Annotated in this window: 45 protein-coding genes and 2 pseudogenes (1 of these 47 running past the window's edge); 15 read left to right on the top strand and 32 right to left on the bottom strand. The window is 72.0% G+C overall.

All coding sequences use genetic code 11. The features are described from left to right. Positions 1 to 2,303: the 3' portion of an efflux RND transporter permease subunit gene (locus VG276_19275; GenBank protein ID HEV8651475.1), read on the top strand. Its footprint begins 850 nt before the window's first position; 2,303 of the gene's 3,153 nt are visible here — the last part of the coding sequence; its start codon lies beyond the left edge, outside the window; its stop codon occupies positions 2,301 to 2,303. Positions 2,304 to 2,553: 250 nt separating this feature from the next. Here VG276_19275 and VG276_19270 read toward each other — a convergent pair whose 3' ends face one another. The 4 genes from VG276_19270 to VG276_19255 form a co-directional block, all read right to left on the bottom strand. Beyond that, positions 2,554 to 2,895 (bottom strand): hypothetical protein, encoded by a 342-nt coding sequence (locus VG276_19270; protein HEV8651474.1) that lies wholly within the window; start codon positions 2,893 to 2,895, stop codon positions 2,554 to 2,556. A gap of 194 nt (positions 2,896 to 3,089) precedes the next feature. Further along, positions 3,090 to 4,427 (bottom strand): HAMP domain-containing sensor histidine kinase, encoded by a 1,338-nt coding sequence (locus tag VG276_19265; protein ID HEV8651473.1) that lies wholly within the window; start codon positions 4,425 to 4,427, stop codon positions 3,090 to 3,092. A gap of 40 nt (positions 4,428 to 4,467) precedes the next feature. Beyond that, complete coding sequence (locus VG276_19260) at positions 4,468 to 5,145, bottom strand: response regulator transcription factor (GenBank protein HEV8651472.1); 678 nt, start codon at positions 5,143 to 5,145, stop codon at positions 4,468 to 4,470. Positions 5,146 to 5,261: 116 nt separating this feature from the next. Next, positions 5,262 to 6,371 carry an alanine racemase gene (locus VG276_19255; protein ID HEV8651471.1) on the bottom strand — a complete coding sequence of 370 codons (1,110 nt, stop codon included), beginning with the start codon at positions 6,369 to 6,371 and terminating at the stop codon, positions 5,262 to 5,264. A gap of 126 nt (positions 6,372 to 6,497) precedes the next feature. Between VG276_19255 and VG276_19250 the strand changes: the two genes are divergently transcribed. Next, positions 6,498 to 7,481, top strand: coding sequence for a magnesium transporter CorA family protein (locus tag VG276_19250; protein ID HEV8651470.1), 984 nt, complete (start codon positions 6,498 to 6,500; stop codon positions 7,479 to 7,481). 80 nt (positions 7,482 to 7,561) lie between these two features. Here the strand turns inward: VG276_19250 and VG276_19245 are convergent, their stop codons facing one another. Continuing rightward, positions 7,562 to 9,415 (bottom strand): sialidase family protein, encoded by a 1,854-nt coding sequence (locus VG276_19245; protein HEV8651469.1) that lies wholly within the window; start codon positions 9,413 to 9,415, stop codon positions 7,562 to 7,564. 352 nt (positions 9,416 to 9,767) lie between these two features. On the opposite strand from VG276_19245, the gene VG276_19240 reads away from it, so the two are divergent. Then, entirely contained in the window at positions 9,768 to 11,633 is a 1,866-nt protein-coding gene (locus VG276_19240; protein HEV8651468.1) for a hypothetical protein, read from the top strand. Between the two features lie 140 nt (positions 11,634 to 11,773). On the opposite strand, the gene VG276_19235 is transcribed toward VG276_19240, so the two are convergent. Continuing rightward, positions 11,774 to 12,727 carry a hypothetical protein gene (locus VG276_19235; GenBank protein HEV8651467.1) on the bottom strand — a complete coding sequence of 318 codons (954 nt, stop codon included), beginning with the start codon at positions 12,725 to 12,727 and terminating at the stop codon, positions 11,774 to 11,776. A gap of 423 nt (positions 12,728 to 13,150) precedes the next feature. Between VG276_19235 and VG276_19230 the strand changes: the two genes are divergently transcribed. After that, positions 13,151 to 14,437 carry a YncE family protein gene (locus tag VG276_19230; protein ID HEV8651466.1) on the top strand — a complete coding sequence of 429 codons (1,287 nt, stop codon included), beginning with the start codon at positions 13,151 to 13,153 and terminating at the stop codon, positions 14,435 to 14,437. Between the two features lie 155 nt (positions 14,438 to 14,592). Here the strand turns inward: VG276_19230 and VG276_19225 are convergent, their stop codons facing one another. Next, the gene (locus tag VG276_19225; GenBank protein ID HEV8651465.1) at positions 14,593 to 16,548 is read right to left on the bottom strand and encodes a glycoside hydrolase family 15 protein; all 1,956 of its coding nucleotides are present in this window, start codon (positions 16,546 to 16,548) and stop codon (positions 14,593 to 14,595) included. Between the two features lie 680 nt (positions 16,549 to 17,228). Here VG276_19225 and VG276_19220 point away from each other — a divergent pair. Together VG276_19220 and VG276_19215 are read left to right on the top strand one after the other, a co-directional pair. Continuing rightward, the gene (locus VG276_19220; protein HEV8651464.1) at positions 17,229 to 18,230 is read left to right on the top strand and encodes a hypothetical protein; all 1,002 of its coding nucleotides are present in this window, start codon (positions 17,229 to 17,231) and stop codon (positions 18,228 to 18,230) included. 34 nt (positions 18,231 to 18,264) lie between these two features. Beyond that, positions 18,265 to 19,869, top strand: a complete 1,605-nt coding sequence (locus VG276_19215) for a hypothetical protein (protein ID HEV8651463.1) — start codon at positions 18,265 to 18,267, stop codon at positions 19,867 to 19,869. On the opposite strand, the gene VG276_19210 is transcribed toward VG276_19215, so the two are convergent. Then, on the bottom strand, positions 19,856 to 20,887 hold the full coding sequence (locus VG276_19210; protein ID HEV8651462.1) for an NAD-dependent epimerase/dehydratase family protein: 1,032 nt from the start codon (positions 20,885 to 20,887) through the stop codon (positions 19,856 to 19,858). The two genes, VG276_19215 and VG276_19210, sit on opposite strands and share 14 nt — an antisense overlap. A 267-nt stretch (positions 20,888 to 21,154) precedes the next feature. On the opposite strand from VG276_19210, the gene VG276_19205 reads away from it, so the two are divergent. After that, positions 21,155 to 22,387 (top strand): GNAT family N-acetyltransferase, encoded by a 1,233-nt coding sequence (locus VG276_19205; protein ID HEV8651461.1) that lies wholly within the window; start codon positions 21,155 to 21,157, stop codon positions 22,385 to 22,387. 35 nt (positions 22,388 to 22,422) lie between these two features. On the opposite strand, the gene era is transcribed toward VG276_19205, so the two are convergent. The 15 genes from era to lepA all read right to left on the bottom strand — a co-directional run bounded on the left by era (position 22,423) and on the right by lepA (position 40,053). Further along, the gene (gene era, locus VG276_19200; GenBank protein ID HEV8651460.1) at positions 22,423 to 23,316 is read right to left on the bottom strand and encodes a GTPase Era; all 894 of its coding nucleotides are present in this window, start codon (positions 23,314 to 23,316) and stop codon (positions 22,423 to 22,425) included. After that, positions 23,313 to 23,813 (bottom strand): cytidine deaminase, encoded by a 501-nt coding sequence (locus VG276_19195; protein HEV8651459.1) that lies wholly within the window; start codon positions 23,811 to 23,813, stop codon positions 23,313 to 23,315. The genes era and VG276_19195 overlap by 4 nt, the downstream gene beginning before the upstream one ends. 96 nt (positions 23,814 to 23,909) lie before the next feature. After that, positions 23,910 to 25,217 (bottom strand): hemolysin family protein, encoded by a 1,308-nt coding sequence (locus tag VG276_19190; protein ID HEV8651458.1) that lies wholly within the window; start codon positions 25,215 to 25,217, stop codon positions 23,910 to 23,912. Then, the gene (gene ybeY / locus VG276_19185; protein ID HEV8651457.1) at positions 25,214 to 25,759 is read right to left on the bottom strand and encodes an rRNA maturation RNase YbeY; all 546 of its coding nucleotides are present in this window, start codon (positions 25,757 to 25,759) and stop codon (positions 25,214 to 25,216) included. Before ybeY ends, VG276_19190 begins: the two co-directional genes overlap by 4 nt. 97 nt (positions 25,760 to 25,856) lie before the next feature. Further along, entirely contained in the window at positions 25,857 to 27,851 is a 1,995-nt protein-coding gene (locus tag VG276_19180; protein HEV8651456.1) for a PhoH family protein, read from the bottom strand. Positions 27,852 to 28,137: 286 nt separating this feature from the next. After that, a complete protein-coding gene (locus VG276_19175) occupies positions 28,138 to 30,225 on the bottom strand; it encodes a prolyl oligopeptidase family serine peptidase (protein HEV8651455.1) in 2,088 nt (695 codons plus the stop codon). Then, on the bottom strand, positions 30,222 to 30,566 hold the full coding sequence (locus VG276_19170) for a histidine triad nucleotide-binding protein (GenBank protein ID HEV8651454.1): 345 nt from the start codon (positions 30,564 to 30,566) through the stop codon (positions 30,222 to 30,224). Before VG276_19170 ends, VG276_19175 begins: the two co-directional genes overlap by 4 nt. A 46-nt stretch (positions 30,567 to 30,612) precedes the next feature. Then, positions 30,613 to 31,917 (bottom strand): tRNA (N(6)-L-threonylcarbamoyladenosine(37)-C(2))-methylthiotransferase MtaB, encoded by a 1,305-nt coding sequence (gene mtaB / locus VG276_19165; protein ID HEV8651453.1) that lies wholly within the window; start codon positions 31,915 to 31,917, stop codon positions 30,613 to 30,615. After that, a complete protein-coding gene (locus VG276_19160) occupies positions 31,914 to 32,729 on the bottom strand; it encodes a PIG-L family deacetylase (protein ID HEV8651452.1) in 816 nt (271 codons plus the stop codon). Before VG276_19160 ends, mtaB begins: the two co-directional genes overlap by 4 nt. A gap of 84 nt (positions 32,730 to 32,813) precedes the next feature. Further along, positions 32,814 to 33,299 carry a transcriptional regulator gene (locus VG276_19155; protein HEV8651451.1) on the bottom strand — a complete coding sequence of 162 codons (486 nt, stop codon included), beginning with the start codon at positions 33,297 to 33,299 and terminating at the stop codon, positions 32,814 to 32,816. A gap of 166 nt (positions 33,300 to 33,465) precedes the next feature. Next, positions 33,466 to 34,197, bottom strand: coding sequence for an RsmE family RNA methyltransferase (locus tag VG276_19150; GenBank protein HEV8651450.1), 732 nt, complete (start codon positions 34,195 to 34,197; stop codon positions 33,466 to 33,468). A gap of 166 nt (positions 34,198 to 34,363) precedes the next feature. Then, complete coding sequence (gene dnaJ / locus VG276_19145) at positions 34,364 to 35,491, bottom strand: molecular chaperone DnaJ (protein ID HEV8651449.1); 1,128 nt, start codon at positions 35,489 to 35,491, stop codon at positions 34,364 to 34,366. Positions 35,492 to 35,543: 52 nt separating this feature from the next. After that, on the bottom strand, positions 35,544 to 36,569 hold the full coding sequence (hrcA, locus tag VG276_19140) for a heat-inducible transcriptional repressor HrcA (GenBank protein HEV8651448.1): 1,026 nt from the start codon (positions 36,567 to 36,569) through the stop codon (positions 35,544 to 35,546). Between the two features lie 369 nt (positions 36,570 to 36,938). Continuing rightward, complete coding sequence (hemW, locus tag VG276_19135; protein HEV8651447.1) at positions 36,939 to 38,084, bottom strand: radical SAM family heme chaperone HemW; 1,146 nt, start codon at positions 38,082 to 38,084, stop codon at positions 36,939 to 36,941. Positions 38,085 to 38,244: 160 nt separating this feature from the next. Then, positions 38,245 to 40,053 (bottom strand): translation elongation factor 4, encoded by a 1,809-nt coding sequence (gene lepA / locus VG276_19130; protein ID HEV8651446.1) that lies wholly within the window; start codon positions 40,051 to 40,053, stop codon positions 38,245 to 38,247. 241 nt (positions 40,054 to 40,294) lie between these two features. On the opposite strand from lepA, the gene rpsT reads away from it, so the two are divergent. After that, entirely contained in the window at positions 40,295 to 40,561 is a 267-nt protein-coding gene (gene rpsT / locus VG276_19125) for a 30S ribosomal protein S20 (protein HEV8651445.1), read from the top strand. 99 nt (positions 40,562 to 40,660) lie between these two features. On the opposite strand, the gene holA is transcribed toward rpsT, so the two are convergent. From holA to VG276_19110, 3 genes are all read right to left on the bottom strand, one after another. After that, on the bottom strand, positions 40,661 to 41,638 hold the full coding sequence (gene holA, locus VG276_19120; GenBank protein HEV8651444.1) for a DNA polymerase III subunit delta: 978 nt from the start codon (positions 41,636 to 41,638) through the stop codon (positions 40,661 to 40,663). Positions 41,639 to 41,836: 198 nt separating this feature from the next. Then, entirely contained in the window at positions 41,837 to 43,420 is a 1,584-nt protein-coding gene (locus VG276_19115; protein HEV8651443.1) for a S8 family serine peptidase, read from the bottom strand. A gap of 270 nt (positions 43,421 to 43,690) precedes the next feature. Continuing rightward, positions 43,691 to 44,122, bottom strand: a complete 432-nt coding sequence (locus tag VG276_19110; protein HEV8651442.1) for an ester cyclase — start codon at positions 44,120 to 44,122, stop codon at positions 43,691 to 43,693. 101 nt (positions 44,123 to 44,223) lie between these two features. Between VG276_19110 and VG276_19105 the strand changes: the two genes are divergently transcribed. Then, positions 44,224 to 44,946, top strand: coding sequence for a helix-turn-helix domain-containing protein (locus VG276_19105; protein HEV8651441.1), 723 nt, complete (start codon positions 44,224 to 44,226; stop codon positions 44,944 to 44,946). Between the two features lie 496 nt (positions 44,947 to 45,442). Here the strand turns inward: VG276_19105 and VG276_19100 are convergent, their stop codons facing one another. Next, positions 45,443 to 47,008: a ComEC/Rec2 family competence protein gene (locus tag VG276_19100; protein HEV8651440.1), complete on the bottom strand. Its 1,566-nt coding sequence runs from the start codon at positions 47,006 to 47,008 to the stop codon at positions 45,443 to 45,445. Positions 47,009 to 47,159: 151 nt separating this feature from the next. Further along, entirely contained in the window at positions 47,160 to 47,897 is a 738-nt protein-coding gene (locus VG276_19095; protein HEV8651439.1) for a ComEA family DNA-binding protein, read from the bottom strand. Positions 47,898 to 48,367: 470 nt separating this feature from the next. Between VG276_19095 and VG276_19090 the strand changes: the two genes are divergently transcribed. Both VG276_19090 and VG276_19085 read left to right on the top strand, forming a co-directional pair. Further along, positions 48,368 to 48,976, top strand: coding sequence for a hypothetical protein (locus VG276_19090; protein HEV8651438.1), 609 nt, complete (start codon positions 48,368 to 48,370; stop codon positions 48,974 to 48,976). Positions 48,977 to 49,335: 359 nt separating this feature from the next. Beyond that, positions 49,336 to 50,634, top strand: a pseudogene (locus tag VG276_19085) (IS256 family transposase). 88 nt (positions 50,635 to 50,722) lie between these two features. Here the strand turns inward: VG276_19085 and VG276_19080 are convergent. Next, positions 50,723 to 50,917 (bottom strand): annotated as a pseudogene (locus VG276_19080) (phage terminase small subunit P27 family). Positions 50,918 to 51,762: 845 nt separating this feature from the next. Between VG276_19080 and VG276_19075 the strand changes: the two are divergent. Further along, on the top strand, positions 51,763 to 51,987 hold the full coding sequence (locus VG276_19075) for a hypothetical protein (protein HEV8651437.1): 225 nt from the start codon (positions 51,763 to 51,765) through the stop codon (positions 51,985 to 51,987). 9 nt (positions 51,988 to 51,996) lie between these two features. Beyond that, positions 51,997 to 52,401: a type II toxin-antitoxin system death-on-curing family toxin gene (locus tag VG276_19070; protein ID HEV8651436.1), complete on the top strand. Its 405-nt coding sequence runs from the start codon at positions 51,997 to 51,999 to the stop codon at positions 52,399 to 52,401. A gap of 3 nt (positions 52,402 to 52,404) precedes the next feature. Here VG276_19070 and VG276_19065 read toward each other — a convergent pair whose 3' ends face one another. From VG276_19065 to leuS, 3 genes are all read right to left on the bottom strand, one after another. Beyond that, complete coding sequence (locus VG276_19065) at positions 52,405 to 52,674, bottom strand: hypothetical protein (GenBank protein ID HEV8651435.1); 270 nt, start codon at positions 52,672 to 52,674, stop codon at positions 52,405 to 52,407. A gap of 733 nt (positions 52,675 to 53,407) precedes the next feature. Further along, complete coding sequence (locus VG276_19060) at positions 53,408 to 53,572, bottom strand: hypothetical protein (GenBank protein ID HEV8651434.1); 165 nt, start codon at positions 53,570 to 53,572, stop codon at positions 53,408 to 53,410. Between the two features lie 108 nt (positions 53,573 to 53,680). Then, entirely contained in the window at positions 53,681 to 56,173 is a 2,493-nt protein-coding gene (leuS, locus tag VG276_19055; protein ID HEV8651433.1) for a leucine--tRNA ligase, read from the bottom strand. Positions 56,174 to 56,562: 389 nt separating this feature from the next. On the opposite strand from leuS, the gene VG276_19050 reads away from it, so the two are divergent. Both VG276_19050 and VG276_19045 read left to right on the top strand, forming a co-directional pair. Continuing rightward, positions 56,563 to 56,763, top strand: a complete 201-nt coding sequence (locus VG276_19050) for a helix-turn-helix domain-containing protein (GenBank protein ID HEV8651432.1) — start codon at positions 56,563 to 56,565, stop codon at positions 56,761 to 56,763. A gap of 274 nt (positions 56,764 to 57,037) precedes the next feature. Continuing rightward, positions 57,038 to 57,671: hypothetical protein (locus VG276_19045; GenBank protein ID HEV8651431.1), on the top strand; the 634-nt coding region annotated here is incomplete at its 3' end.

Raw genomic sequence — 57,671 nt, 5'->3', positions numbered from 1 at the left:
ACGCCGTCATCAACGACGGCCCTGGGCTCATGCTCATCGTCGAGAAGTTCCCCGGCGCCAACACCCTGCAGGTGACGCAAGGCGTGGAGGCGGCGCTCGACGCGCTGCGGCCCGGCCTTTCCGGGATGGAGATCGACACCACCATCTTCCGGCCGGCGACCTTCATCGACATGGCGATCCACAACCTCACCAGGGCGCTGCTGCTCGGCTGCCTGCTGGTGGTGCTGGTCCTCGGCGCCTTCCTCTTCGAGTGGCGCACCGCGCTGATCAGCCTGGTGGCGATCCCGCTGTCGCTGGTGGCGGCGGTGATCGTGCTCTACCTGCGCGGCACCACGATCAACACGATGGTGCTGGCGGGGCTGGTGATCGCCGTCGGGGTCGTGGTCGACGACGCCATCATCGACGTCGAGAACATCCTGCGGCGCCTGCGCCAGCATCGCCGGGAAGGGACCGGCAGGTCCACCGCGTCGGTCGTGCTCGAGGCCTCGCTCGAGGTGCGCAGCCCCATCATCTACGCGACGCTGATCGCCGTGGTGGCGGTCATGCCGATCTTCTTCCTGCAGGGCCTGTCCGGCGCGTTCTTCCGGCCGCTCGTCTTCTCGTACGGGCTGGCGGTGCTGGCTTCGCTGGTGATCGCGCTGACCGTGACGCCGGCGATGAGCCTCATCCTGCTGCGGAGCGCGCCGCTCGACCGCCGCGACCCCCCGCTGTACCGCGTGCTCCAGCGCGGCTATCACGCGGTCCTGGCGCGGCTCATCCACCGGCCGCTCTCGGCGTTCGCCACCGTCGCGGTCATCGCGTTGCTCGGCCTCATGGTCTACCCGATGCTCGGGCAGTCGCTGCTTCCTTCGTTCAAGGAGCGGGACTTCCTGATGCACTGGGTGACCAAGCCCGACACCTCCCATCCGGAGATGACCCGGATCACCACGGCGGCCAGTCGCGAGCTGCGGTCCATCCCAGGGGTGCGCAACTTCGGCGCCCACATCGGCCAGGCCCTGCTGGCCGACGAAGTGGTCGGCGTGAACTTCGGCGAGAACTGGATCAGCGTCGATCCCAAGGTCGACTACGACCAGACGGTGGCCTCCATCCAGAAGGTGGTCGACGGCTACCCGGGGCTCCAGCGCGACGTGCAGACCTACTTGAAGGAGCGGATCAGGGAGGTGCTGGCGGGAACGAGCGACGCCATCGTCGTGCGCATCTACGGCCAGGACCTGGCGACCCTCCGCAGCAAGGCGAAGGAGGCGGAGGCAGCCCTCTCGAAGATCGGCGGCATCGTCGATCTGCACGTGTCGCTCCAAGCCGACGTGCCACAGGTCGACGTCAAGGTCGACCTCGCCAAGGCCGAACGCTACGGGCTCAAGCCAGGCGACGTGCGCCGGGCGGCGGCCACCTGGGTGGCGAGCGAAGAGGTCGGTGACATCTTCCGGGACGGCAAGGCCTACGACGTGCACGTGTGGAGCACGCCCAGCGCACGCAACAGCCTGAACGACATCCGCGCGCTGCTGATCGACACGCCAGGCGGCGGGCACGTGCGGCTCGGGGACGTGGCCCAGGTGCAGATCAAGCCGACCCCGAACCTCATCGAACGCGAGAACCTCGCCCGCCGCATCGACGTCGACGCCAACGTGCAGGGACGGGACCTCGGCTCCGTGGTGGCCGACGTCAAGCGCACCATCGACGGAATCCAGTTCCCGCGCGAGTTCCACGCGGAGCTGCTCGGGGAGTACGCGGAGCGGCAGGCCGCCCAGCGGCGCATCTTCGCCTTCGGGGGTGCCGCCGCGATCGGGATCTTCCTGCTGTTGCAGGCGGCGTTCGGGGGAAGCTGGCGCCTGGCCACGCTCCTCTTCCTGACCCTGCCGATGGCGCTGGTGGGCGGGGTACTGGCGGCGTACACAGCTGGCGGCATCATCTCGCTCGGCTCGCTCATCGGGTTCTTCACGGTGCTCGGGATCGCGGCGCGCAACGGCATCATGCTGATCAACCACTGCCAGCATCTCGAACGGGAGGAAGGCGAGACCTTCGGGCCTGGGCTCGTCCTGCGCGGGGCACGCGAGCGGCTCGCGCCGATCCTGATGACCGCGCTGGCGACCGGGCTGGCCCTGGTGCCCCTGGTGGTGCTGGGCGACATCCCCGGTCACGAGGTCGAGCACCCGATGGCCGTGGTCATCCTCGGTGGCCTGGTCACCTCGACCCTGCTCAACCTGTTCATCGTCCCGATCCTGTACCTGCGGTTCGCCAAGTCCAGGAGGTCCCGCCAGAGCGCCGGCGGAGGCCCGGGCGCGCCGTCAGTGGCAGGTGCCTGACCTGCGTCGCTGAACCCGCTCCGGCTCGCCGGCACGAAGCGCCAGTCATAGCTTCGGTCGGCGAGCCGGAGCGTGAGTACGCCGAACGTCGTGCTGCTGCGGGCCTCGCTGCCGGGCAGCGGGTCGGCGCGTGGCGATGGTGCCGTCCGGCGCCCGAGGGCACCGGTGCACCTCCTGGAAGGGGGGCAGCGGGTGGCGGCGCCGGGGGTTGCCGCCACCCGCTGTGCCGTGGGCCGGCTGGTCTTCGCGATCAGCTGTTCTTGGCGCCGTCGTCGTCGTTGGGGCCGTCGTCGTCGGTTTCCCGGCCGACGACCTTGAAGTCCTTGTCGAGGTTGACCTCGACCTGGCGGCCGTCCTTGAAACGAATCTCCACACCGAAGGCGGCGCCGTCGTCGCCGGCTTCGGTCCCGGTGACCGCGCCGCCGCCGGTGCTGGCGAGCGCTGCAGCGACCGCCCTGTCGAGGTTCGCTCCGGTGAGCGGCTTGTCGTCCTGGGCGCTCAGGGGGGGCAGCGCGAACCCGGTGCCGGTGCCGATCAGGGCGACGGTGAGCGCCCCGCCAGCGAGCCACTTGGTCTTGGTCATGCGCCGCATCGACGCGCTCCTCTCGGTGCCTGTCGCTGCTCGGGCCGTGCCAGGATTCGCGCAGCCTCACTGGCTGCGTGGTCAGCATGCCGAGCGGCACCTGAGCGGAGGCTGAACGCACCTGAAGTCCCTTTCAGGCGAGTGTGACCCGGTTCACTTGCCCGGCGCGGCGCCGTTGCCACCACGTGGGAGGGTGACCCGGTTCACTTGCCCGGCGCGGCGCCGTTGCCGCCACGTGGGAGGGTGACCTCGATCCGGGCGCCACCCAGAGGGCTGCCGGCGACGGCGAGCGTGCCGCCGTGGGCGGCGACCAGCTCGGCCACGATGGCCAGGCCGAGCCCGCTGCCACCGGCGTCGCGGGCCCGGGCGTCATCGAGGCGGACGAAGCGCTCGAGGACCCGCTCGCGGTCGGCCTCGGGGACCCCCGGCCCGTCGTCGTCCACCGCCAGCACCACCACGCTGTCGCGCTCGGCGAGCGCGAACGAGATGCGGCCGCGGGCGTGGCGGGCGGCGTTGTCGCCGAGGTTGCGGAGCACCCGGCGCAGCCCGCCGGCGTCTCCGTCGACCCGGCCGGCCGACACCGCGGTGGTGTCGACCCGCACCCCGTTGGCGTCCCGCAGCCGGCGGGCCTCGTTGAACACCAGGTCGTCCAGGTCGACGAGGCGTCGGCGCAGCCCCAGGGTGTGCTCGTCGGCTCGGGCCAGCAGCAGCAGGTCCTCCACCAGCCGCTGCACCCGGAGGTCCTCGGCCAGCACCGTCTCGGCCAGCTCGACGGTGGTGGTGCGGTCGGGGTGGGCCAGGGCGACCTCGGCGTGCTGGCGGATGGAGGCGACCGGTGAGCGCAGCTCGTGGGAGGCGTCGGACACGAAGCGCCGCTGGCGGACCTGGGCGCGCTCGAGCCGGTCGAGCATCCGGTTCATCGTCTTGGCCAGCCGGGCGATCTCGTCGTCGCCCGGCGGGTCGGGGACCCGGCGGTGCAGCTCGGCGGCGGAGATCGCGTCGACCTCGCCGCGGATCGCCTCGACCGGCGCCAGCGCCCGGCCCACCACCCTCCACGTGGTCACACCGACCAGCAGCAGCAGCAGCGGCAGCCCGACCGCCAGCATGCCGGTGACGATCCGGGCCGACTGGGCCACCGTCTCGACGTTGCGGGCCACCACGACGGTGAAGCGGCCGTCGCCGGTGTCGGCGGCGGTGGCCACGGCCAGGAACTCGTCGTCGTTGTCGATCGGCACCTCGACCGGGGCCGACTCCCCAGGGCGCAGCCGGGCCACCGCAGGCAGCCCCTTGACGTTGGGGCTCGACATGACCACCCTGCCGTCCCGGTCCAGCACCTGGATCATCAGGTCCTCGTCGTCGTCGACCGCGAGCTTCTGTGGCTCGGCCCCCGACGCGAGCACCGCTGCCACGTCCATGGCCCGCAGCCGGGCCGCGGCCGCCACCTGGCGGGTGAGCGCGTCCCGCAGCACCGTCACCATCAGCACCCCACCCACGGCCATGGCCACCCCGACGACCATCACGGCGGCCACGGTCGTGCGCACCCGCACCGTCCCGGTCCGGGCAGGCCAGGACCGCCGCCGCTCAGCCACCCTGCGCCGCCAAGCGGTACCCGGCCCCCCGGAGCGTCTGGATCGAGTCCCGGTCGAACGGCCGGTCGAGCTTGTTGCGGAGATGCCGCACGTAGACCTCGACGATGTTCGGGTCGCCCTCGAAGTCGTAGCCCCAGACGTGCTCGAGGATCTCCCGCTTCGACACGACCTCGCCCCGGCGGCGCAACAGGAACTCCAGCAGCGCGAGCTCCCGGGTGGTCAGCTCCACCTCGGCCTCGCCTCGCCACGCCCGTCTGGCCGCCGGATCAAGCCGCAGGTCGCCCGCCTCGAGCACCACTGGCCGCTCACGAGCGCCCCGCCGCAGCAGCGCCCGCAGCCGGGCCAGGAGCACCGCGTAGGAGAAGGGCTTGGTCAGGTAGTCGTCGGCCCCGGTGTCGAGCGCCTCGACCTCGTCCCACTCCCCGTCCTTGGCGGTGAGCATCAGGATCGGCGTCCAGACCCCTTCCTCCCGCAAGGTGGCGCAGACCTTGTAGCCGTTGACCCCGGGCAGCATGATGTCCAGCACGATCGCGTCGTACGGGTTCTCCCGGGCCATCCACAACCCGTCGGTGCCGTCCAGGGCCACGTCCACGGCGAACCCCTCGGCCTCGAGCCCGTTGCGGAGCCCGGCCGCGAGCCGCTTCTCGTCCTCGACCACCAGCACCCGCATCGTGCTCTCCTCCGCCAGCCACACGACGGATCCTGCCCCGCTGGGGCTGAAGTGTCGCTGAACGAGCCCTGAACGTCACGGGCCACGGTACCGTCCAGTTCACCAGGCCCGAGCGGTCAGGTGTTGCGGGCCGGCGCATCGACGGGCCACCGATCCATGACCCGACCGTCCCGCACGACCGTCAGGGACCTGGCCAGGTTGACCACCGGGCAGACGTGATTGGGGACAACGCCCACGATCTCCCCGACCGCCGGTCGGGCGGCACCGTCGGACACCTCGCACGCGGCATGATGGTCGTACAGCCGCGCCACCAGCGCGCCGGGGAAGCGCGGGATGTAGCCATGCCCGGGGAGCCAGTCCGGCCGGTCCTTGGAGAGCGTCTTGGCCCCCGCGTCGATCACGAACTGCCCGTCCACCGCCGTGCTGACCACGGTCGAGGCCACGATCAGCGCCACGCCGTCGGGAGCGCAGCTGCCGAGCACGCTCTGCTGCCAGTCGCCGAAGACGTAGGTTCCCGGCCGCTCCTCGGTCACGCAGCCCATGGCGGAGCGCAGCGCGGTCGGCGTGGAGCCGGCGCTGCGGGTCGCGATCTCGAACCCGTCGTCGGCGAGCGCGTCGCCGACCACCCGGAGCAGCTCGACCTCGTCCCGGGCGGCCTTCTCGGCCGCGCCCGGCCCATACCCGTGCCCACCGTGGGTGAACACGCCGGACACCTGGAGGCCGGCCTTCCGGCATGCGCGCGCCACGACGACGGCGTCGTCGGGCCCGCCCACGCCTGAGCGGCGAAGCCCCGAGTCGACCTCGACGAGGACGGAGAGCCGCGCACGACTTCCCCGCACCGCCTCGCCGAGCACCCCGGCCGCGACCTCGTCGTCGATCCCGACCGAGAGGCGGCCCAGCTCGTGCAGGCGCCGGACCCGTGCCGCCTTGGCGCCTCCCGCCCACACCGGATAGGCCACGAACACGTCCGTGATCCCCGCGGCCACCAGGACCTCCGCCTCCGCGAGGGTGGCGCAGGTCACGCCCACGGCCCCCGCCTCTAGCTGCAGCCGCGCGATGCGGAGGCTCTTGTGGGTCTTGAAGTGGGGACGGAGGTCCACCCCGCGCCTGGCCATCTCCTTGGCGATCCTGGCGATGTTGGACTCCACGACGTCCAGGTCGACGACCAGGTCGGGCGTGTCGGTCCCGCCCGGGATGCCGATCGGAGGGGTCCAAGATGCGGTCATGGTCGGACGGTAGCTGCTCGCGCCGCCGGCGTCCACGCCTCTCAGCTGAGGTTGCCGAGTTGCTGCCTGCGGCGCAGGCTCGGGCCAGCATCACGCGGGCGCCGTGGTCTGGGAGGTGGCGAGGGGATGGACGTTCGACTGATAGCCGACGGCGGCGTCGAGCAACATCCCGTCGAGGAGCTCGAGACGCTGATCGCCCTCCAGGAGGGGCTCGTGTGGGTGGACATCCCCACCTGCGACCAGGAGGCCGTCCGCGTGCTCTCGGAGGTGTTCGGCTTCCATCCCCTGGCCGTGCGGGACTGTGTCGAGCGCAACCACATCCCCAAGGTCCACGCCTACTCCGACCATGTGTTCGTCGTCCTGCACGCCCCCGAGCGCGGCAAGGGCGGCCACGTCCACTACCTCGAGCTCGACCAGTTCGTAGGACCCGGGTTCGTCGTGACCGTCCACGGGCCACTCGACTCGGCGCTCGACCCTGACGTCGCCCTCCGCGACACCCGCGCGGTGCTCAAGCGGATCGAGGCGGGGCGCATGTGCCCCGCCTCGTCGTTCGAGCTGTCCTACGCGATCGTCTCGGCCATGGCCCGTCACCAGGAGGGCTTCGTGGCGACCCTTGCCCGGGAGACCGGACTCCTCGAGCAGCAAGTGATGGGCGGTGACATCGGCAATCCCGAGGAATTCCTCGAGGAGCTGTTCCGCGCCCGGCACGAGCTGCTCGTGGTCCGCACCATGGCCGCGCAGAGCCGCGAGATCTACGGGCGGATGGCCACCCTCGCCCGCTTCGTCCCCGGCCAGTCCCAGCCGCAGGTGGCAGACATCGTGGACCAGTTCGAGCGGGTGGGTGCCCTGGCCGACGGCCAGAAGGAGTTCCTCCAGGGGGTGATCGAGTTCTACCGGACCCGGACCGAGACGAAGATGACCATCGCCGCGGAACGGCTGGCTGTCATCGCGGCGGTCACGCTGCCGATCACCGCCCTGTCGTCCATCTATGGGATGAACGTGATCGCCAACGCCCGGACCGACTTCGTGCACCTGGCGGTGGTGCTGGTGGTCATGGCGGCCATGTCAGCGGCGCTGCTGCGGTGGGCGAGGCGGCAGGGCTGGTGGTAGCCGGTCGCTGAAGCACCTGCCAGGCGCGCGGGCGGAAGGGAGCAGCCCTCCGGTGCCCCTTCCGCCCGCTTGGCCTGCGGCTACGGAGTCGGGTCGGCGTAGGTCCCGCCGAAGATGTCGGAGTTGCCGAACGTCCCTTCGCACACCTGCTGCACGGGTGGGGCGACGGCATGCGGCTCCTGGGTCTTCAGCAGGTGGTGGACGGCCTCCTCCTCGCCCCGCGGCTCCTCCGGTTCAGCCACTGGTCCGCCGGCCACCAGCGCCTCGTTGTGCAGCGCCAGGCGGTAGGCGTCGATGGCCGGGCAGTCGGCGGCCCGCCGGGCGTCGTTCCAGACGGCGGCCCCGTACGTGCGGGTGGCCGCGGCGTAGACATAGTCGCCGAGGAACTCCGCCGCCAGGTTGTTCTGGCTGCTGCCCCTGGGATCGCCGCCGGGGCTCCGGTGGACCTGGGTGAAGGCTCCCACGGTGCCGTTGGCCGCGACGTCCGCATGCTTGACCACCCCGACGAGGTTCCGGGGCGACGTGGTGTCGTTGCGGAACGGTGTGGTAAATGCGTTGTACACGACCCAGGCGTCGGTTCCGTTCGGCGAGATCGCCGGCGCGGCATAGTACCCGCGGTCCCCGGCCGTCTCGATCCTGGTCGGGCCGGTCCACGTGGCGCCCCCGTTGCTGGAGGAGGCGAACATCACGTGCTCGTTGTTGAGGCCGTCACGGCCGTCCGCCCAGGCGTCGACGATCTGGTTGGTGGCGTCGGCGCCGGTCGGGGCGCCGTTGGCGATGTCCACGCTCGGAGAGGGCCCGAGGTCGTCGCGGGCACCGCCGATCCCGTCCTCGACGCACCGGCCGATCGACGGCTCGAACGCGTTGCAGAGGTCGGTCGCCGGGAGGATCGGCCGCGCCTGGGTCCAGTGGCGACCGCCGTCGAAGGACTTGCTCATGATCTGGACGCCGCTGCCGGGGAGCCCGGAGCCGAACTGGTAGGCGAACACGTACGCCACGCCGTGGCTGTCGGTCCGGATCGTGCAGCCCGACCGACCGAAGCCCCTCGGGGTGACAGGGTTGTTCGTGGCCGGCGTGACCTGGTGGTTGGTCCAGCTGTCACCGCCGTCGGTCGACGTCGCCACCACCAGCGGCTGAGACGTGCCCGGCACGCCCCGGAAGGCCCCGTAGCAGGCATAGGCGTGCCCGAAGAACGGGCTCGACGAGGCGTTGTCGGCCCACACCTGCTCCTTGTCGGCGAACAGCGCCGAGTTCTGCTTGCTCACGATGACCGGCGCCTGCCAGTTGGCCTGGTTGGACACGATGGCCTGGGTCAGCCCGGTGGAGGCCGGCCCGTCGATCCGCGACACCGCGATCGCCTCGAACCCCCTGACCCCCTGCCGGCCCGGGAAGTTCGACGTCAGGTTCGCGTAGTACAGGCGAGACCCGTTCGCCCACGAGAAGCTGCCGTTCCTGTACACCGGACCGAACGCCACCGCTGGGTCGCCGTCGGAGACCAGGCCCGCCTCGAAGTAGCCGGGCAGCGTGCCGATCGGACCGACCTGGGGCTGGCAGGGCGGGTCGTTGTCGCCCGGCGCGCCCACGCAGTTGCGGGCGCTCCAGCCGGTGTAGGTGGGCTGGAACCACGAGTCGCCGCTGTTGAACGAGAAGGAGACGCCTGACCCGCCGACGCCGTCGGTGAACGGACAGGTGTTGTCGGTACCGGCGTTGCAGGCCTCCATGTCGATGTTGTCGTTCGCGCCTGCCACCAGGACGGTGGGGTGGTTGGCGTCGATCGCCACGGCCGGCTCGTTCTGCTTGTTCTGCGAGAACGGCGACGGTGGACTGCCCACGGTGACCAGCGTGTCGGCGTTGAACGCGACGGCGCTACCCGCCGGCGCGGCGACCAGGGACACCACCGCGACGATGAGCAACACCCGCAACGGCTTCCGCATGCGTTCTCCCTTCGGTCCGGAGGCGAGCAACCCGGTCCGGTGTGCGGGCTGTCAGCACGTCGCCCCCGTTCTCTACCTCTACATGAGCCGTTCAGCAGGGCTTCGGCGTTACAGGTGGTCCAGGAGGGGCTTCCGCGTCACAGGATGTCACAGGATGTCACAGGATGAACGCCCGCCGCGGCTGCCGCCCGGTCGCCGCTACCGAGGTCACGCCGTGCGTATTGACACTGCTTCTCCCCTTGGGCACGGTATGCGAGCTATCCATACCTGACCTGCGCTTTGGCAGGTAGGCAGGCTGCGGGGAGGTCACCGGGATGAAGCGCACAAGGCTGTGGGCTGGGCACTGGTACCAGTGCTCGTGCTCGGTGTGGTGACGGCACTCGGGGGGAACGTCGCCCCCGCACAGGCGGATGGGGTTACGCGGCAGATCGCGAGCGGGGGGACGACCACGTTCCGGGAGACTCCCACCGGCAGCGACGCGATCCAGTTCCCCGAGTTCGTCGGCGAGCCGCGTAAGGAGGAGGCGACGGCCGTCGACCGCAGCCTGTCGCAGGGTCTCCGCGGCAGCGGCAGCGCGGTGCCCAGCGCCAAGGTCAAGTCGAGCCCGCAGCTGGTCAGGAGCTTCGACGGGCTCATCCACCGTGACCAGCGGCTGGCCAACAACGGTAACCAGTTCTCGGTCGAGCCGCCCGACCAGGGGCTCTGCGCCGGCAACGGCTTCGTGCTGGAGTCGGTCAACGACGTCCTGCGGGTCTACGACCGCTCCGGGAACGCGCGGACCGGCGTCGTCGACCTCAACACGTTCTACGGCTACCCGCCCGCGATCAACCGCACCACCGGGACCTTCGGCCCCTTCGTCACCGACCCGAGCTGCCACTTCGACCCTGACACGCAGCGCTGGTTCAACGTCGTGCTGACCCTCGAGGTCGTCCCCGCCAACGGGGCGTTCACGGGCCCGAACCACATCGACATCGCCGTGTCCAAGACCGCCGACCCGACCGGCGCCTGGACGATCTACCGCCTCCCCGTCCAGAACGACGGCACGCAGGGCACGCCCAACCACCACTGCGCGGGCGGCCCCTGCATCGGCGACTTCCCGCACATCGGCGCCGACCGCCACGGCTTCTTCGTCACCACCAACGAGTACCCGTTCTTCGCGGACGGATTCCACGCCGCCCAGGTCTACGCGTTCTCCAAGGCCGCGCTGGCGGCGGGCGCGCCGACCGTCACCGTGACCCAGTTCGACACGGTCGGGGCGGTCGCCGGCAACCCGGGCTTCACGGTGTGGCCGGCGATCACACCGGCCGGCGCCTACGCCGACGACCTCGGCGGCACCGAGTACTTCCTCAGCTCGATGGCGGCGGAGGAGGCCAACGGCACCGGCACCGACAACCGAATCGCGCTCTGGGCGCTGTCCAACACGTCGTCACTGAACACCGCCACCCCTGCGGTCACGCTGCGGAACGCGATCACCCCGGTCGGCACCTACGGGGTCCCGCCAAAGGCCGACCAGAAGCCCGGCAACATCCCGCTGGGCGAGTGCATCAACGACAGCACCACGCCGACCCCGGCCGGGCCGGGCTGCTGGCGGCTGCTGTTCGCCAACGAGCCCGCGCACGACGAGGTCGAGTCGCGCCTGGACGCCAGCGACAGCCGCATGCAGCAGGTGATGTTCGCCAACGGCAAGGTCTGGGGAGCGCTCGGCACGGCCGTCAACGTCGGCGGCGCGGACAAGGCCGGGGTCGCCTTCTACGTGGTCCGGCCGCAGATCGACGCCTCGCACCTGTCGGGCCGCATCATCAAGCAGGGCCAGTTCGGGGTGGCCGACAACCACCTGACCTACCCGGCGGTCGGGGTCACCGCGAGCGGCCGCGGCGTGATCGCCTTCACGCTGGTCGGCGCGGACCACTACCCGAGCGCGGCCTACGCGAGCCTCGACAGCACCGCGGGTACTGGTCCCGTCCAGGTCGCCAGGGAGGGCCTCGGGCCGTCGGACGGCTTCACCAGCTACAAGTCGTTCGTCGGCGCTCCGCCGCGGACCCGCTGGGGCGACTACGGCGCGGCCGCCGTGGACGGCAGCTCCATCTGGATCGGCTCCGAGTACATCGGGCAGACCTGCACGCTCGCGCAGTGGCTGGCGGCGCCGATCGGGAGCTGCGGCGCGACCCGCACCGCGCTCGCCAACTGGTACACCCGCATCAGCCTGATCAAGCCATAAGGCGCGCGCTGCGGGGCCGTCTCCCCTGCTCGGCGACGGCCCCGCAGCCACCACCCCGGCAGCCACCGCGCCCGTCCTGCCGACTGGCCCGTGGCCGGCCGGCGAGCCCACATTCTTCCAAGGTGGGCTGTCCCCGGAGCCTACTCCGCCGGTGGCGTGTGACCGTACACGTTCTTGCTGATCGCGTAGGCGCGCTGCTCGAGCTTCAGCGCGTCCCTGCGGACCTCCGCCAAGGCCGCCGGGCTGAGCTGCACGACCTTGACCAGCACCAGGGTCTCCTGTTCTTCGTCACGCCCCGCCCAGCCGACCCGCACATTGCCCACCCCGCGCGCGTAGTACTTGAGCTGGTGGGCGTCCGGCTCGTCCCGGGTGTTCTCGTCGGTCACCAGCACGCCCTCGTAGCAGCCGGCGGGCACACAGGTCTTCTGGCCCGTCTTGGACACCCTCGCGCGGTCCGTCCAGTTGACCTTGGGCCCAAACCCCTGCGAGTAGCCAGACGTCCGCACCCGCGGGTCTGCCCGCATGGCGATCCCCGGCTTCGCACCTTCCCGACCGGCGATCCAGGCTGGCGCGGCGGCGAGCTTCCCCTCCTCGTACTCCTCAGGGTACTGGCCCAGGTGCCAGACATTCCCGTCGTTGTCCTGGGCGAAGAAGGCGAGCTCGGCCTCCACCAGCCGGCCTTCGGTGTAGTCCCTGTCCCAGACGACGACGTTGCGCACGCCGTCGACCACCTTGGTGAGGTCGGTGACGGTGAACACCACGCGATGGCGGACGCGCTTGCCGTCCGCCTTGGTTTCCCCGTCGTAGACGAGCTGCTTCCCGGGCTTCAGGGGGAACCATTGGTTGTCGATGTTGGTCGAACGGTCGAAATTGTTGCGGTTGAAGTCCTTCTCGGTCGCTTGTTTCGCGGCCTGCGACGGTGGCTGCGTCGTCGCGGTGGAAGGCGTCGAAGACTGGGCCTGCGTGCTCGCTGTTGTCTCGGGCGCCCGCGCCGGACTGGCGCTACCGGCCGACCCGCACGCACCGAGCAGGAGCGGCAACGTCGTCACCGCAGCCGCCGCAGCCGTCGTGAAGCCGATGCGAAGACGTGGCATCTCTGCTCCCCCTGCCCGAACTCAGCCGAGTGCTACCCCAGCTGCTCGGGCGCATAGGTGTTCCCATTGCATAGGTGTTCCCATTGCACCGGTGGGCTTGTCGGCACCCTCCTCCGGTCGCCAGAACCCGCCCAGGAACGCCGTGACCATTTCTTGAGCACATCAGACCAGCAGCATTTGGGGTTTTCGCGGAGCCGCAATGACTGCCGGTAGCCGCTCAATGGTGGTTGTAACTATGCGCTCCGAGGAGTCGCCGAGTCAATGGTTTTGACCCCCGGGCAAGCGGGGTGACGGGCCCGCTGTCGACCCCGACCAGGCCAGTGAGGAGTGAAGCCTGGAGGACCTTCGCCGGACGACCTACGACCCTCGCTCCAACCGCCGATCAGGTGCCGTTCAGGTGCCGCCGGGTACGATCCCGTCACCATGACCGCCGCTACCTCCCACAGCATCGCCGGACCACGGCGAGACGAAGGCAAAGAGGCACTGACCCCATACCGCGCCAAAGTCCGCGCCCTGGCCCTCGCGGCTGTCGCTGGTCTGGTCGTGGCATCCTGCGGCACCGGCCCGAGGACGGCGGCCGCCGGGGCCACCGGGGCCACCGGGGCCACCGGGGCCACCGGGGCCGCGGCGCCGGCCCGGTCGGACCCGTCGGCGACCGGCGCGGCCGACCCGCTGGCGGCCGACCCGCTGCCCGGCATGCCGGCGGCGCTCGACCCCCACGACGCCTACGCCGCCGACCGACCCGGCCAGCTCAGCCCGGCTGTCCGTGGCTTCCCCGCCCGCGTGTACGTGCCCAACAGCCAAAGCGACAGCGTCGACGTCATCGACGCGCGGACGTTCCGGCGCGTCGCCCGCTTCGCCACCGGCGGGCTGCCCCAGCACGTCACCCCGTCCTGGGACCTGCGCACCCTGTGGGTCGGCAACAACCAAGGCAACACCCTCACCCCGGTCGACCCGGCCAGCGGCCGCCCCGGCCCGACGGTCGCCGTGGCCGACCCCTACAACCTGTACTTCACCCCCGACGGCCGGCGCGCGATCGTTGTCGCCGAGCGCCTGGGCCGCCTGGACTTCCGCGAGCCGCACACGATGAGGCTGCGCCACGCTCTGCGCGTGCCCTGCCAGGGTGTCGACCACCTCGACTTCAGCGCCGACGGGCGCCACCTGCTGGCAAGCTGCGAGTTCAGCGGCCAGCTGGTCCACGTCGACGTGGCCCGCGAGCAGGTCGTGAGCGTCGTGGGTCTGCGCGCGGGCGCGATGCCCCAGGACGTCAAGCTCGCCCCCGACGGCAGGGTCTTCTACGTCGCCGACACGGCCTCGAACGGCGTGTGGGTCGTCGACGCCGCCCGGCCGCGGGTCGTGGGGTTCGTGGCGACCGGCACGGGCGCGCACGGGTTCAGCGTGAGCCGGGACTCCCACTACCTGTATGTCTCCAACCGGGGCGAGGGGTCGGTCTCGCTGCTCTCGTTCGCCACCCGCAGGGTGGTCGCCACCTGGCGCCTGCCGGGTGGGGGCAGCCCCGACATGGGTGGGGTCTCCGCCGACGGCCGTGTGCTGTGGCTGTCGGGTCGCTACCACGCCGAGGTCTATGCCATCGACACCCGCACCGGCCGGCTGCTCGCCCGCATCCGGGTTGGTCGCGGCCCCCACGGGCTGTGCGTCTACCCGCAGCCCGGCCGCTACTCCCTGGGCCACACGGGAGTCTTCCGCTGAGCACCTGCTCAGAGGTCCTGTCCGTGACTTGACGGCCCTGGTCGCTGGCCCGGGTTACGGGCAGAACCTCTGGTGACCTGCTTCCAGGCTGCGCCGACAGGTGGAGCCGGAGGGGTCACCGGGCCAGGTTCCCACCGCGGCGACACCGCGGCAGCTCAAAGCACCGACACGCCCTGGGGTGCGAAGCGGGTCGCGTCGCCGCCGGCCTCGGCCCGGATCACGTGCATGACCGCGTTGATCAGGGCCAGGTGGGTGAACGACTGGGGGAAGTTTCCCAGGTGCCGACCGCTGCGCGGGTCGATCTCCTCGGCATAGAGCTGCAGCGGGCTGGCATACGACAGCAGCTTCTCGCACAGCTGGCGCGCGCGGGCGACCTCGCCGATCTCCACCAGCGCGGAGACCAGCCAGAACGAGCAGATCGTGAACGTACCCTCCTCACCCGAAAAGCCGTCGTCGGTCTGGCCCACCCGGTAGCGCAGCACCAGCTCGTCGACGGTCAGCTCCTCCGCGACCGCCAGCACGGTCTTCCGGATCCGCGGGTCGTCTGGGGGCAGGAAGCGCAGCAGCGGCATGAGCAGCACCGAAGCGTCGAGCGCGGTGGAGTCGTAGGACTGGACGAACACCCCCCGCTGGTCCACGCCGTGCTCGCAGATGTCGGCGTGGATCTCCTCGGCCGCCTTGCGCCAGCTGGTGGCCAGCTCGCGATCGCCGTGCAGCTTCGCCAGCCGGGCGCCACGGTCGCACGCCACCCAGCACATCAGCTTCGACGACGTGAAGTGCTTGGGCTCGCCGCGCACCTCCCAGATCCCCTGGTCGGGTTTGTGCCAATTGGCCGCTGCGCACTCGACCGCCCGCTTGAGGGTCGGCCAGACCCGCTCGGGCAGGTGCTCCCTCGACTTGGCGTGCAGGTAGACCGAGTCGAGCACGGCGCCCCAGACGTCGTGCTGGGCCTGGGCCGCAGCCGCGTTGCCGATCCGGACCGGCCGTGCCCCCTCGTAGCCGTCCAGGTGGTCGAGGGTCTGCTCAGGCAGGTCCTTCTCACCGCCTACCCCATACATGATCTGGAGATCCTTCTCGCCCTCACAGACATCGGCCACGAAGTAGAAGAAGTCGTTGGCCTCGCGGTCGAAGCCAAGGGTGTACAGGCCCCACAGCATGAAGGTGGCGTCACGGATCCAGGTGTAGCGGTAGTCGTAGTTGCGTTCGCCCCCGGGCGTCTCGGGCAGCGACGTCGTGGCCGCCGCCAGCAGCGCACCGGTTGGCGCGTAGGTCAGGCCCTTGAGCGTCAGCGCGCTGCGCTGCAGATAGCTCTGCCAGGGATGCTCCGGGAACATCCCCTGGTTGATCCAGCCACGCCAGAACTCCCCGGTCCGCTCCATGCGTTCGAAGGCCTCGTCGCACGTGCTGGGCGGGGCCCGCTCCGCCCAGTGCTCCTCCGACGCCGACCACTGCGACCGAGGCCAGCACAGCGCGACGAACGCCCGTTCGCCCTCGCGCAGCGTGGTGCGCGCGTGGGCGCCGCGGCCCTCGAACCCGACGCGCAAGTCGGTGACCAGCCGCAACGGCACCTCCCCGTCACCGCCGTGCGCGATCGCCTCGCCGTAGCCCGCCCCCGCGTACTCCCAGCGGGCCTCGGTCCGCCCGTAGTCGAACACCGGCTCGCAGTCCAGTGCGAGCTCCACGCTGCCGATGATGCACTTCACTGTACGAAGCAAGGTGTGCTCGGCCTCGTGGTCGGTCGGCGGCCGGCGGTGGGTCCCCGAACGCCGCTGGTGGTGGTACCACGGGCCGATGCACATCGCGTCGCGGACGACGATCCAGCCGCTGCGGGCCCGCCAGGTCGTCTCCAGGACCAGGGTGCCGGGGAGGTAGCGACGCCCAGCCGGCACCGTGACCCCTGTCGGGCCGAGCCGAAAGCCGCCCGCCGCCCGGTCCAGGATCGAGGCGAACACGCTCCACCCGTCGGGGCGCGGCAGGCACAGCCACTCGACGTTGCCGCTCGCCGCTACCAGCGCGTTGGTCTCGCAGTCGGACAGGAACGCATACTCGGCGATGGGCGGGAACGGGCTCGGGCCCTCGGATGCCTCCAGCTCGAACGCCTCCGTCAGCATCTCCTGGGCCGGAGCAGCCTCCTCCGCCGGTGCCTCGCCGGCTATCACCTGGGCCCCAGGGGCGTCGGCGACCTGGCCACCCGCCGGTGCCTCGCCAGCTATCACCTGGACCCGAGGGGCGTCGGCGACCCGGCCACCCGACTCGCGGCCTTCGGGCACGGCGCTGCTCGCTCTGCTCCTCGCCATTCAAGCCGCTCGCTCTCGTTGGCCATGGCTCCTCGCCCCGCGTGAGCCTGCGTCCATGGTCGCCCCCGCACTCGGGGTCGTCGAGGGTGAGATGCGCCTGCTCGCGGCGTGAGCCTGCGTCTATGGTCGCCCCCACAGCCCGATGCTGGCAAGGAACCATCGCCGACCGAGCGGCCGACGCAGCGGCCGCTGTCGTCGTGTACTTGTTGCCGGCGCGCGAGGCGCCGCCCGACACGATCCTTGCCCTTTACGTCCCGTGACGGGGATGCCACGATCGAGCCGCTCAAAGCCCGCAGGTGGCGATCGAACGGAGCGGTGGCGATGGCGGACAGCCCGCCCGAACTGACACGCCTGATCGGCGTGCGCGGTGGTCACCGGCCGGCAGGAGACCGACGCTCGGACGAGGCCTTCCCCCGTTGCCCAGCGGGCTCACGCCCCGCCTGTGACAGGCGTGGGATCTTGGCCAGGGAACGACCACCCAGAGCAGGTTCCGCATGAGGCCAAGACAAGGCTGGGTCATCCCGTCGGCCACGGTGGCCCTCGGCGCCTCCCTGATCGTCATGGGCTCGTTGGCCCGAGGAGACTACGCTCCCTCGGTGTGGCTCGACCTCGGAGCGGCGCTGGCACTGTTCGGCCCCCTGTACTGGGTGCAGACGATCCTTGAACGACGAATACGCGAGGTTCGCCAACAGGAGCAGCACACCCGCTCATCGGTCGAACAGCTGTCGCACGAGATCGAGGCGATCCGCCAACAGACGGATGCACGGCTGGACGACCTGCGCAGCGTCACCCTGGAGCACGTGCAGCAGCGCCGTCGAACCGACGACGACGCTTTCAACAGATTCAAGGAGGAGCCAACCTTCGAGAACATCACCGCGCTACTCGACAGGGCACGAGGGCTGGGGGCCGTTTCAGACCGAGGCGTGCGAGTCCGGCTGCCCGGGACCACCTTCAGACTGCGATTTCCCCTGTCGGCATGGCTCGGCAACGGAACGCCGGTTCTCGAGGTCGGGCTCGAGGAAGAGGATGGGACGGTCCCGCACGACGCCACAGCACCCACCATCGCCAGGCGTGGACAGCAACCGATTCCCTGGTCTGCGGCAACGAGCGCGGGTGAGTGGACAGGTTCGGTGGCCCCAGAGCTGCAACGGCTCAACCGCTACCCGGGTGACGAGCACTTCGATCCCGCTGGAGCGTTGCAGCAGCTGATCCATCTGCTTCGACTCGCCATCGAAGCTCGAACTCGGCCGCCGTCCGCCGCCATGCCCATGCCTCGATTCAAGCCGATCATCGAGATGCCAAACGATGAATGGGTCATAACCGAGGACGGCCTTCAGAGCCTCACCTCCGAGTCTGGCTTCACCGTCAAGGAACTGTTCCACAAGACGAACGAGGAGGTCGCGGTCTCACACCTGTCCGGGGAGCACGCCGCAAAGCTACACGAGGCGTGGCGAGTCGCCCAGCACCTGTTCCTGTCTCCCGGCTCCCCGTTCTAGTGCGAGCCACCGACGAGCGAGTGATGGAGGTCGGATGCACGCCCAGCTGGACGGCAACCTGATAGTGGAAGGGTTCTCAGACCCAACAGGCCCATTTGGAAATCCAGATGGCTCCAGGGCGCCCATCGCAAACATTCTGAGCGATTTCGTCGACTTCCGGGGCAATCCTGCTTTTGGAGCTCTCGCGGCACCGGCTGACGACGCCACAACTCGCGTGATCGTTGGACGGCTTGGTGCCGGGAAGACCGTCTACCTGCGGCGTCTGCGCAGCTTCCAGGCACACCAGGGATCCGTCTACGCCGGCCATCCCCAGCAGAACCTCCCATCGACAGAAGCTGTCGTCAAGGCTTGCCAATGGTTTCCAGAACGATTCCTCACCGAGAAGTGGATGCAGGTGTGGAACCGTGCGGTACTGAGCTCTCTGGCGACCCATCTTCTCGCCCACGAGGACCTCAAGCCCTACCTTTCACACGAGCAGGCGGGAACGCTGAGGGGAGAATACGGACACCTGCTGGGTGAGTTCCGGAGGCCGAGATCCATCTACGCGGAGATGCGCACGATCATCAATGGGCAGAACAAGGCCCGCCAGCTGACGGACTACCTGGACGACCCCGCGTGGGACGACCTCGAAGACGTCCTCGCGGAGATCCTCCGGACGTGTCCGCCGATTTTCTTCTACCTTGACGCGGTGGACGAAGAGTTCAGCCATGCGCCGATGTACTGGCTGCGGTGCCAGAAGGGCCTGTTCTATCAGGTGATGCGCTTCCTGAGGGACCCGAGGCTCGGCGGGCGCCTGCACATCGTGATCTCCGTCCGGGACATCGTGATGTCGTCTGTCTACCGCTCCGAGCATGCACCGCGATACCACGATGAGCCGCATATTCGCGTCCTCAGCTGGGATAGAGAGTCGATCGAATACCTGCTGCTCGAGAAGCTGCGCAGGCTCGACCAGTCCTTCCTCATGGCCGCAGGGACCTATGCGAACCCAGTTGAAGCCTGGCTTGGAACCCCTGTCGTGAAGAACGAGGCCCGCGGAGTGCACGAGAGGGCCGGCGACTACCTTCTTCGGCACACGCGGCTCATCCCGAGAGACATCGTTTCCCTGGGCAATGCGATCTGCGCCGCGATCCTGCGGCAGAGGGCAGCTGGCCGCACGGAGTTCTCCCAGCCGGACCTGCGACGCGTCGTCTCCCGCTCGTCCAAGCGGTTCGGGGATTCGCAGCTCGCCCAGACCAGCAACCAGATCGCCGCAGACACCATGCCGAAGGACGCCGCGCGTCACGGGTACTCCGAGATCTACACCAGCACCATGGAGTATCTGGCTGGAATCGACCACCAGGTTCGCGGCATCATCAGGGAAGTCGGCCGTGACCGCTTCTCAAGGGAAGAGCTGGAACTGATGAGCATGCGCGCCGACGAGAAGTTCGACAGCACCACCAGCTTCCCCTCCGTCCTCTGGCAGAACGGGCTCCTCGGCTATGTTGAGGCAGGCGGCGAAGCCCATTTCTACTCTCACGCCGACATGGACCAGTTCGATATTCCCATCGGTGCGGACAGCTATGTCTTCCACCCCTGCGTCATCGACAGTGTCCCAATCCGCGGTGTTGGAGATCCTGTTTACCCGTTCAGGCGTGGCTAGCCGGTTGCTGCGACGCCAGGTACTCGTCGGCCGCGGCCAGCGCCCGGTCGTCGGTCGCGGCCAGCGCCCGGTCGTCGGCCTCGAAGTCACGGTCGGCGTCCCCGGGCGGGTTGGCCAGGTGCCAGGCGACCGAGCGAGTCAGCGCCTCATGGGGGTCCGTCTCTTCCCAGCCGAGGAGATCCCGCGCCTTGGCGGAACTCACGAGTAGGTGTTGCTGGATAGTGCCGAACTCTTCGAGGTCGTCGGGGAGGAGCACGTCGGGCACCCGGACCAGCTCGGCCTGGGCACCGGCCGCCTCCAGGACGTGCCTGGCCCACAGGCCCATCGACCAGCTCCGGCTCTCCCCCAGGTTGAGCACCTCGGCCAAGGCAGCGTCCGACTCGAGTGCGAGGCGGACCCCGGTGGCGATGTCGCGGACGTAGCCGCGGGTCCACAGCCAGCTGCCTGTCCCGATGGGGATGCGGGAGCGCCCGGCCCGCACCCGGCTCAGGATCGCCTCCTCGCGTCGCTGGTAGTCGCGCTCGCCGTACACCATCGGGAGCCGGCAGACGGTGGCCGCCCTGGCCAGGTAGGGCTCCTCGACCTCGAGCTTCTCGTAGTCGTCGCCCCGCTCCATGCGACCCCGGTAGGGGAAGCGTTCGGCGCGCACCGGTGAGGTCTCGTCCAGCGGGAGCGGGTCGGTCTCCACCCCGGTCAGCACCGACCCGAACGCCCGGTAGACGTCCACGCTGGACAGGACCAGCAGGCGGACGTCGTCGCCGAGGGTGGCGAGCGCCGTCTCGGCGTCGGTGGCGGTGAGCGCGCAGGTGTCGACCAGCGCCTCCGGCCCGAACTCCTGGACCGCACCCCGCAGGTGGGGCAGGTCACGCCGGTCGGCGTGCAGGTGTTCGGCGGCGGGCAGGTCGTCGGGCTCGTGCTCCCCCCGGTGCACGATGAGTAGCTCGTGCCCGTGCCCGTCGAGCTCCTCGACGATCGCGGCCCCGATGAACCGCGTCCCCCCCAGCACCATCACTCGCATCCCGGGCTCCTTTTCGTCGTCGGCCGTCCCGGCGGCAAGCCTGCTCGGTCGTCCGGGCGGCAAGCCTACTGAGGGCTCGGCCCTGGCGCCTTCCGCTCCGCTGACAGCGAAGTGGCGCGGCGATCGTCTGCGACAATCAGGCCTGGCTGCGCCCGGAGGCGAGCAGGCCACGGGCGAGCAGGCCACGGGCACCTGACCCTCCCAGTCCCGTGACCGGCGTGGGAAAACCGCGTGCGCGCGCGGGCGGCGGCGGGTACAACAAGGCCCATGGATGTCGAGATCCGGCCGATCGCGGTCGAGGAGCTGCCCGAGCTCGCGCGCGTGTTCGGCACGGTCTTCGGTCGCCGCTGGCCCGGCGAGGCCCTCGCCGAGTTCCCCAAGGTCTTCGAGACCGAGCGCAGCCTGTGCGCCTTCGACGCCCAGGAGGGGATGGTCGCCACCGCCGGCGCCTACTCCTTCGAGCTGACCGTGCCGGGCGGCGTCGGCATGCCCGCCGGCGGGCTGACGCTGGTCTCGGTGCTGCCTACCCACCGGCGCCGGGGCATCCTGCGCGCGCTCATGCAGCGCCACTTCGAGGACGTGCAGGCCCGGGGCGAGCCGGTGTCGATCCTGACCGCGTCGGAGTCGCTGCTCTACGGCCGGTTCGGGTACGGCTTGGCCAGCTCGGCGGCCGACCTGGAGATCGACCGCAGGCACGCCGCGTTCGCCGGGTCGGTGCCAACCGGCGGGCGGGTGCGCCTGGTCGCCGGCGACGAGGCGGCCCGGATGCTGCCGGAGCTGTTCGACCGCGTCCGCCGCGTCCATCCCGGCCAGGTCAGCCGCACCCCGGCGTGGTGGGACCTGCGCCTGCGCGACCCCGAGTGGATCCGCGACGGCGGCGGCCCCCGCGTCAACGTGGCCTACGAGCCGGCTCCCGGCCAGGTCGACGGCTACGCCACCTACAGCCTGAAGCCGCGCTGGACCGACAACCTGCCCGACAACGTGGCCCAGGTCCACGAGCTGATGGCGGTCACCCCGGAGGCGGCCGCGTCGCTGTGGCGGTTCTGCCTCGACCTCGACCTGACCACCACCGTCGAGCTGCACAACCGGCCGCTGGACGAGCCGCTGCGCTGGTGCCTGGCCGACCCGCGCCGCCTGCGCACCACGCTGCTCTCCGACTTCCTGTGGCTGCGCGTCCTGGACGTGCCGGCCGCCCTGGCCGCCCGGCGCTACGCCGCCAGCGGGCAGCTCGTGCTCGAGGTCGCCGACCCGCTGCTGCCCGAGAACGACGGCCGCTTCCGGGTCGACGGCGGACCTTCGGGTGCCGACTGCGCGCGGACGGGCTTCGAGCCGGACGTGGTGCTCGACGTGGCCGCGCTGGGCGCCGCCTACCTCGGCGGGGTCCGCTTCTCCACCCTGGGCCGGGCCGGCCGCGCCCGCGAGGGCCGGCCGGGCGCGCTGGCCCGCGCCGACGCGATGTTCACCAGTGACCTCGCCCCCTGGTGCTCCACCGACTTCTGACCCGCCGACTTCTGACCCGCCACCTCCCAGGGCGGTCAGAACCCCAGGCGGGCGAGCTGCTTGGGGTCGCGCTGCCACTCCTTGGCCACCTTGACGTGGAGGTCGAGGTAGATGCGGGTGCCGAGCAGGACCTCCAGCTCGGCGCGGGCCCGGGTGCCGATCTCGCGCAGCACCGACCCCTGCTTGCCGAGCACGATCGGCTTCTGGCTGGCCCGCTCGACGAACAGGGTGGCCCGGACCACCAGCACGGGGTCGCGGCCCTCGGCCTCGCTCTGGCCGGGGCCGACCTCGTCGACCAGGACCGCCACCGAGTGGGGCAGCTCGTCGCGGACCAGGGCGAGGGCCTTCTCGCGGATCACCTCGGCGATCAGGTGCTGCTCGGGCTCGTCGGTGACGTGGCCCTCGGGGTAGAGCGGCGGCCCCTCGGGCAGGTGGTCGAAGATGAGCCCGACGAGCACGTCGAGCTGCTCGCCGGTACGGGCCGACACCGGCACGACCTCGGCCCAGTCACCGAGCGCGGCCGCGGCCTGGAGCGCCTCGACCAGCTTGGCCCGGGGGACCGCGTCCATCTTGTTGACCACGCAGATGGCCGGCGTGCCGGTCCGGGCCAGCTCGCCGGCCAGGAAGCGGTCGCCCCGGCCGACCCCGGCGGACGCGTCGACCAGCAGGCAGACCAGGTCGACCTCGGCCAGGGTGCCCCGGACGAGGTCGTTCAGCCGCTGGCCGAGGAGGGTCTGTGGCTTGTGCAGCCCGGGCGTGTCGACCAGCACCGCCTGGCCGCGCTCGGAGTGGAGCACGCCGCGAACCACCGTACGGGTGGTCTGCGGCTTGTCCGACATGATCGCCAGCTTCTCGCCGAGCAGGCCGTTGAGCAGGGTGGACTTGCCCACGTTGGGCCGGCCGACGAGCGCGGCCAGGCCAGACTTCACGACCGCTCCCCGGGCCGTGCGCGCTTCGGGCGGGAGGGCCTGGCGCGCTTCAGGCCGAGCGGCCGGCCGGGCGCGTCGGGCTGCTCCGCCTGAAGCGCGTCAGGCCCGAAGCTCTCGGGCAGCAGGGCCCCGAGGGTGGTGGCGAGCACCCGGTCCCCGGCCTCGCCGGCGCACACGACCTCGAGGTCGAGGGCGGCCGGGAACTCGCGCAGGACCTGCCGGCACGCCCCGCACGGGGTGACCGGGGCCTCCCCGCCGCCGGCCACCGCGATCGCCTCGAAGCTGCGGTAGCCGGCGGCCACGGCGGCCACCACGGCCGCCCGCTCGGCGCAGATGCTCAGGCCGTAGGAGGCGTTCTCCACGTTGGCTGCGGTCACCACGTCCCCGCCGTCGGTGAGCAGGGCCGCGCCCACCCGGAACCGCGAGTAGGGCGCGTAGGCGCGCTCGCGGGCGGCGCGGGCGGCGGCGACCAGCTCCCCCACCGGCAGGTTCGTCACCGGCACCCCCTTGTTCCGCGCACGGCTCCTGGTGCGCCCGCCCGCATCACCGGCGCCCCCCCGTTCCACGCACGGCTCCTGGTGCGCCCGCCCGCATCACTGTGGGCGGGCCTCGGCCGGGGCGTCCTGGCCCAGCTCGGCCTCGTCCAGGCGGTGGATGCGGATCCGCCCCAGGCGGCGGCCCTGGACCCGCTCGGCCCGCAGGCGGAGGCCCATGAACTCGACCTCCTGGCCCTCCTTGGGCACGTCGCCGACCAGGTTGAACACCAGGCCGCCGATCGAGTCCCACTCGGTCGAGGGTAGCTCCACGTCGAGCAGCTCGTTGACCTCGTCGATGCCGAGCCGGGCGTTGACCCGGTAGTCGCCGTCGGGGAGGGGCTCGACGTTGGGCTCCTCGCGGTCGTACTCGTCGGTGATCTCACCGACGATCTCCTCCAGCAGGTCCTCGATGGTGACCAGGCCCGAGGTGCCGCCGTACTCGTCGATCACGATCACCATGTGGCTCTTGCGCCTGCGCATCTCGCGCAGGCAGTCGGCCGCCTTCATCGACTCCGGCATGAACGGGGCCGGGCGCAGGATGTCGGCCAGCGGCTTGTCGACCTGGCCGTCGTGGAGGCTGCGGAGCACGTCCTTGGCGTAGGCGAGCCCGACGATGTCGTCGATGTCGCCCTGGTGCACGGGGATGCGCGAGTACCCGGAGCGCAGGATGACCTCGAGCACCTCCTGCAGCGACCGCCCGACGCTGACCGTGACCATGTCGGGCCTGGGCACCATCACCTCGCGCAGGATGGTGTCCCCGAACTCGAAGATGGAGTGGATCATCTCGCGCTCCTCCTGCTCGATGACCTCCTCCTTCTCGGCCTCGTCGACCATCGCGCGCAGCTCGTCCTCGGACAGGAACGGGCCCGTCCTGAGGCCCTTGCCGGGAGTGACCACGTTGCCGATCCCGATGAGCAGCCGGGTCAGCGGCCCCAGGATCGGCAGCCGCACCAGCAGGTACACGAACGGCGCCACGCCGAGGGCGACCCGGTCGGTGTGCTGGACCGCGAACGTCTTGGGCGCCACCTCGGCGAAGATGAACGTGAGCACGGTCATGGCCGTGGCCGCGACCGCCACCCCGGTGCCGCCGCCGATCAGCCGCTCGGCCACCGAGGTGGCCAGCGCGGTCGCGAAGAACTGGACCACCAGCACCAGCAGCAGCACCAGGTTGAGGAAGCGGGGCGGGTCCTCCACGAGCCGGAGGAGCTGGGCGGCCCCGCGCTGGTGCTCCTCGGCCAGGTGCATGGCCCGGATGCGGCCCATCCGGGTGAGGCTGGTCTCGGCCGCGGCCAGGAACGCGGCGACCCCGGTGAGGACCACGATGGCCACCAGGATCCAGACGTCGCCGGTGGAGGGCGCCTTCATCGGCCTGTTCCCCTCCCCCGCCAGCTCGCCAGCAGCTCCTCGGTGCGCGCCCGCATGAGCTGCTCGTCGTCGGGCTCGGCGTGGTCGAAGCCGCACAAGTGGAGGATGCCGTGGACGGTGAGCAGCTCGAGCTCGGCGGCGAGGGTCTGCCCGGCCCGGGCCGCCTGCTCGGCCGCGTAGGCGGGGCACAGGACGATGTCCCCGAGCATCCAGGGGGCGTCGTCGTCCTCCTCCTCGTCCTCGTCGACCTCGTCGTCGACCATGCCGTAGCGCTCGCCGGCGAAGCCGGGCGGGCCGACCGGGCCGTCGGGCGGGCCGGAGGCGGGCAGCGGCCCGTCGATCGGGAACGCCAGCACGTCGGTGGGCCGCTCCTCCCCCATGAAGCGGCTGTTCAGCTCGGCCATCACCGACCGGTCGACCACCAGGATGGAGACCTCGGACTCCTCCACGCCCTCGGACTCCATGACCAGCCTGGCCAGGGCGACCAGGCCGGTCTCGTCGACGGCCTTCTGGCTCTGCTCGTTGGCCAGGTACACGCTCACCGGCGCACCCTCATCCCGAACACCGCTGCCGATGCGCCCGCCGTGCTCGTCGGCGGCCGGCCCGGGCCCGGCGATGCGGAGGCTCGATCCCGGCCATCTACGCCCTCGCCTCGTCAGAGCGGCGGTAGGCCTCCACGATGTCCTGCACGATCCGGTGGCGGACCACGTCCCGGCTCGACAGGTACATGAAGGCGAGGCCGTCGATCCCGGTGAGGATCTCGCGTACCACGTTCAGGCCCGAGTGCTGGCCGGACGGCAGGTCGATCTGGGTGATGTCGCCGGTGACGACGGCCTTGGAGTTGAACCCGAGCCGGGTCAGGAACATCTTCATCTGCTCCGGGGTGGTGTTCTGGGCCTCGTCGAGGACGATGAAGGAGTCGTTGAGGGTGTTGTGGGTGACCAGGAAGTCGTCCGTCACGTACAGCGAATCGGCCGCCGCGACCCGGATGCAGAGCGTCTCCTCCTCGCCTGCGGGCTCGATGCTGTGGATGAAGCGCATTGGACGGCCGCCTCCGGACACCCGGTAGACCTCCCGCTTCCGAGTCAGCCGGAAGGGCTCGATGCCCTCGGGCAGACGGATATCGAGGACGAACACATCCGAGCGGTGGTGAACGTCCCGCCCCCGGGCGCGTCCGGGAGGACGCCCGGCGGCGTCGCGGGTCCTCCGGTACGCGACGCCTCCCAGGGACCGCACGAGGAACACGACATCGTCCCGCAATCGCTCCGAGGACGTCCCGTACTGGATGCGGCAGGTTCGTCCGCGCTGGGTCACGGGTCCTCCGTCGGTGTCCAGCAGGCCCTGGAGCACGGCCAGGCGAACCTCGGAGGAGTTGTACAGGTAGAGCTCCGGGACGAACTTCGTGTTCGAACGCGTGCCGGCAGGGCCGAGGCCCCGAAGCACGACCGTCACGGGATTCGAGACGATCACTCCCCCGCGGTGTCCGGCCGTGTGGCGGAGCACGTAGTCGACCTCCCCCTTCCGGCGCAGCTCGATGCCGTCGAGGGCCAGCTCCAGGGCGAGGGCCAGCTCCGAATCGATGGTCGCGAACGAAGGCGTCGTCGACGTCGTCAGGCATCCGTCGCCTAGGAGGAGCCCGAGCGCGTAGGGGTCCATCGGGACGTTCCGGGACTCGAACTCGACTGCGTGCGAGACCCGCGGCAGCTCGAATCGGTGAGCGTGCGCCCTCCTGAGGCGGCCGATCATCTCCCGCGTTTCGATGACCCGATGGGGCCGCCCGCGTCTCCGATCTTCGGGCGTCGTGACCGACCAGAGGTGCTCGCCGCAGCAGAGCGTCGACGCACCGTCCTGCGTCTGGATGCGGAAGACCTCCTTGCGGCCCTGCGGGTACACGCCGAGCACCGGCGTGGGGAGGCCGTTCGATCCGATCACGAGGTCCCCGACCTCGAGACTTCCGATGGGACGGAATCCCCACGGTGTCAGGACCTGGCTGTCGTACGGCTGCGCGCGGCCCCGCATGTAGCCGAGGGGGGCGACCTCGATGGTGCCCCGCTCCATCAGCCGTCCGATCTGCTCGGCGTCGACCATCTCGTACAGGGCATCGTAGAGGGGCCGCAGGTACGGGTCGATCTTCTCCGACAGGGTCCCGGGCAGAAAGCCCAGCTTCTCGCCCGCCTCGACCGCCGGCCGGGTCAGGATCAGGCGGTTGACCTGCTTGGTGAGCAGGGCCTGGACGGCCACGGCCATGGCCAGGTAGGTCTTGCCGGTGCCGGCCGGGCCGATGCCGAACACGACCGTGTTGCGGCGGATGGCGTCGACGTACTTCTTCTGCCCGACCGTCTTGGGCTTGATCGAGCGGCCCCGCACGGTGAGCACGGCGTCGCCGAACACGTCCGAGGGCCGCACCGCCTCGTCGCCCCGGAGCATGTCGATGGACCGGCCGACGGTCTCGGCGGTGAGGGCGTTGCCTTGTTCGAGGAGGTTGATCATCTCCTCGAACAGGCGGGCGACCCGCTCGGCGTCGGCCTGCTCCCCGGTGATCGTGATCTCGTTGCCGCGGACGAACACCGTGCTCTCGAACCCCGCCTCGATCAGCTTGAGCAGCTCGTCCCGGGTGCCGAGGAGGCTGACCATGGGATGGTTGCCTGGGACCAGTACCTTGACCTGCGTCTGTTGCTGCACGCTTGCTGGTAGCCCCTCCTGTAGGGGACGCGAATGGCGCCGGTCCTTCGATCGACGTTTTGCGAGTATATCTGTAGTTCACCGGGCGGCGGCGCCGGGGTCGCAGGTGCTGGGTGGGGTCGCAGGTGCTGGGCGGGGTCGCAGGTGCCGGGCGGGGTCGCAGGTGCTGGGCGGGGTCGCAGGTGCTGGGCGGGGGTGACGGGTGCTGGGCGGGGTCACAGGTGCCGGGCGCCGGGGGTCACAGGTGCTGGATCGGCACCGGCTCGATCGGGTCGGCCGGCTCGAACCCGAAGACGCGGCCGTAGAACCACAGTTCCGCCTCGAACGCGCGCTTGATGTTCTCGGCCTTGCGGAAACCGTGCTGCTCGCCCTCGAAGGTCAGGTAGGCGTGGGGGATGCCGCGCGCGGCCAGCGCCCGGACCATCGCCTCGGCCTGGGAGGGCGGCACGACCTCGTCCTCGAGACCCTGGATGAGCAGGACCGGGCAGTCGATCCGGCCGGCGAAGTGGGCCGGGGAGCGCTCGTGGTAGAGGTCGGCCCACTCGGGCCACGGGCCCACGAGCTGGTCGAGGTAGCGCGACTCGAAGTTGTGGGTGTCGCTGGCGAACGTCTCCAGGTCGGCGACGCCGAACCAGCTCGAGCCGGCGGCGAACGCGTCGCGGAAGGCGAGCGCGCAGAGGGCGGTGTAGCCGCCGGCGCTCCCCCCGGTGATCGCCAGCCGCGCGCCGTCGACCTCGCCGGCCTCGACCAGGTGGCGGGCGGCGTTGACGCAGTCGTCGACGTCGACCACGCCCCACCGGCCCTTCAGGCGCTCCCGGTAGGCCCGGCCGTACCCGCTGCTGCCGCCGTAGTCGACGTCGACCACGGCGACGCCGCGGCTGGTGAAGAACTGGACGCCGAGCTTGAGCAGGCCGACCACGCCCGCGGTGGGGCCGCCGTGGCTCATTACCACCAGCGGCGGCCGCTCGCCGTCGGGACCCCGGGCGTCGGGGTTGGCGGGCGGGTAGTACAGGGCGTGGGCGGTGCGACCGCCCTCGGTCGGGAACTCGACCAGGCGCGCGACCGACAGGTAGCCGGGGTCCAGGTCGAGGTCGCGGGCCCGGCGCAGGGTCTCGACCTCCCCGGTCGCAGGGTCGACCACCACCACCGCGGGGGACAGCGTCGAGCTGCCCGCGATGCAGGCCACGCGGTCGCCGAGTGCCAGCAGCTGCGGCGGGTAGAAGCAGGTGAAGGGGAGGTCGACCGGGGTGGGGCGGTCCGACCCGGGCTCGAGCAGACCGAGGTGCTGGACCGGGCCGCGCCCGTACAGGCAGGCGATCCGGCCGCCGGGCAGGAACGCGTAGGTGGCCAGGCCGAACACCCACTGGGGCGCCCCGAACTCCGCCTCCATCGGGGCCAGGGCCTCGACAGACTCGCCCGAGGCGCGCGAGGCCAGATCGCCTGAGGCGCGCGAGGCCCCGTGCTCGCCTGAGGCGCGCGAGGGCCCGTGCTCGCCGCCGGCGGCCTCATCGCCTGAGGAGCGCGAGGGGTCCCGCTCCCGGTACAGGTTCCACCAGCCGGTGCGGTCGCTCACGAAGTGCAGGGCGCCGCCCGGGCTCCACTCGGGCTGGAAGATCGACTCGGAAGGGCCGCCGGCGACGAGCCTCGGCTCGCCGACCACCACGCCGCCCGAGAAGTCCGCCACCTTCAGCTCGGTCCCGTCCCAGGGCATGCGCGGGTGGTCCCATTCGAGCCAGGCGAGCCGGCTCGCGTCCGGGGAGAGGCGCGGGGACGCGTAGAAGTCACGCCCGCCGGCCAGCACCCAGGGCGCCCCGGACCCGTCGGCAGGCACGGCGACCAGCTCGTTGACGACCCGCCCGGCCTCGTGGTGGGACTCCCGGACACAGACCAGCAGCGCGCCGTCGGGGGTGACCCGGGCGTCGGCGTAGCGCAGCGCGGCCGGCCGGTCGGGCTCCGGCGTGATCGGCTGGGGCGGCTCGCCCGGGTCCTGGCGCCACAGCCGCTGGTCGGCGTAGTTGGAGAAGAACAGGGTGCCGGCGTGGACGGCGTAGGCGCCGCCGCCGTACTCGTTGACCCGGGTGCGCACGTCGAACTCGTCCCCGGGCGGGGTGAGGTCGACCGGGTCGGCGCCGGGCTCGGCCCGGCAGACCACGTTCCGGCCGCCTTCCAGCGGCCGGCCCTCGATCCACAACAGCGCCTCCCCGTCCGGCTGCAGCGCGTCGAGGGAGATGCCGCCCCCGGCGAGCAGGTCGCCCGAGATCGGGGACTTCCACGAGCCGTGCGGGCCGGGGGAGCCGTGCGGGCCCGGGGAGCCGTGCCGGCTCATCCTGGCGGCCAGCCCATGTTGCGGCCGCCGAGCACGTGGAGGTGGAGATGGTCGACCGACTGGCCGGCGGTCCGCCCGATGTTGGTCACGACCCGGAACCCGCCGGCCACGCCCTCCTTCCTGGCCACCTCGTTGACCGCGCCGACCAGGGCGGCGAGCAGCCCGCCGTGACCCTCGGCGACCTCCTCGAGGCTGGCCAGGTGCTCCTTGGGGATCACCAGCACGTGGCTGGGCGCCTGCGGGTTGACGTCCCGGAAGGCCAGCACGTCGTCGGTCTCGAGCACGACGTCGGCCGGGATCTCCTTGCGGGCGATCCTGCAGAACAAGTCGTCGCCGCTCACTGGCGCACCCTCCTCCCAGGCACGGCCCAAGCTGCGCCCGCCGTGCTCATGGCGTCGCCTCCATGCCTTCGTTGTCGGCCCGGGCGCCGCGCACGGTGACGACCCGGTCGACCAGGTCGGGGCCACCCGGGAAGCGGACCTTGATGTAGTTGTCGCTGGTCCCCTCGGCCAGGCCGTCGCCGGCCGTCTCCACCAGCACCGAGAGCGACCGCCCGACATGCGCCTCGTGGAAGCGGCGGCGCAGCTCGTTGCCGAGGGCGATCAGCTCGCGGGCGCGCGCCTTCTTCTCGCCCTCGGGCACCTGCTCGGGCATGGTGGCGGCCGGCGTGTCGGGCCGCTGGGAGTAGCGGAACACGTGCAGCTTGGAGAAGCCGACCCGCTCGGTGACCCGCAGGGTGGCCGCGAACTGCTCCCGGGTCTCGCCCGGGAAGCCGACGATCACGTCGGTGGACAGGCCGAGCCCGGGGATCTCCGCCTTGGCGTGCTCGACCCGGTCGAGGAACTCGGCCACCCGGTAGGGGCGGTGCATCCGCTCGAGCACCTCGTCGTCGCCGGCCTGCAGCGGCACGTGCAGGTGGCGGCAGACCTTGGGGTCGTCGCGGACCCGCCCGACCAGGGCCGGGGTGACCTGCACGGGCAGCACGCTGGACAGGCGCAGGCGGACGAGCCCCTCGATCGCGGTGAGGCGGTCGACGAGCCGGGCCAGCCCCTCCCGCTCGCCCCGGTCCTCGCCGTACTTGCCGAGGTGGACCCCGGTGAGCACGACCTCCCGGACGCCCCGGGCGACCTGGCGGCGCACGTCGGCGACGATCTCGTCCTCCGGGTAGGACTTCAGCGGCCCCCTGGTGCGGGGGATGATGCAGAACGTGCACCACTCGTCGCAGCCGGTCTGGGCCTTGATCGCCACCCGGGTCCGCAGCCGCTCGACCGGCGCCTCGCGGACCATGAGGGGCAGCCGGCGGACCCTGGGCACGGCGGTGACCAGGTCGGCGAGACGGTCCTTGCCCTCGTTGTCGACCACCAGGTCGACCCCTGGGATGGCCTTCACGACCTCGGGGTCGCTGACCGCGTAGCAGCCGGTCACCACGACCGTCGCTCCCGGGTGGGCCTCGGCCGTCTTGCGGATCAGCCGGCGCGAGGACGCGGTCGACTCGCGGGTCACCGTGCAGGTGTTGATGACCACCACGTCGGGCTCCTCACCGGCGTGGGCGAGGTCGAACCCCTTGGCGCCGAGGGCCTCCAGGGCCCGCTCGGACTCGGCCTGGTTCAGCCGGCAGCCGAGGGTCTTGAAGGCGACCTTGGGCGCGGGCGCGGTCTCGGGGACCAGGGGAGCCCGGTCGCGCCCGGTCACCGGCCCGCTCCCGCCCCGAAGGCGTCGACCAGCGAGGTCTCGTGGGGGTCGCCGGGCCGGGCTACCGGGTGGACACGGACGAAGGCGGTGGCGGCGAACACCTCGCGCCAGAGCTCCCCTGCGCGCATCATCGCCCTGAACGGGTCGGCCTGGGTGCGGTGCTCCTCCAGCGCCCGCCAGACCTGCTCGGCCACTGGCGAGGTGTCCACCCAGCAGGTGAAGCGCTCGTCTGGGGTGCCGCGGGGCCCGAACGGGTCGTCCTCGCCCGGGAGCTCGACGCCCTGCTCGGCGGCCACCTCGCGGAACCGGGCCATCTGCGACGCCGGCACCCCCCAGTAGTACAGGCGCGGCTCGCGCTCGCCGGGCGACTGCGCGTAGGCGGCGAAGGCGGCCAGGACCGCGACGGACACGGCCACGTGGTCGGGGTGCGCGGTCACCCCGCCCGGCTCCATGGTCACCACCACGTCGGGCCGCACCCGCTCGAGGGCGCGCTGCACGGCCCCGACCAGCTCGGCCGGGTCGGCGTCGCTCACCTGCCCGTCCATGAACTCGCCGAACTCGACGTCGGTGACGCCGAGCACCGTCATCGCCGCCCGCTCCTCGGCCTCCCTGACCTGGCTCAGCGTCTCGCGGGTGGCGCCCGAGCCGTCCGCGATCTCTCCGGCCTGGCCCCGGGTCGCGGTCCACGCCGCGCAGCGCACGCCCTTGGGCACCAGCAGCGCGAACGAACCGCCGAGGGCCCAGGTCTCGTCGTCGGGGTGGGCGAAGCAGCCGAGCAGGACCAGCGGACGGGCCTCGCCCGCCTCAGCCATCCGGGACTCTCGCGCTTCAGGCGTCACGTCCTCCGGCACCTCCAGGCGCGACGGTCCACCCCCCGGCGACGGACGTCGCGCGCGTCAGTTGAACGCGGGGCGGCGCAACCCTAGATCGGACAGTCGCGCCACCAGGCTCCCCGGGGACTGATCGAGGATAGCGGCAAGCACCCGGACGTCGTCACGCCGGATCGTCAGCACCTTGCCGTTGAAGTCACCCCGCTGCTGCTGGATCAGGGACAGGTAGCGGCCGAGTGTACGCGCCTCCGGCTCCCGTCGGGCCTCGAGGGCCTCGAGGTCGATGCAGACGGCCTCCTCGGCGGCGACCGCTGCGCCCTCGGCCGCCTCCGCCGAGATGCGGGGCAGCAGGTGGTCGACCGGCACGCCGTAGAACATGGCCAGGCGCTGCAGGCGCGGGACCGAGATGCTCCGCTCGCCGCGCTCGTAGGCCCCCAGCACGCTCGCCTTGAACTCCTTGGACGAACGCTCCTCGACGTCGTGCAGCGACAGGCCCTTCTGCAGCCGGATGTTGCGGAGCCGCTCCCCCACCTGCTCCGCGTAGCTGGCCATCCCACACCTCCTGGGCTCGTGGTACGTCGGGGACCGGTAGCGGTGGCCGCCGGCGACCACCCAGTGTGGCGGACTCTAGCATCGGCAGAATGACCCCTTCAATCACCCCGCGAGACGAAATTTCACGAAGGGTGGGGACACGAAGGTGGGGACTCTCCTCGCCCCACTACCCGAGGTGGCCGTAGCGGAACGCGACCGCCGCCGCCGCCGCGATGGCGGCGGTCTCGGCGCGCAGCACGAGCGGCCCGAGCGTGACCGGCACGGCGCCGGCCTCCGCGCACGCGGCCACCTCGCCGGCCTCGAGGCCGCCCTCGGGCCCGACCACCAGGGTGAGCGCGTCGGGCGCGGTCGCCGGCAGCGCCGCCGACAGGGGCTGGCCGCCCTCCTCCCAGCAGACCAGGCGAGGTCCGGGCGAGCCGGCCAGCTGCGCGGCGAGCTCGTCCACGGGCGCGACCACCGGCACCCGGTCGCGGTGGCACTGCTTGGCCGCGGCCAGCGCGATGGCCGCCCAGCGGTCGCGGGCGGCCGCGCGCTTGCGCCCGTCCCAGTCGACCACCGAGCGGCGGCAGACCGCCGGCGCGATGCGCTCCACCCCGAGCTCGGTCAGCTTCTGCACCACGAGGTCGAGCCTGCCGCCCTTGACCAGCGCGGCCACCACGGTCAGGGCGGGGCGCCTGGGCGGCACCACGCGCACCGCCTCGACCCGGGCCCGCACCTCGCGGCGGTCGACGGCCACCGCCGTGGCCTGGGCGACCCGCCCGGCACCGTCGCCCAGCAGCAGCCGCTCCCCCACCTTCAGGCGCAGCACCTGGAGCGCGTGGCGGGCCTCGTCGCCCCGCACGACCGCGACCTCGCCGGTCAGGTCGGCCGGGTCCACGAAGAACTGGGGCGCGCTCACGGGTCCGAGTGGCTCCCCCCAGGGAGCCGGTCGGGTATCAGCGACTGTCCGACTTGCGAACCAGCAGGTGTGGTCATGACCTGCGCGTCTTCCGTGCCGGCAGAAGCGCAGTCAGCCCGGTCGGGATACCCGACCGGCTCCCCAGCCGGCCAGCAGGGGTGCGGGGTCAGCGTCCGGAGCCCTTGAAGCGGGCGAAGAGGCCGGCCGGCTGGGGGTTGACCGCCTCGCCACGCAGGTCGGCGAGCTGGCGAAGCAGCCGCCGCTCCTCCTCGGAGAGGTCGTCGGGCGTCTGCACGGCCAGCTCCACGAGCAGGTCGCCGCGGCCCCGGCCGTCGGTGTGGGGCACGCCACGCCTGCGGAAGCGCTTCACCGTGCCCGGCTGGGTGCCCGGCTCGACGTCGATGATCTCCTCGCCGTCGAGGGTGACCAGGGTCACCATGCCGCCCAGGGCGGCTACGGTCATCGGCACCGGCATGCGGCAGAGCAGGTTGTCGCCGTCACGCTCGAACACCTTGTGGGGCGCGACCACGAGCCGGACGTAGAGGTCCCCGGGCGGCCCGCCGAACTCCCCGGCGTGCCCGCGGCCGTGGTAGCGGATCTGCATGCCGCCCTCGACCCCCGGCGGGATCTCGATGGTGAGGCTGACCTTGTCGGCCACCCTCCCCTGGCCGCGGCACTTCGCGCACGGGGTGAGCACCTCCTGGCCGCTGCCCGAGCACGCCCCGCAGGTGGTCGTGGTCACGAGCTGGCCGAGCAGGGACTGGCGCACGGTGCGCTGCTGGCCGCTGCCGTGGCAGGTGCGGCAGACGGTCGGCTCGGTGCCCGGCTCGGCGCCGCTGGCGTGGCAGCGCGGGCAGCCGATGGCTGCCACGTACTCGAGGTCTCTGGACGCGCCGAACACGGCCTCGGTGAACTCCAGCGAGAGCCGCTCCTCCACGTCCTCGCCGCGGCGGGAGCGGGACCGGCGCCGGCCCCGTCCGACGAAGGGGTCGCCGCCGCCGAAGAACTCCCGGACCACCTCGTCGAAGGTGCCGAAGCCGAAGCCGAACGGGTCGCCCATGGACGGCCCCTGGCTGTCCATGCCCGCCTCGCCGTAGGCGTCGTAGCGCTGCCGTTTCTCGGGGTCGCTGAGCACGCTGTAGGCCCGGTTGACCTCCTTGATGCGCTCCTCGGCGGCGGCGTCGCCGCCGTTGACGTCCGGGTGGTACTGGCGTGCCAGCTTCCGGTAGGCGCGCTTGATCTCGTCGGACGTGGCATCGCGGCCGACGCCGAGCACCGCGTAGTAGTCGGTCACCCGTCTCCCCTCGACCTTGCAAGCGTCATCCGGAACGATGCCACAGCGTGCCTCACCCGACGTCGTCGAGCACGTCGCCAAGGTACCCGGCGACGGCCTGGACCGCCGCCATGGCGCGCAGATAGTCCATCCTGGTCGGGCCGAGCACCCCGATGCTGCCGGCCGCGTCGCCGGCCAGATAGGTCGAGGTCACGAACGAGCAGGCCTCCATGCCCTCCACCGGGTTCTCCGCCCCGATGATGACCGACACCCGGTCCTTGCCGAGAGCGGCCTGGAGCAGGCGCAGGACCAGCACCTGCTGCTCGAGCGCCTGGTAGACGCGGTGCACGGTCTCGATGCCGTCGAACCCGCCCGGCCCGGCGATGTGGGCCTGGCCGCCGACCCAGACCCGCTCGCTGGTCTGGTCGCCGACCACCTGGCCGATCGCGTTGACCAGGGTGGTGAACAGGACCTGGCGGTGCGGGGGGACCTCCTGGGCCATGGCGGACAGGACCAGCTCGGCCCGGTCCAGCCGTTCGCCGACGAGCGTCTCGTTGAGCTGGCGGCGCAGGTCCTCGAGGTCGCTGGCGCTCACCTCGCTGGCCGTCTCGACCAGGCGCTTCTCGACCCGGCCGGTGTCCATGATGAGCACCATCATGATGACGTGGCGTCCCAGGCCGATGAGCTCGACGTGGCGGACGCGGGAGCGGTCGAGCGAGGGCGGGGCCACCATGGCCGTGTAGCGGGTCAAGCTGGCGAGCAGCACCGAGGTCCGGCGCAGGGTCTCTTCGAGGTCGGCGGCGCCCTCGAAGTACCGCACGATCGCCTCCTCCTGGGCACGCGCCAGCTTGCCGACTCCCGACAGCGAGTCGACGTAGAAGCGGTAGCCACGATCGGTGGGGACCCGGCCCGCGCTGGTGTGCGGGTGGCTCAGGTAGCCCTGCTCCTCAAGGGTGGCGAGCTCGTTGCGGATGGTCGCAGCGGACACCCCCAAGGCGTAGCGCTCGGCCAGGGTCTTGGACCCCACCGGCTCGGCGGTCTGGATGAAATCGTGCACGACGGCGCGCAGCAGCCGCGCCTTTCGGTCATCGAGGTTCATGGCCGTCCTTCCCACCGGCAGAGTAGCACTCTGCCTGGGGGAGTGATGACCAGGACGACCCTGGGCCACCGCTGCCGCCTGGGGCTACCGCTGCTGCCGCCGCCGAAGGCTACCGCCCCCGCCGGGGGCCACCGCCCCCGCCGGGGGCCACCACACCCGCCGGGGGCCACCACACCCGCCGGGGGCCGCCGCTGCCGCGGGGCTACCGCTGGCGCCGGGGCATGGGCAGCAGGCCGCGCTCCAGCGCCCGGGTGACCGCGGCGGTCCGGTCGTCGACGCCGAGCTGCTGGTGTCCTGCTCAGCCACCGGGGCGGCCACCGGCGGCGCCTCCACCCGGGCGGGTTACGGGCAGAGCTGCTGGTGTCCTGCTCAGCTGGCGAGGCGGGTCACGACCTCGCCATGCAGGAACATGCCGGGCTCGGTGAGGGCGACCCGGGGGCCGCTGGCGAGCAGGCCGGCGGCGCGCAGCTCGGCGACCTCGGCCCCGTCCGGGTCCACCCCGAGCTCGCGGGCCTCGGCCGGGTCGAGGCCGTCGGCGGTGCGCAGCCGCAGGGCGAGCAGCTCGAACGCGGCCTGTGCGGTCGACAGCTGCTCCTGCCCGGCGGTCGGGCGCCGGCCGTCTGCGACCGCGGCCAGGTACTCGGGCACGCCAGGGACGTTCCAGCGCCGGACCCCGCCGGTGAACTCGTGCGCCCCGGCGCCGAGCCCGAGGTACGCGCCGCGCCGCCAGTAGGTGAGGTTGTGCCGGCTGGCCCGGGCGGGCAGGGGCCCGGCCGCGCGCCGGGGGTCGTCGCGGGCCCAGTTGGACACCTCGTAGTGGCGGTAGCCGGCCCCGGCCAGGGTGGCGCAGGTAGTCTCGTAGCGGTCGGCCAGCAGGTCCTCGTCCGGTCCGGCCATGCGGCCGCTGGCCACCAGCCGGCCGAACTTGGTGGCCGGCTCGATGGTGAGCGCGTAGGCCGACAGGTGCTCCGGGCCGAGCCCGACCGCGGCAGCCAGGCTGGCTGCCCAGGAGGCCTCGTCCTCGTGCGGGCAGCCGAAGATCAGGTCGAGGTTGACCGCCTCGATTCCGGCCGCGCGCAGCGCCGCCACCGCCCGGCCGGTCTGGGCGGCCCCGTGCGGCCGGCCCAGAGCGTCGAGCACGCGGTCGTCGAAGCTCTGGGCCCCCATCGACACCCGGGTCACCCCGGCCGCGGCCAGCCCGTCGGCGACCGCCCGGTCGACGGTCTCCGGGTTGGCCTCGACGGTGACCTCGGCGTCGGGCGCGACCTCGAGCAGTTCGCGGAGCCGGTCGAGCACCCGGGCGAGGTCGCCCGGGGGCAGCAGGGTGGGCGTGCCCCCGCCCACGAACACGCTGGTGACCACCTGTCCGGTCTCCGGACCCAGGGCGGCCGTGGCCAGCTCGGCCTCGGCCAGCAGCGCGGCCGCGTAGGGACGGCGCAGCCCCTCCATGCCGGTGTAGGTGACGAAGTCGCAGTAGTGGCAGCGGGTCAGGCAGAACGGCACATGCACGTACACACCGAAAAGCGACCGCCTTGCGGACCGGTGCAGGCTCGCACCGTGCTCGTCGAGGCCGGCGCCAACCCGGGGGGCCGATGCCGGAGCGGGAGCCAGGGAGGGTTCGGGGAGGCGCCATCTGCCCCCCCGATGGATCGGGCCGACCTCGGGTGTCGTGGTGCTAGCTCTCATCGGTCCTGAGGGCGGCCACGAACGCCTCCTGGGGCACCTCGACCCGGCCGATCTGCTTCATCTTCCGCTTGCCTTCCTTCTGCTTCTCCAGCAGCTTGCGCTTGCGGGTGATGTCGCCGCCGTAGCACTTGGCCAGCACGTCCTTGCGCCGGGCGGAGATCGTCTCCCTGGCGATCACCCGCGAGCCGATCGCGGCCTGGATGGCCACCTCGTACAGCTGCCGCGGGATGAGCTGCTTGAGCCTGGTCGCCATGGCCCGCCCGTACGCGTACGCCTTGTCCCTGTGGACGATGGCTGAGAACGCGTCGACCGGCTCGCCCTGCAGCAGCAGGTCGACCTTGACCAGGCTGGCCTCCCGGTAGCCGCTCGGCTCGTAGTCGAGCGAGGCGTACCCGCGCGTCCTCGACTTCAGCTGGTCGAAGAAGTCGAAGATGATCTCGGCCAGCGGGAGCTGGTAGCGCAGCTCCACCCGCTCCTCGGACAGGTACTCCATGGTGTCCAGGACGCCCCGGCGGCTCTGGCACAGCTCCATGACCGCGCCGATGTAGTCGGACGGGCAGAGCACCATGGCGGCGACGTACGGCTCCTCGATGCGCAGGATCGCGTTCGGCTCGGGCAGCTCGCTGGGGTTGGACACCATCACCGTCTCCCCGGTCACCGTCGACACCCGGTAGGCCACGTTCGGCGCGGTGGTGATCAGGGCGAGGTCGAACTCGCGCTCGAGGCGCTCGCGCACGATGTCCATGTGCAGCAGCCCGAGGAACCCGCAGCGGAAGCCGAACCCGAGGGCGGTCGAGGACTCCGGCTCGTAGACTAGGGCCGCGTCGTTGAGGCGGAGCTTGTCGAGCGCCTCGCGCAGGTCGGGGAAGTCGTCCCCCTCGATCGGGTAGAGCCCCGAGTACACCATCGGCCGGGGCTCCCGGTAGCCGGGCAGCGGCTCGGCGGCCGGGCGGGCGGCCGTGGTCACGGTCTCCCCCACGCTGGCCTGGCGCACGTCCTTGACCCCGGGGATGAGGTAGCCGACCTCGCCGGCGGCGAGGTCGGCGGTGACCACCGCCTCGGGCGCGAACACCCCCACCTCCTCGGCCTCCGACACCCCGCCGGTCGCCATCATGCGGACCCGGTCGTTGCGGGCCAGCCGGCCGTCGACCATGCGCACGTAGGTGATGACGCCCCGGTAGGGGTCGTAGAGCGAGTCGAACACCAGCCCCCGGGCTGGCGCGTCCGGGTCGCCGGTCGGCGGCGGCACCCGGCGCACGACCGCCTCGAGCAGGTCGGGCACGCCCTGCCCGGTCTTGGCCGACACGCGCAGCATGTCGGCGGCTGGAATGCCGACCACCTGCTCGATCTCGCGCGCGACCCGCTCGGGCTGGGCGGCGGGCAGGTCGATCTTGTTGATCACCGGGATGATCGCCAGGTCGGCCTCGAGGGCCAGGTAGAGGTTGGCCAGCGTCTGGGCCTCGATGCCCTGGGCGGCGTCCACGAGCAGCACGGCGCCCTCGCAGGCGGCCAGCGCGCGCGAGACCTCGTAGGTGAAGTCGACGTGCCCGGGCGTGTCGATCAGGTTCAGCACGTAGTCGAGCCCGTCGGCGGCGGTGTAGGACAGGCGCACGGCCTGGGCCTTGATGGTGATCCCGCGCTCGCGCTCGAGGTCCATCTTGTCCAGGTACTGGGCGCGCATCTGGCGCTCGCTGACCGCGTGGGTGAGGTCGAGCAGGCGGTCGGCCAGGGTCGACTTGCCGTGGTCGATGTGGGCGATGATGCAGAAGTTGCGCAGGCGCGCGAGGTCTGTGGTCATTGGCGGAGGGGTGGTGCGTGGTGCCGGGGACGGGCCGCTGGGCCGCGTCCCCGGGTGCCCGGCCGGATGGCGAGCATACCATCGCCGCAGGCAGCGCCCGCCGCGGTGATTGAGCCGCTCGGAACGGGTGTGCTACCGTCTCACGGTTGTCCTCGACGGCGCGCGGCCCTCCCGCGGGACGGGGCCGTGCCGGCCGAGCCTCCTGATCAAGCACTGCTGCCCTCACGGGAGAGGTACCTCGTTGGCGAACATCAAGTCCCAGATCAAGCGGAACCGGCAGAACGAGGCGGCCCGGATGCGCAACAAGTCGGTCCGCTCCGCGCTGAAGACGCACGCCCGGCGCGTGCGCGAGAGCCTGGCTGCCGGCGACCGCGACGCGGCCGAGTCGGCCTACCAGCGCGCCGCCCGCGCCTACGACAAGGCGGCCAGCAAGGGTGTCATCCACCGCAACAACGCCGCCAACCACAAGTCGCGCCTTGCCAAGGCCGTGAACGACCAAGGCGAGTAGCGCGCCGCGAGACCCGCGAGGGCGGCCCGGTGGCCGCCCTCGACGCGTAGGGAGGCGACGGGATGGTTGTTCAGTGGCCGCCTAGCGGCGGGCGGCCTCCTAGCGGCGGGCGCCGGCGGCGGCCAGGCGGGTGACCACCAGCTCAAGGAGCAGGCGGGGCGGCAGGCTGCCGTTGCGCACCTCGGCGTCGGCCTCGGCGATCACGTCCATGCCCCGGCGCAGGTCCTCGGGCCGGAACTTCCTGGCCTGGCGCCGGGCCCGCTCGACCTGCCAGTCCCGGGTGCCGGGGCCGAGGAGCTGGGCGACCTGGCTCGCGGGCGCGCCCGGGTGGTCGGCCACCCTGAGCAGCAGGCGGAGCTGGCGGGCGAGCATCCCGAGCAGCCCGAGCGCGTCCTCGCCCTGGCCCAGCAGGGAGTCCAGGTGCCCGAGGGCGGTGGCGGCGTCCCCGGCGAAGACCGCGTCGGTCAGCTCGAACACGCCCCGGTCGGCGGTCTGGCTCAGGAACTCGGCCACGTGCGCCGCGGTCAGCGGGGCCGGCGGGGGGACGGCCACGTGCAGCTTGGCCACGGCACCGGCCAGCTCGCGCAGGTCCTGGCCGACGGTGTCGACGAGCGCGGCGAGCGCCGCCTGGTCGGCCTGGCGGCCGAGCCGGCGCACCTCCGACCGCAGCCAGCTCGTCCGCTCCGACGGCTTGAGCCGGTCGGCCAGCTTGACGGCGGCGTGCTGCTGCACCTCCTTGAAGAACTTGGCCTGGCGGCCGACGCCGGCCGCCCGCAGCACCAGCACGGTGCCCGGGCTCGGGTCCCTGGCCGCGCCGAGCACGGCCGACCGCGCCGTGGCGTCCAGGGCCTCGGCGTCGTGGATCACGACCACCCGGCCCCCGCCGAACAGCGACGCGGTGGCCAGGTCCATGGCGAACCCGTCGGGCAGGGCGCCGGCGCGCACCTCCTCGACCGTGGTCTCCGGCCCGAGCTCGCCGACCGCGGCGCCCACCGCGTCGGCGACCGCGCGCTCGGCCAGCAGCTCCTCCTCCCCGAGGACGACGGTGACCGGGGCGAGCCCCTGACGTGACGGCATCCCCGGATCCTACCCGCCCGGGCACCCGGGCGGACCGGCAGGCCCGGTCCGCTGGCGCGGCGAAGTGGTCGGCAAGGCGCGGGAGAACCAGCGCCGCCTCGGCCTCGGCAGATCGGTCCACCCTGCATGAGGGCCGGGCTACATCCGTAGCCGGGCCCTCATGCAGGCTCGGCCCCCGCACCTGAACGTGACGCCGGGCTACCGCTGCCCTGCTGCCAGGGCGTCCACCAGTCCGCTGCCGTAGAAGTTGGTGTGGCCCTGGCCGCCGGTGCACTGCCTGGGCGCGGCGAAGGGATCCTGCTGCTCCTCACAGACCTTCGGCATGGCCGTGTTCTGCATGCGGGCGATCACCGCCAACGGCGGCATGCCGGGATGGGCCGCGCGGATCAGGGCGGCCACACCCGCCGCGTGCGGTGAGGCCATGGACGTGCCTTGGATCCAGCCGTACAGGGCGCAGACGGTCTGGCCGCCGACCGGTGCGCAGTCCTCCACCAGCCGCCGCAGCGTGGTGTTGAGCAGCGGCGCCTTGGAGCCCCAGGCGTTCAGCACCCGCCCGAAGGGGTTGGGGGCCTGCCCGGAGGAGCCGCCCGGCGCCGTCACGTCCACCGCGGCGTTGCCGAAGTTGGAGTAGAACGACAGGATGCCCTGGGGTCCGATCGCCGAGACTGTGGCCACCCAGGGCAGCTCCCCGGGCAGCACGACGCACTGGTTGCCGACGTTCCGGGTGACCGCCGCGCCGGGCGGGAAGTCGGGGCTGAGCTCGTCGGTCTCCGGGTGGGCCAGATCGGTGGCCTCGTTGCCGGCCGCGGCCACCACCACCACGCCATGCTGGGTGGCGTACCTGGTGGCGCGGGAGATGGCCTTCACGATCGCGCGCTGGTCGGCCTGGTTGCGGCAGTTGAACAGGAAGGGGTCGGCGAACAGGCTCATGTTGGCGACGTCAAGGCCCTTGTCGCCGGCGTAGATGAGGGCGTCCACCACCTCCTGGGTGAAGCAGAAGCCCGCTGCGGTGCAGACCTTGAGGCTGACCAGGGTGGCGTCCGGCGCGACCCCGGCCACCCCGATCCCGTTGCTCGGCGCCGCGGCGATGCCCGCCACGTGGGTGCCGTGGCCGAAGACGTCCTGGGTGGCGGACTTCGTCTGGCAGGCCGGACCGGTCGGGTCGATCTCCTCCGGCACGGCCGTGGGGTTGCCAGGCGTGATGAACGAGCAGGACAGGCCTAGGTCGAGGTTGGGGGCGATGTCCGGGTGGGTGAAGTCCACCCCGGTGTCGATGATCCCGATGGTGGCGCCCGCGCCCCGGTTCACCGCGTAGGAGCCAGCGGGGCTTGCGTTGATCATGCGCATGTCCCACTGGCAGGCCGACAGCCGGTCGGGCCCCACGCCCACCGAGACCCCGTACTGGGCCGCGCAGTCGGTGGCCATCTGGGGCCCGGGAACCGGGGGCGGGGCCTGGGTGATGCTGAGCGGCTGCAGCTGCCAGCCCCCATCGCTGCCGACCTCCTCGACTGCTCCCGAGGAACCAAGCGTGGACGCAAAGGCAGGGTCGCTCGAGCTGACCCGGGCGATGCCGAGCTTGTCGCGCTTGAGCACCTTGCCCCCGGCGCGCTCGATCGCCCTGAGGCCCGACGCCTGGTCGCTCTCCTTGAGCACGACCAGGTAGCTGGCCTCTTGGCCCGACCCTCCCGTCGAAGCCGAGACCCCCGGCACGGCGAACGACGCGACGGTGAATACCGCCACCGCAGCGGCGAGCATCCCTCGTCTCAGGAGATGGTTGGCCATGGCAGCCTCCTCCTCTTGGGATCCACCGGCCCAGCCTGGGAGCCGGTCTGCCACCGGGCGAACCCGGCGTCGGAGGCAATTGGAACCCGAAACCGGAAGCCAGGCAATCTGGAGAAGGGTAGTCGCCGGTCAGGGCACCTGTCAGCTGAGCGCCGCAGGCACCCTTACCCCGAAGTGCCTTCACTGCCGCAGAGGTCACTGACTGCCAAGGGCATTTGCGGAGTCAAGGGACGGCATCGGCCCGTGACGGCCACCAGCCCGCAGCAACCCTCAGCCGGCCTGGCTCGGGACCGCGCCGAGTTGGCGCATCAGGGCGAGGTCGTCGCGGACCGCCCAGTGCTCGACGCCTTTGCCGTCCTCGAAGCGGACGATGTGGACTTGGCGGAAGGCGAAGGGCCGGTTGGTCGGGGCCAGGCCCAGGAACTTCCCGGTGTGCCGGCCGCTGAAGGTGCAGTGCACGGCGACGGTGTCGCCCTCGGCGATGACCCGGTGGATCTCGTAGCGCCGGTCGGAGAACGCCCCCGCCAGCCACAGCATGGTCTGGGTCATGCCGTCCAGCCCCTGCGGCGCGCCGGGTGGGGCCTCGTGGTTGACACAGTCGGGGTGCACGACCTCGGCGAGCCCGGCGACGTCGCCGTTGGGGAAGATCTCCTCCAAGGTCCGGCGTGCCGTGGCCTTGATGCCTTCGGTGTCTTGGGACATGACCCGCTCCTCCCTTGCCGTGGCCTGGGCCACGGCAGCTCCCCCGCTCTGCTAGAATCTAGTAGAATGAGGCTGATTTGATGTCATGAGGATGCTACCGAATGAGTGAGGATGTCAAGCCCCGCCGCCGCTACAACGCCACCCGCCGCCAGGCCCAGGCCGCCCAGACCCGCCAGGACATCCTGACCGCCGCCCACCAGCTGTTCCTGGAACGCGGCTACGCCGGGGCGACCCTCGCCGGCATCGCCCAAGCCGCCGGCGTGGTCGTCGAGACGATCTACCGCGCCTTCGGCAGCAAGACCGAGCTGTTCAAGGCCGTCGTCCGGGCCGCCGTCGCCGGCGGCGCCGCCCGCGCCGCGGTCCCGGTCGAGCAGCGCCCAGCCATCCAGGCCGTGATCGCCGAGACCGACCCGCACCGCCAGCTCGCGCGCTACGCCGCCACCCAACCCGGCATCCACGCGCGGGCGGGACCACTGCTGCGCGTCCTGGTCGGCGCGGCCGCCGCCGACGCCGACCTCGCCCAGGTCTGGGCCCAGCTGGAGGACGAACGCCTGACTGGGATGACCCGCTTCGCGCAGCTGCTGGCCGACCGTGGCGTCCTGCGCGCCGGCCTGTCAGTCCAGGACGCCCGCGACGTGCTGTGGACGCTCAACTCCCTGGCCGTCCACGACCTGCTCGTCGTGCAGCGCCACTGGCCACCCGAGCGCTACCGCGACTGGCTCGCCGCCACCCTCGCCCGAGCGCTCCTGCCCGACCCCCAACCGCCAACTCGACCGCGACAGCCGCGGCCCCGACACCCCCCGCAGCCGAACAGCTCCGGCTGATCGCGCAGCACCACAGGATCGCTCAAGCCCTCCCACCGTCGGCAAGCATCACGGCCCCCAGTGACAGACCAATGGCCATCCACCCGGCATGCCATGACAGCGCCGGGTGAATTCCAGCCGGTCGGCTAGCTCGCCCATGCGGCTTGGAGCGCCTCGAGGGTGTCGGACAGCCCGGCGAGGGCCTACTGCCGCTCGCCTCTGGCGAGTTGCCGCTCCGCGTGCTGAATCCGCGTCTGGATCCTCGGCCTGCCGCTGCCCACGCTCGGTCAGCGGCCGGGCCAGCTCGGACGGGCCGCCCGCGGCCGGTACGACCGACTCGGCGTGGCGCACCAGGAGGATCTCCAGTTCGGCCGGCACACCAGCATGCTACCGGGCAAGGGTCCCCGGAGGGCCGGGAACCGCCCGAGGTCGTGTGGCACCGCGCCGCCCGCCGGGCGCCGGGGGAGCTTCGTCCAGGGGGGCTGGGTCGCACCGCGCTGCCCGTCGGCGCCGGCTGTCACCTGTGCACCCGCCGGCGGCGCTCGGCGGCGCGGCGGTCGAGGATGCGGGCCCGGCGGCGGGCGAGCGCCAGCAGGGCGGCCGCGAGCGCGGCTGGGCCCAGGCGGGCGGGGCCGGTCAGCTCGGCCGAGGCGCCGGGCAGGCCGGCCGCCAGGTGGGCGACCCAGACCAGGGCGGCCAGGAACGGGCCGGCGAGGCGGCAGGCGAGCGCGGCCACCGCCGGCGCGACCGGGGCGGCGGCCGCGGCGACCACGCCGAGCAGCATCGGCCCGGACGCCAGGGGCAGGGCGAGCAGGTTGGCCGGCAGGCTGGCCGGCGACACCCGCCCAAGCGCGAGCGCGAGCACAGGCAGTGCGGCGGCCTGCGCCCCGAGCGTCATGCCGATCCCGAGCCGGACCCGGTCGGGCAACCGGCCGGGCAGGACCCGCGCGACCGGCGGGCCGACCCACAGCACCCCGGCGGTCGCCGCCACCGACAGCCGGAACCCGAGCGAGCCGAACAGGCCCGGGTCGGCGAGCAGCAGGAGCAGCACGGCCAGGCAGAGCGAGCGCCGGCCGCCCGGACCGCGGCCGGTGGCCACCCCGAGCAGCACGAGCACGGCCATCACACCGGCCCGGAGCACGCTTGGCTCCCATCTGGTCAGGAACACGAACAGGCCGATCAGCACCACGCCGATGACGACGAGCAGCGGGCGGCCCGCGCCGAGCAGGACCGCGATCCCGAGGCCGGCCGCGAGCACGACGGCCAGGTTGGACCCGCTCACCGCGACCAGGTGGGTGAGCCCGGCCGTCTCGAACGCGGTGCCGAGGTCGCCCGGGATGCGTGAGGTGTCGCCGAGCGCCATGCCGACCAGGAGCCCGGCCCGCTCGGGCGGGAGGCTCGCCGCCGCCTGCTCGCGCGCTGCCGCGCGCACCGCCTCGCTGGCCCGCAGCGGTCCTGGGGCCGGCCGGGACACCGACAGCACGACGGGACGGCGCAGGGTGACGGGCGGCTGCCGCCCGAGCCGGTCGGCCCGGCGCGCCCGCGCTACCCGGGCCCGGAGGCGCAGCCGGTCTCCGACCGCGAGCGGGCGCGTCCGGTCGCCGTCCAGCGCTACCCCGGCCCGCTCACGCGTCCGCCATGCCCGCCCGTCGAGCTCGACCCGGCTGATCGACAGCACCACCCACCGGCCCCCGAACCGTGTCGCACGCGGCTCCTCGGCCACCCGGGCGTCCACCACCACCGTGCCGCTGCCGAGGCCCGGCAGCACGCCCGCCCGTACCGCGGCCGCCCGGGCGCCCGCCACGGCCGCACCCGCGCACATCAGGGTGGCGAACGCGAGCACGCCGGCCAGGACCGGCCGCCCTGCCAGGCCGGGACGCCGGCCCGCGAGCGTTGCCCCGTCCGGTCGTGCTGTCACTGTCCCGGCCGGCCGACTCGCCGAGCCGAGGCGGCGGCCGGCGAGCAGCCCGCCGGCGAGGCAGGCCGTCGCGACCGCCAGGCCGGCGACCACCGGCGGGCGGCCCACTAGCTCGAACCGGGCGCCCGCTGCCACCCCGGCCGCGGCGGCGACCGCGAGCGCCACCCCGTCCGGGTCTGGGCTACGTGGTTCGGGCCCCTGAGGGCTACCACCCAAGGGGTCCGAACCACGACCTACGGGGCCCACGGCAGTCCGGTCGGGACCGGCGGGACGGAGCAGGGCGTGTGGACATCCGGTGCCGGGCCGGCCGGGATCGTCACCCGACCGTCACCAGGTCCTTGAGGACGGCGAAGCGGCGGTCGCCGATGCCGTCGACCTGGCGGAGCTCCTCGACCGACCGGAACAGGTGCGTGGTCCGGTAGGCGACGATCCGGTTGGCGGTCACCTCGCCGACGCCGGGCAGGGCGTCGAGCTGCTCGACGGTAGCGGTGTTCAGGTCGACCGGCCCGGCGGGCGCGCCACTGGTCCCGCCCCCGCCGCCCGTGGCGGCGGGTGGCGGTGGGTGCTCGCCGCGGGCCGGGACCCGGATCTGCTCGCCGTCGACCACCTTCCTGGCCAGGTTGACGGCGTCGAGGTCGGCGCCCGGGGCCGCGCCGCCCGCGGCCTGGACGGCGTCCAGGACCCGGCTGCCCGCGGGCAGCCGGACCACCCCGGAGCGCCGCACCCGGCCGACGACGTCCACGGTGACGGTCTGGCCGGCCCCGGCCGGTCCGGCGCCGCCCCCTGGCGTGACGGCGGGCAAGGTCCCGCCGACCGGCCCGGCGCCGTACGCCCCCGCCTGCTCGTCCGGGCCGGCCAGACTCGGCTGGTTCGCGCCCACGGGGGGGCCGGCCGGGCGGGCGGCGCCGCGGGCCCAGAGGGCACCCGCGCCGGCCAGCGCGACCAGCGCGATGACCGCGACGGCGGCGCCCTGGCGCCCGACGCCCGCGAGCAGCCCCGCGAGCCGGGTGCGCCAGGACTCCGGCGGCAGGACGAACGGCGGCTGGGTCGGCATGCTGGTCCTCCCGGTCCTGCCGGGCCGCCGGCACGGCGGCCCGGTCGGGTGTCAGTGGCATGCCGACCGTAGCCCGCCCCGGGCCCGCCGTCCTCGGGCCGTCCACAGCCTCCAACCTGCCGGTGGGGCTGACGGCAATGCCGGTCAGCCACCGCTCCGCGTCGCGCACACACGACATGCTCCCAGGTCAGGACGGTGCTTCCCAGATCAGGGACGGTGCTTCCCAGATCAGGGACGGTGCTTCCCCGCCTGGCTGACCGGCATTGGGGCCAAGGGCGCGCCGCCGGACAACCTGGCCAGGTCGAGTGCGCTCACCTCGGGACGCTGGCGCTGGAACGACCAGGTTGTCGGCCGGCGAGCCCTAACTAGGCGCCGGGAACCGGGCGACGATCAAGGAGTGCGATGACTAGGGCGGGGCGACCCTAGTTCCTGAAATTTCGCGCCCGCCTGAGGCCGATCTCTCCACCAGCATGATGATCGAGGAGCGCCTCGCCCACGGCTACGCCGAGCTGGCCGACCTGTACCAGCGCCTCTTCCGGGTGACTGCACGCGGTCAGGCGGTCGCCTTCACCGGCCGGGTCCGCGGCGGTGAGCCGGAGACCGCGCCGACCAACGTGCTCATCATCGACGCCATCACCGCGCTCGAGCAGCTCGTGCTCGACCTGGAAGCCGGGCTGCGTGACGCGCTCGGCTTCGCCCAGGCTCAGTACGTCGCCCGCGGCGACCGGGAGCACGGCGGCTGGGCGCTGGACCCGCGCGTGGGGGCGGCGCTGGGCTGGCTGGCCGACGCCGCCACGACCGTGGTGGCGGCTGGCTACGGCGAGCACTGCGTCGGGCTGCTGTACGGCAACGCCGACACCCGCGGCGCCATCCCGCAGGCGCGCAGCCTGCTCGGCCTGTCGGAGCGGCCGGTGCGCTTCCAGCGTGACTGCCCCATGTGTGGCTGCCGGTCGCTGCTCGCCCCGCGGCCGAGCCAGGGCGTGGTGGTGTGCGTGAACCCCCCCTGCCGCGACGCCGAGGGTCGCCAGCACCGCTGGTCGGTGGACGACTGGTCGCCATACGCGGTAAGCCCGGCATGATCGTGCGCGACACCGCGCTCGTCGACACGCTCGCGGCGGGGGTCGCGGTCGGGAGCCAGCCAGCTCGCATCCGCCAGTGGGCACACCGCGGGCTGCTCGCCTGTCAGGGGCGCGACCATCGGGGCCGGGCACTGTACCGACTGGCGGACGTCTACCAGGTCGATCTTTCGGTGGAGCGCTGGCGGTCGAGCTTGATGTTGCCGGCGGGGTCGGTGCGGACCACGAGGTTGTCAGCCATCCACCGCATCACCGGGTTGCGAGGTTGTCCCGAGGTCCGTGGGATTTGCGGTGGGGTCCTCCCCGGAGCGCCTGACATGCCACGCTCCGAGGACCGCCAAGTCCAAGGAGGAGGACCCCGCATGCAAGACTCCCACACCCACGTGTCGGCCGACGACACCGCTGGCGACCCCAGCCCGCTGCGGCTGGCCGGTGCCGGGGCGCTTGGGCTGCCGGAGCGGCTGGCCGGCCGCCTGGATGAGCACCTGGCCGCCTTCGTGGCACACATGCGCCAGGGGCTGCTGGCCGCCTCGACCGCGGTCGGCCTTGAGGTCATGGATGAGCTGATGGCCGCGGAGGTGACCGAGGTGGCCGGGCCGAGGGGCAAGCACGACCCGCAGCGGGTGGCGATGCGGCACGGCACCCAGCCTGGCACGGTCACCCTCGGCGGGCGGCGCCTTGCCGTCCGCCGACCGCGGGTCCGCACCACCGGCGCCGGCGCCCACGAGGTCCAGCTCGAGTCCTACACCGCGTTCACCTCGACCGACCTGCTCGCTGAGGGGATCGTGGCCAGGATGCTGGCGGGGCTGTCCACCCGCCGCTACCCGGCCGGGTTGGAGCCGGTCGGCCAGCAGGTCGACGCCCAGGCCAGCGGGACCAGCAAGTCGGCGGTCTCGCGCCGGTTTGTGACGGCGACCGCCGAGCGGCTGAGTGAGCTGCTGGCACGGCGGCTGGACGAGGAGCGCTGGCTGGTGGTGTTCCTGGACGGCTTCGGGATGGGTGAGCACCTGCTGGTCGGCGCGCTGGGCGTGACCGACGACGGCACCAAGGTCCCCCCCGGGGTGGTGGAGGGCACCACCGAGAACAAGGCAGTCTGCACCCGCCTGGTGGCTGACCTGGCCGAGCGTGGCCTGGACGCCTCCCGGGGTGTGCTGTTCGTCATCGACGGCGGCAAGGCCTTGGAGCGGGCGATCCGAGCCGTGTTCGGCCGCAAGGCGCTCATCCAAAGGTGCCGTCAGCACAAGGAACGAAACGTCACTGACCACCTGCCCGAGGCCGAGCGGCCGCTGGTCCAGCGGCGGCTGCGCGCCGCCTGGGCACTGGCCGACGCCGACCACGCCCAGCACGAGCTGGAAGCGCTCGCCCGCAGCCTTGACCGCCAGCGGCCCGGCGCTGCCGCCTCCCTGCGCGAGGGGCTGGCCGAGACCCTGACCGTCACCCGGCTGGGCGTCGGCGGCAAGCTGCTGCAGACCGTGGAGTCGACCAACCCGCTCGAGTCGATGATCGAGATCATCCGCGACCACGCCGGCCGGGTGAAGCGCTGGAGCTCAGGCGAGATGGCGCTGCGCTGGGCCGCCGCCGGCATGCTCGCCGCCGAAGCGCAGTTCCGCCGCGTCAAGGGCTTCCAGGAGCTGCCCCAGCTCGCCCTGGCACTGGAGCGGGCCACCGCCGACGAGCCCGGCCGCTCGACCTGGCTGTCGGTGCCTGACCGTAGGATCCATCATGGAGGCCCCACCGAAATCCAACGGCGAGCGGGACATCCTCCAGCTCGGGCACGACCCGGCGCCACTCGGCCTTGGCCTCACGGTCCAGCCAGGTCGGCGGCTCCGGGGCGTCGCGGACGAACTTCGGGCCTTCGTTGACCGGCCGCCCGGCCGAGTCCTTGCCCGGCCCGCAGCCATTGAGCAGCTTCAGGCGCGCCGGCTTCGCGACCGTGCCAGGCATGGACCATTCCTCCTGAATGCGCCATAGCGCGGCGTGTGGATCAGCGTTACCGTCCAGCGGGTGCCTGTTTGCTCCGTCTGCTTCTGCCCGGCCACCACCACCAACGACACCGCCGCAGGGAGGAACACTCTGCGATGCCTCGTCGGCGGAGAGTCCGTCCCACTATCGTGCTGGTGGCGCTGGTCATGCTCGGGCTCGCGTTCCCCACGGTGCTGGTAGCGATTGTGGAGAGCTACGAAGGCCCACCAGCCACGCCGACCACCACGCTCAGTGCCTGCTGGGAAGGCACCGCTAGGTACGAAGGCAAGATGGCCGGCGGCTCCCAGTGGAATGGCTTCTTCACGGGGCGGCCGTCCGCAGGGCCAACGGTGCTGCGCCGAGGCGTTCGAGCGGTCGGACGTGCCTCACGACCTGCGGACGGCAGCGTGGCAACCGTTCCTCGACGCCTGCCTGCACGCAAGGAACAACAGCACCTGGGGGCCAGATGCCACCCAGCCCTAACCACCCGACCTGCCGCAGGACGCTGCTGCAGCACGCCCGCAGCGCCCTCCCCAGCTAGTCCACGACCGACCTGCCGGGGGAAAGAACCCTTTCTGAATCGCGACCTGCTGTGCACGGGTGCGTCTGCCCACCCGGCGGTCTTCTGGCCCCGAAACGCCGCGATTCGGACGCCCTGGTGGCTTGCGACCGAGGTGGCAAGGTGGCAGACTAGCCACGCCCGAGGGCCGTCACGCAGGGTTGCACGGTCGATCTGCCCTCCCCTGCATGACGTCGGTCGATCAGACCGACGGCCGGTTGACCACCGACCATCGCCCCAACCGACTCGAGAGGTAAGGATGTGCCCCATGTCCGCTGACAGCAGGAAGGCGATGACACTGCGCCTTCCACCCGAGCAGGCCAGCACCCTTGAAGCGGTCGCCCAGGTCAACGGCGTGACCGTGGCCGAGGAAGTCCGCGCGGCGATCCAGGCTCGGATCGACGCCCTACGCGCCGACCCGGACTTCCAGGCCCGGCTCCGTGACCACCTCGAGCGCAACCAGGAGATCTTGAAGGGACTGGCCTCCACATAGGAGGCATCAATGCCCACGCCGCCGCACGACGTGCAGTACCTCGACCTGGCCGACTACCTGTACCTGGCTGGGGCCGCACTGGATGTCGCGCCTGAGGATCTGTTCCACACCACCGACCTCGCCCTAGCGGAGTCCGCGCTGCACGCGCCGGCCGCGACCTTCGCAGGGATCGAGTTCTATGGCGACCTGGTGAGCAAGGCCGCGGTCTTGGTGATCCGCCTGGCCAAGAACCACCCGCTGCTCGACGGCAACAAGCGCGCGGCGTACCTGGCCATGCTCGAGTTCCTGGCGCGCAACGGACGGCGCTTCGTGGCCGCCGACGTGGACCAGACCATCGACATGATGGTCAAGATCGCTGGCAGCGCGGTTGGCCAGGACGAGGTCGAGGACTGGATCCTGCGCCAGCTCGGGTGACCGTCACGTCGGGGCGGGCAGCGCGGCGAGGGTGGCCAGCTCGTCCACAGCCTCGACGGCGACGAGCACGATCACCTCATCGGCCGCGCAGGGCACGCCGAGCACGGACTCGGGGTCGCCGAGGCACGCCGCCGGGAGACCGACCAGCCGCCAGCCCGTCTCGCGCGCCTGCTGGTGCATCGTGTCGAGCACCGCGGCCAGGGTCCGGGCGAGCGCGGCCTCGTCGTCAACGAGCGCGCACGGCAGCGGCACGGCGCAGCGGAGCAGCGGCATGCGGGTCCCTTTGGTCGGTGCGGGCGCGGCCGAAGCCACCGTCGACCCGGACGGTGCGCGAGTTGTGGCAGGGGCCGCAGCGGGGCTTGAGGCGGTGCCAGGCATCGGGGTCGGGCACACCCATCGCGACAAGGTCGCGCCGGGCAACGGGGTCGTGGTCGGGGACGGTGGCGGGGGCACCGCAGTCGATGCAGATGGGGTGCGCCGCCAGGTAGGCCGCCGATGTCTGCTGCCACGCCGTGCCATAGCCCCGGCGGGCGGCCGAGCCGCGGCGGCGTTCCTCGGCACGGGCGTGCGCAGGGCAGCGGCGGCCACGGGCGACCAGCGCGGGACAGCCGGGCGCGGCACAGGGGCGCGCGGGTGCGGTGGGCATCAGGATCATGACCGAGCCGGAGACGCGAAACGGCCGGTGGGCACCGGCCGCTGGGCAGAGTCGTCCTGCTCGCGTGGAGTGTGACAGGCACCCGATTTGCTCGTCAAACACCGCCGCCGTACCGCACGGGGCGAGGTTCGCGGCGGGCCTTCTCGACGGCGCCATTGCCGCCGTCATGGCCCTGGACCGGGCGCTGCGGCACGCCCACCGCGCCCGGTCGGCCTATCCGTGATTTGTTGGATCCGGCACGACGGAGGGAGCCCTCATGCTCGCTACCTGCAGAAGTCCTCCTCCAGGCTGCCGACCGCAAGGGCACGCGACCTGCGCCTTTCCCGAACTCAACAAACCACCGTTAATTAACTAACGGCGGATCCGCCTGGCGAGGGCGCGCAGGCCCCGGCCGAGCAGGATGAGCAGCCTCATGAGCAGGTCCTCGGGCTTGCCCGGGCTGCCATGGGCGCTGCTGTCGGCGATGAACGGCTGGTTCGGGTCGGGCTGACGGGCTGCCCGCTCGGCGTCGATCATCGCGGTGTCCTCCAGGGACCGCGGCAGCTGACGATGCCAAGCATGCTCGGCTGGAGCATCGCTGTCGAGCGGCCTGCAGGGAATCCTCCGCCATCAGCGGAGAGGACGTCACCTCGCGGTGACGACGTTGACGAGCTTGGGGGGCACGACCACGACCCGGACGACCGGCCGGCCGCCCATGGCGGCCCTGACCTTGGGCGAGTCGAGGGCGGCCGCCCGCAGGGCGTCCTCGCCGGTGTCGGGTGCGACCTCGATCCGGTCGCGCACCTTGCCGTCGACCTGCAGGACGCAGGTGACGCGCTCGGTGCGGACCAGCTCGGCGTCGTACGCGGGCCAGCGCCGAAGGTGCACCGAGGTGGAGTTGCCGAGCACCCGCCACAGCTCCTCAGTCACGAACGGGGCCAGGGGGGCGAGCAGGAGCACCAGCCGCTCGGCGGCCTCGCGCCGCTCGGCCGCGCTCCCCCGCGCCTGCCTGAGCGCGTCGGTCAGGCCGTTGGTGAGCACCATCAGCTTGGAGATGGCGGTGTTGAAGCGGAACCGCTCGAGGTCGTCGGTGACCCCCTTGGTGGTGCGGTGGGCGAGCCGCACCAGCTCCGGGTCGGGCGCGCCCTCCTTTCCGCGCGACTGTACGCCGTGGACCGCGCGCCAGACCCGCTGGACCCAGCGGGTGACGCCCTCGGTGGACACGTCGGCCCAGTCGACGTCGTCCTCGAACGGGCCGGCGAACAGTATGGTCAGGCGGGCCACGTCGGCGCCGTGCTCGTCGATGATGGCGGAGGGCTCGACCAGGTTGCCGCGCGACTTGCTCATGGCGGCGCCGTGCATCACGACCATGCCCTGGTTGAGCAGGGCCTGGAAGGGCTCGGTGAAGGGGACCAGCCCGAGGTCGTGCAGCACCTTCACGAAGAAGCGGGAGTAGAGCAGGTGCAGGATGGCGTGCTCGATCCCGCCGGTGTACTGGGGCACCGGCATCCACCTGGCCACCCGCTCGGGGTCGAACGGGCGGTCGGGGTCCAGCCCGGTGTAGCGGAGGAAGTACCAGGAGGAGTCGACGAACGTGTCCATGGTGTCGGTCTCGCGCCGGGCCGGGCCGCCGCAGCTGGGGCAGTCCACGTTGACGAACGCCTCGGAGGTGGCCAGCGGCGAGCGGCCCTTGGGCTTGAACTCGGTGACGTCGTCGGGCAGCAGCACGGGGAGCTGATCGTCGGGGACGCCGACCTCGCCGCACTCGGGGCAGTGGATGATGGGGATGGGGCAGCCCCAGTAGCGCTGCCGCGAGAGCAGCCAGTCGCGCAGGCGGAAGTTGACCGCGAACCCGCCGAGCCCGCGCGCTTCGAGGTCGGCGGTGATCCGCTGGATCGTCTCGTCGGCTGGGAGCCCGTCGTAGGGGCCGGAGTTGACCATGACCCCGTCGTGGCCCATGGCGTGGGTCATCGTGCCCGGGTCCAGGGGCGGCGCCGGCACCCACTCCTCGGTCGTCGCGTCCCATTGCCGCTCGGGCTGGACGACCACGCGCACGGGCAGCCCGTACTTGCGGGCGAACTCGAAGTCGCGCTGGTCGTGGGCTGGCACTGCCATGATGGCGCCGGTGCCGTAGTCGGTGAGCACGTAGTCGGCCGCCCAGACCGGGATGCGCTCGCCGTTGACCGGGTTGACCACGTGCACGCCGAGGAACACGCCCTCCTTGTCCCGCTCGGTGGACAGCCGCTCGACCTCGGTCTCGCGCCCGACCCGATCCCGGAAGGCGATGAACTCCTGCTCGTAGGGGCCGCCGGCGACCAGCCGGGCGGCCAGCTCGTGCTCGGGGGCGAGCACGAAGAAGGTGGCCCCGTACAGCGTGTCGGGGCGGGTGGTGAACACGCGCACTGTCTCGCCCGTCTCGGCCACCGTGAAGTCGACGTGAGCCCCTGTCGAGCGCCCGATCCAGTTCCGCTGCATGGTGAGGACCTTGTCGCTCCAGTGGCCCTCGAGCCCGGCCATGTCGTCGAGCAGGCGCTCGGCGTAATCGGTGATCTTGAAGAACCACTGGGTCAGCTCGCGCTTCTCGACCAGGGCGTCGCAGCGCTCGCAGTGGCCGTTGATCACCTGCTCGTTGGCGAGCACGGTCTGGTCGTTGGGGCACCAGTTGACCGGCGAGGCCTTGCGGTAGGCGAGGCCGCGCTCCCAGAAGCGCAGGAACAGCCATTGCGTCCAGCGGTAGTACTCCGGGTCGCTGGTGTTGAACGCGCGCGACCAGTCGAACGAGATCCCGAGCCGGCGGAAGGTGGCCCGCTGGGTGTCGATGTTCTGGTAGGTCCACGTCTTGGGATGGGTGCCGCGCTTGATGGCGGCGTTCTCGGCCGGCAGGCCGAAGGAGTCCCAGCCGATCGGGTGGAGGACGTTGTTGCCCTGCATCCGCCTCAGGCGCGCGATCACGTCGCCGCCGGAGAACGCCTCGAGGTGGCCCATGTGGAGGTCGCCGGAGGGGTAGGGGAACATGTCGAGCGCGTAGAACCGCGGGCGGGTCGTGTCGCTCTCGTCCGCCCGGTACAGCGCCTGCTCCTCCCAGGCCGCCGACCATTTGGGCTCGGCCTGCTGCGGGTCGTACCGCTCCGCGTCCACCGTGGGGTCCACCTCTCCTGACAAGTTCGGCCCAGCCGTTCTTTTTTTCTTCCTCCGAGCCAGCATAACAGCAGGCCAGCCGTGGTCTGGCATGGTACTGGATCGAGGGGATCGGCCCATATCGGGTGATCGCCTCTGGACATCCCGACCGGAGCAGTGCAAAGTCTCCGCCCATATCGACGAAGTCGTTCAAGCCGGACGTAGCTCGCTAGGTGGCAAGCGGGCATCGCCCCCATACGTCCCATCTGAGGGGAGGCAGGATGGTATCCGCTCGCAGGCGGGTCGGGGCTCCCAGCCCCTATCGTGCGGCGCTGCAGAACTGGCAGCAGCCGCGCGCGTACGAGCCTCAGCTTCGCCCCAGCAGTGCACCTCCTACCGACGACATCGAGGTGCTCCTGCGCACCACCGAGGTCGCGCGCAGGCTGCAGGTGAGCGCCCGAACGGTGCTGGCCTGGGCACAAGCTGGGAAGCTGCCGAGCATCCTGACGCCGGGCGGCCACCGCCGGTATCCGGTCCAGGGTGTGGAACAGGTACTGGCCACCATGACCGCCGCCGGCGAGCAGCGCATCGACGAGGATCGCCGCCGCTAGCTCGACCCGTCGGGGAGCCGGTGCCGGCGTGCTCACACGCGCCAGCGCCGGCTTCCCGATCCGGTTCACGACCGGGCCGATGCCGCATGCCGATCGGCCTTCTGCGCCACTGGGTTGACCTGCGCCACTGGGTTGACCTGCGCCACCGGGTTGACCTGCGCCACCATTGGGCAGTCTGGGCCATTTCCATCGGCGTGGTGGCCAGTTCGCGGCGATGGGCTTTCTGGCACCCGGTGCTTGTTTGGCCCGGAAGATCGGTGATATGTCTGCTCTCGTGAGCCTTCCGACCACCGCAGCATGGGTCTGGCACACCGGCCCGCGGCCGGTTCCCGGCCTGGACGCGGTGTTCGTGCGTTGCGCCAACGGGGCCAGCGGCGCCGGGAGCGGGAACTTCGACTTCGCCCGTAACTGGCGGAGGTGGAAGGCGGATGGCCGCACCCGGGTGATCCCCTGGACCTGGTTCGGTCCGCCGTCGAGCTCCAACGGCTCGGCCTGCGCCGACGTGCTGCACCAGATCGCCCCGGGCGAGCCGGTCTACATCGTCGACATCCAGTACGACCCGCCCGCCGACCAAGTGGTCACGTTCGCCAGGCGGATGCGCAAGCTCGAGCCGAGCGCCAAGCTCGGCTTCACCAGCTACCCCACCCGGGCCGAGGCGGAGGGCAGAGGCGGCGTCCCCTGGGACACGTGCGTGGACGCCTTCGACTTCGGCCTGCCCCAGGTCTACAACGCGAGGCAGCGCGCCTCACTGCTCAAGATGAACAGCCCGGTCGTCGCGGACATGGGCGGCAAGCCGATCCACGTGGCCGTGTTCCCCGACGCCGACGCCGGCTGGGCGGAGAGCGCGCAACTCGGACTCCTGCGCCACCTGGGCACCTCCGCGTGGTCGCTCGACCAGTCCAGCTTCG

The organism is Actinomycetes bacterium (assembly GCA_036000965.1).
In the GTDB taxonomy this organism is placed as follows: Bacteria; Actinomycetota; CALGFH01; order CALGFH01; family CALGFH01; genus DASYUT01.
Note: the sequence above shows the minus strand (reverse complement) of the source record. Positions and strands in the feature narration are given on the sequence as shown.

Bases quoted from the DNA above. Each gene is read 5' to 3' on its own strand.
- VG276_19270 (HEV8651474.1), bottom strand. From the start codon at position 2,895: ATGCGGCGCATGACCAAGACCAAGTGGCTCGCTGGCGGGGCGCTCACC.
- VG276_19260 (HEV8651472.1), bottom strand. From the start codon at position 5,145: ATGCGGGTGCTGGTGGTCGAGGACGAGAAGCGGCTCGCGGCCGGGCTC.
- VG276_19255 (HEV8651471.1), bottom strand. From the start codon at position 6,371: ATGACCGCATCTTGGACCCCTCCGATCGGCATCCCGGGCGGGACCGAC.
- VG276_19250 (HEV8651470.1), top strand. From the start codon at position 6,498: ATGGACGTTCGACTGATAGCCGACGGCGGCGTCGAGCAACATCCCGTC.
- VG276_19245 (HEV8651469.1), bottom strand. From the start codon at position 9,415: ATGCGGAAGCCGTTGCGGGTGTTGCTCATCGTCGCGGTGGTGTCCCTG.
- VG276_19235 (HEV8651467.1), bottom strand. From the start codon at position 12,727: ATGCCACGTCTTCGCATCGGCTTCACGACGGCTGCGGCGGCTGCGGTG.
- VG276_19230 (HEV8651466.1), top strand. From the start codon at position 13,151: ATGACCGCCGCTACCTCCCACAGCATCGCCGGACCACGGCGAGACGAA.
- VG276_19225 (HEV8651465.1), bottom strand. From the start codon at position 16,548: ATGCTGACGGAGGCGTTCGAGCTGGAGGCATCCGAGGGCCCGAGCCCG.
- VG276_19220 (HEV8651464.1), top strand. From the start codon at position 17,229: ATGAGGCCAAGACAAGGCTGGGTCATCCCGTCGGCCACGGTGGCCCTC.
- VG276_19215 (HEV8651463.1), top strand. From the start codon at position 18,265: ATGCACGCCCAGCTGGACGGCAACCTGATAGTGGAAGGGTTCTCAGAC.
- VG276_19210 (HEV8651462.1), bottom strand. From the start codon at position 20,887: ATGCGAGTGATGGTGCTGGGGGGGACGCGGTTCATCGGGGCCGCGATC.
- VG276_19205 (HEV8651461.1), top strand. From the start codon at position 21,155: ATGGATGTCGAGATCCGGCCGATCGCGGTCGAGGAGCTGCCCGAGCTC.
- VG276_19190 (HEV8651458.1), bottom strand. From the start codon at position 25,217: ATGAAGGCGCCCTCCACCGGCGACGTCTGGATCCTGGTGGCCATCGTG.
- VG276_19180 (HEV8651456.1), bottom strand. From the start codon at position 27,851: ATGGTCAGCCTCCTCGGCACCCGGGACGAGCTGCTCAAGCTGATCGAG.
- VG276_19175 (HEV8651455.1), bottom strand. From the start codon at position 30,225: ATGAGCCGGCACGGCTCCCCGGGCCCGCACGGCTCCCCCGGCCCGCAC.
- VG276_19160 (HEV8651452.1), bottom strand. From the start codon at position 32,729: ATGGCTGAGGCGGGCGAGGCCCGTCCGCTGGTCCTGCTCGGCTGCTTC.
- VG276_19155 (HEV8651451.1), bottom strand. From the start codon at position 33,299: ATGGCCAGCTACGCGGAGCAGGTGGGGGAGCGGCTCCGCAACATCCGG.
- hrcA (HEV8651448.1), bottom strand. From the start codon at position 36,569: ATGAACCTCGATGACCGAAAGGCGCGGCTGCTGCGCGCCGTCGTGCAC.
- lepA (HEV8651446.1), bottom strand. From the start codon at position 40,053: ATGACCACAGACCTCGCGCGCCTGCGCAACTTCTGCATCATCGCCCAC.
- holA (HEV8651444.1), bottom strand. From the start codon at position 41,638: ATGCCGTCACGTCAGGGGCTCGCCCCGGTCACCGTCGTCCTCGGGGAG.
- VG276_19115 (HEV8651443.1), bottom strand. From the start codon at position 43,420: ATGGCCAACCATCTCCTGAGACGAGGGATGCTCGCCGCTGCGGTGGCG.
- VG276_19110 (HEV8651442.1), bottom strand. From the start codon at position 44,122: ATGTCCCAAGACACCGAAGGCATCAAGGCCACGGCACGCCGGACCTTG.
- VG276_19105 (HEV8651441.1), top strand. From the start codon at position 44,224: ATGAGTGAGGATGTCAAGCCCCGCCGCCGCTACAACGCCACCCGCCGC.
- VG276_19095 (HEV8651439.1), bottom strand. From the start codon at position 47,897: ATGCCGACCCAGCCGCCGTTCGTCCTGCCGCCGGAGTCCTGGCGCACC.
- VG276_19090 (HEV8651438.1), top strand. From the start codon at position 48,368: ATGATGATCGAGGAGCGCCTCGCCCACGGCTACGCCGAGCTGGCCGAC.
- VG276_19075 (HEV8651437.1), top strand. From the start codon at position 51,763: ATGTCCGCTGACAGCAGGAAGGCGATGACACTGCGCCTTCCACCCGAG.
- VG276_19070 (HEV8651436.1), top strand. From the start codon at position 51,997: ATGCCCACGCCGCCGCACGACGTGCAGTACCTCGACCTGGCCGACTAC.
- VG276_19065 (HEV8651435.1), bottom strand. From the start codon at position 52,674: ATGCCGCTGCTCCGCTGCGCCGTGCCGCTGCCGTGCGCGCTCGTTGAC.
- VG276_19060 (HEV8651434.1), bottom strand. From the start codon at position 53,572: ATGATCGACGCCGAGCGGGCAGCCCGTCAGCCCGACCCGAACCAGCCG.